The organism is Micromonospora sp. NPDC049559 (genome assembly GCF_040676675.1).
Taxonomy (GTDB): Bacteria; Actinomycetota; Actinomycetes; order Mycobacteriales; family Micromonosporaceae; genus JBFAPK01.
In genome coordinates, this window is sequence record NZ_JBFAPK010000008.1 from 1 (window position 1) to 56,603 (window position 56,603).

Sequence of the window (56,603 nt, forward strand, 5' to 3'; positions counted from 1 at the left end):
TTTTCCCCACCACTCCTGTTTTCTGATCGGCGACGCCCGGTGGTCCGGATCCCGGCCCGGTTGCCCGATGTGCCTGCTGGCGTCGGCCTCGGACGAGCCGCACGGCCTGCCGGACGGGGACGACGTGGACCGCGCGTGGCGCCAGCTGCTGACAGCGGTACCGGCGCGGGACTCTGCGACGATCGACCTGGCCCTCGGCACCATCGCCGAGTTTTGGATCGCGGAGACCGAGGGCGACTGGCGGTTCTTCCACCCGCGCAGCGCCCCCGACTTCGACCCGGAGCCCTGCGCGGCGGCCACGATCGCGCGGCGGCGCGGCTGGGGGCCCAGGGCATTGACGGACGAGGTCTGCGACTACCTGGACGCCGGCCTGGCGGACGGGTTTCCGGATCCGCTTTACCCGCAACTGCCCCCGCTGCGACCCGAGCCTGCGGATCGCGGGGAGTGACGTGCCGATCGAGGTGATGAGCCGGCGACGATCGGCGGCGACGATCGAAAAGCAGTATCCGAACTCGACGGTCATCGACGTGACCTCCCGCGCGGCCCAACCGTGGGTGCAACTCAGCCCGTTCTATCCGCACGGTGGCATCCCGGTGCCCGGCTCGCCCGGTACCTTCGGGCAGTCGGTGGAGGGAATCTGGCAGGCGCTGAAGGTTTTCGAGACCTCCGACGTCGACCTGAGCAAGCTCGATGTCACCTCGATGAAGGGCCTCAAGCGGACCACTCGGCGGTACGGGCGCGTACTCGGGCACCGGTACGGGTCGACCGGGCAGGTCCTACTGCCGTACGGACCGGCTCGGCGACGAATCTATCTCCCCGCCTATCGCTGGGTGCTCGAACACCGGGTGAAGGATCTGCTCGACGAGCTCGCCGAGCTGAGCCGACGAGCGGACGTCGTGCTACTGGACTACGAGACCAACTTGGACGTCGACGACCTCAGTCGCCCGCTCTCGCACGCGGGTCTGGTCCGTCTGCACCTGGAGGATCGGTGGCCCGCCGAGCCGCCCGACGTCCCCGCCGATCCTGAATGACCTCACCGTTGCCCGAGACGAGGGCAGCGGCACGCTCCACGTCTAAAGCAGTACCGTGAGCAGACCGGCCGAGAAAGGGGCCGTCCCGCGTACTGGAGCTGTCTGAGAGTCCGCGCTGGCGCAAGTCCACCCGCGGCAACGGCGCGGGCGGAGCCTGCGTCGAGGTCGCCGACAACCTGCCGGGCCGGGTGCTGGTCCGCGACACCAAGGACCGCGACGGCGGTACGTTGAGCTTCGCCCCCGGGGCGTGGCGCGCCTTCGTCGAGACCGTGAAGGCGGGCTGAGCCCGGCAGGTCAGCTCCGCCCGCGCCAGCGCGCCTCGCGCAGCGGCGCCCAGTGCTTGCGGTAGTACATCAGGCCCGTCACCGCGAGCACGATGGCCGTCGTCGGCCAGACCACCATCGCGGTGATCGATACCCAGACCGGGAAGTCGTCGGCGCGGGCGAGGAGCGCGAGCAGCGGTACGACCCCGCCGAGCGTCGCGAGCCAGCAGAAGGCGTACGTCCGCAGGACCTCGCCGAAGCGCAGTTTGGCCCAGCCCGCGATGTTGTACCTGTACGTCGTCTCGCTGTACAGGCCGATGCTCTTGCTGGCGAAGCCGCGTTCGCGTAGGTAGTAGCGGTCGAGCGGGATGATCGGGAGTCCGATGATGGTGAACCAGCGGGTCGCGAAGCAGTAGCCTGTCGCGTCGACCCGCGTGAACCCCTTGAGATCGAAGCCGATCCCGTTGAAGCTGCGCAGGCTACCCGGTCCCGGATTGTCCCTGGAGAACGGCCAGACGTCGTCGGACATGCGCCGGATGTTATGCGAGCCCGTCCACGCTGGACAGCTCGCGGCAACAAGCGGCCATCCCCGACCGCGTCGGCCGGTGGTGAGCCCAGCGGAGCACCCACGCGACAACGACTCGGCGACGGCTCACGGTACGTCGCCGGGGGCATCGGCCTCGTCGAGCCCGAGCCGCCGGTACGCCTCCCGTCGAAGCTCGTTGATCCGCTCCTGGTAGCACTCGTCTTCGCTCTCCGGCAGTTGCTCGACCAGGCGACGCATCAGCTCGGCATCGGTCGTACGGGCGGCCACGGTGGCGACCAGGTCAATCATGGTGTCGAGTTCGATCCGCGCGGGCTTGGCGGAGGCCAGGATCCTCGCCATTCCGGCTACCGGTAGTTCCCTGGCATCTCGGCGTAGCAACTGCACGACAAGCTCTTGAACACCGAGGGCGAAGTCGGTCTCTCCGACAAGGTGCTGATAACACGCCACCCGCCGCTCGAAATTCTCGACCGACGGCTCATCAAGGAGGAGTTCCAGTAGCAGCCTGGTGTTCGGTGTGCCGTTAGTGCCGTACGGGACATACCACTCCAAACTCTGGGGCAGCCGGAGCAGCGGAACCTGACCGTGCAGGAAGACCCGGAACTCGTGCGGCGTCTGAAGAAAACCGAGTTCGCGAAGTTCATCGGCGACCCAGTCGTGCTCGGCCTTCACGAAATCGGGGAAGAGCTCGTTGTTGCGTTCGTCATCCTCGTCGTGGTCATCCCCGGGGAATCGCCCGACGGACGGCCAGGGCAACGAGGCGTAGAGCGAGAGGGGCGAGTCGTCCTCGACGCGTACCGTCAGCCGGCGATCCGACCCCAGACCGGACGCTCGCCACTCGACCCGCAGTGCCTGCCACAGGGTTCGCCAGTCGTCCAGGGGCAGCTGGCTGCGCCAGAGCGAGGCGTACCGGTGCCAGGCATCCTCGGTCTCCTCGGTCCGCAGCAGTTCCGCGACGTCGACCGGATCCTGATGGAGCAGGACGTAAAGGGTGACGAGGTTAGCCGAATACGCCGCGTGCCGCGCCGCCACGGGTAGCCGGATCGGCTCGTAGTCGGCGAGCGACCAGGTCGGGTGCGGAAACCCGGCGTCGGCGAGCAGGTCGGATAGCAGTTCCCGGCACGCCCGCCGGCGGTCGTCGTCGAGGCGGGCCAGCAGCCCGGCGCAGAACTCGCGGATCGGGCCCCGCCGGGTGAGCGCACCAAAGGAGGTCAGCGCGTAGAGGTAGCCCGCGTCCAGCACCCGGGCCTGGGGGCGACGGCGCTGGTGCAGGCGCTCCTCGGCGAGGTCCACCAGCGTCGACACGACCAGTCGCGCGGCGAGGAACTCGCCGAAGGTGGCGTGCAGGAACTCGAAGACCTTTTCGGGCGCGCCAGTGTCGCGGTTGGCCTGCGATTCGTGGATGAAGAAGAAACGTCCGACGAGCAGTTGGCCCGGGGTGAGCGACCGGCTGGCAGAGCCGTCGCCGGGGGAGCGGGCCAGGTCGTCCGGGCCGAGCAGGTGCGGCAGGTCCCGGTCGAGGTCGGCTTCCGTGATGACGTCGCCGCGACGGTTGAACAGCGCGGCGGCCACCGCCGAGAGCCGCCGGAGTTCACTCTCCACCGCGTCGCGCCGTCGGGCGTCGGTCAGCTCGCTGTCGTGCTTGTCGACCTCGCGCCCGGCGAAGTCGACGAAGAGCCGTTCGTACAGGTCGACCCGGCCGAGGTCGTCGCCGCCCGTTTGCAGTGCGTTGGCGGAGAGGTCGTAGAGCGCCAGCAACAACAGCAGCAGGGGCTGGGTGGCCAGTTCGGCATGGGACATCGCGACCGACAGCGGCAGGGGGTTGAGGCCCCGCCGACGCAGGCCGGCCTCGTTGAGCCCGTTCCAGGTCGCGAGCCACTCGGCGACCTGCTCCTCGTCGAAGGGCTCGAGCAGGATCGCGAGGGAGCCGTCGGGGAACCGGGCGCGGTCGGCCACGACGGTGCGGCTGGTGACGATCACGGCGACCGGCCGGGCGAGTTCGGCCTCACGCTGCTGGAACTCCTGCACCCGGTAGAGATAGTCGGCCCGGTTCAGGCCGGTGGCCTGTAACATCTCGTCGAACCCGTCCAGCATCACCACCGGCAGTGCGCCGAGCGCGGCCCGGGACAGGTCCGGCCAACCGACCCGCTCGCCGGTGGTGAGGTGGAACGCCTCCTCGATCTGGTCTTGGATGGTGGCATCCGCCGCGACGCTGCGCAGTTCCACCCGTACCGGAAAGAAGTCGGTCTCCGGGAGCCGGGCAGCGAGGACACGGGTGAACACCGACTTCCCGGAACCGGGCTGGCCGAGTACGACCAGCGGTGCATCGACCGCGTCCGGACCGGTCAGGTGCCCGGCCAGGAACGCCTGCACGTCGGTGAGGATCCGCTGCTCCGACCACCAGCGCTCGGTCGCCGGTTGGTCCGCCCGCCCGACCGTGGCGATCCGACAGCGGGGGTTGACGTACGCGGCCACCAGGGTCGGCAGCGTGACGTGCTCCGGCAGGTCCCTCGGGTTGAGGATCGGCTGGTGGAGCCGGGCCCGGTACCGCTTCGCCAGGTCGGCCCGGCGCGCGTCCGGGGTCGCGTCGACGACGACCCGGGTCAGCAGCTCCTCGATGCCGGCGAGTCCGGTGTGGAGTTCAGCGATCCGCTCCTGGAGCGTGACACCGACCCGGTCGACCGCGGAACGGGTGGCCTGCGCGTCGATCAGCCCGACCCAGACGGCGAATTCGGGCACCTCCGCAGCGAGCTGCCGATAATTGACGACGTACCGTTCGATCGCGTGTTCCACGACTTGATTGGTGGCCTCGTCGTCCAGCGCGCTCGCGTCGAGTTGGGACGGTTCGAAACTCGCCAGGCCGTGAAGGAAGTCGCGTACGCGGAACGTCAGCGCCGCGAAGTACGAGTCCAGCCTTATCAGCGTGTGCTCGTATGGCTGGCTCGGCGACGGTAGGGGTGGAGACTCGTGCAGGAGAGTCGTGATCAGCGCCTCGTACCGGTCCCCGGGCCAGTTCCCGGTCGCCAGGGTCACCTGTTCGGCGGCGGTGATTTCGGCGGCGGCCGGGTCGAGGCGGCCGTCCTCGCGCAGCACCTCGTCGAAGGCGTCGAAGAAGGCGGTGACCACCAGCACCGAGTGCGCGGCGAGCAGCCGCTGCGTACGGTCGAAGCGGCTGATGCCGGTCAACCGCTCCCCGATGCCGCGCAGCGTCTGGTTGCCCCAGCGGGACAGCTCGTCCCGGAGAGCGAAGAAGTCGACGGTTCCGGCCGAGGCGACGGTGACACCCGCGGCGGCGAGCCCGCTGACCCGGTCGAACAGGGCCATCGTCCGGCTCTCGCCCGCGCCGAGCAGCTTGACGGCATCGGCATAGCTCAGCCTCTTGGGAGGGGAGGGCAGACGCACCGGCGTACGGTAACGGAGGTCTAACGCAACGCACAAACGCTGCTGGTGGCGGGCGCCCGATCGGGGCGGAGCGGGCACGCCCCATTACGAAGGTCGCGCTGTTGCGGGGATGTAGTGGCCTCCGGAGCCGAGGAAACCACTACATCCCCGCAGTTGCGGAGGCTCGCCCGGGCGAGACCCCGCCCCTACTCCTCGATTTCGATGGCCAGCGCCGGGCAGACCGCCGCGGCGTGCCGTACGTCCTCGGCCAGCTCGGCCGGGGGCGCGGCGTTGAGGAGTACCACGATGCCGTCCTCGTCGCGCTGGTCGAAGACGTCGGCGGCGGCGACCACGCACTGGCCGGAGGCGACGCACTTGTCCTGGTCGATGGTGACCTTCATGATTTTCCCTTGCTCTTCTCGTCGGGTCGTCGGTGGTGGTGTCGGCCGGTCACCAGGTGACGGGCAGCTCGTAGACCCCGTACACGGACGCGTCGTGCTTGAACGGGATCCGCTCCAGCTCGGTGGCGAGCCGCAGGGTGGGGATGCGCCGGTAGAGCGTGCTGTAGACGACCTGCAACTCCATCCGGGCGAGCGGCTGGCCGAGGCACTGGTGCACCCCGAAGCCGAAGGCCACGTGCCGGCGGGCGTCGCGGGTCAGGTCCAGGCGGTCGGGCTCGGCGAAGATCTCGGGATCCCGGTTGCCGATGTCGTTGGCGAGGATCAGCCCCTCGCCGGCGCGGATCACCTGGTCGCCGACCTCGATGTCGGCCAGCGCGACCCGGCGCCGCCCGTTGTGGGTGATGTTGAGGTACCGCAGCAGCTCCTCCACGGCCCCGGCGACCAGCTTCGCGTCGTCGCCGTCGCGCAGCAGCGCCAGCTGGTCGGGGTTCTGCAGCAGGGCGAGGGTACCGAGCGCGATCATGTTGGCGGTGGTCTCGTGCCCGGCGATCAGCAGCAGTACGCCCATCCGGGCCGCCTCGGGCCGGGTCAGCTCGCCGGCCTTGATCCGCTCGGCGAGCCCGGAGAGCAGGTCGCCCTTGGGCTGCGCGAGCTTCTCGCTCATCAGGTTGTCCAGGTAGTCCGTCAGTCGGCCGAGCGCCTCGGCCCGCTGCTCGGGCTCCGCGTCCCGCTTGATCAGGATTTTGCTGTTGGCCTGGAAGAAGTCGTGGTCGGAGTAGGGGACGCCGAGCAGTTCGCAGATGACCAGCGAGGGCACCGGCAGCGCGAACGCCTCGACCAGGTCGACCGGCGTCGGGCCGGCCAGCATCGCGTCGATCAGGTCGTCCACGATCTTCTGTACGGCCGGCCGCAGCGCCTCCACCCGCTTGATCATGAACGGCGCGGTCACCATCCGCCGCAGCCGGGCGTGCTCGGGATCGTCCATGAGGATGAAACCGATGCTGTTGCCGGTGATCGGGGCGGGGCTCGGGTAGCCCGGCCGGGTGATGTCGGCGCTGATCCGCGGATCGGCCAGCAGCGCCCGCTGCTCGGCGTACCGGGTCACCAGCCACGGGGTGCTGCCGTCCCACAGCCGTACCCGGGTCAGCGGTCCCTCCTGCTGCCTGGCCCGCAGCTCGGGTGGCGGGTCGAACGGGCAACCGCTCGCCCGGGCCATCGGGAAGTTCGGGATCTCGAGCGTACCGGTGCCGGCCGACTCCACTGTGCTGGTCATGGATTCCTCCCCTGGAACAACCTGTACCGCGGACTTTCGCGCGGCAAGTCGGGCTGGCCCGCGCCCCCGGGCGGGCGGCGCACCGGCCGACAGCGGGCGGGCGGCGCACCGGGCGAGGGCGCGGGCGGGCGGCGCTACGGTGTGGCGGCCGGGGTGGGGGCGGCCAGCGAGTCGAGGATCTCCTGGCGGCGCAGCCGGGTCTGCTTGGGCATGTTCCAGCCGAGTACGCCGGTGACCCGCCCGTCCCGCTCGTAGCGCGCCACGAAGCGGCGGCCCGCCGGGTCGCCCTCGACCACGGTGACGTCCGCCCCGGCGGGCAGCACCCCGTGCACCTGGATCTTCGCGTCGAACTGGTCGGTCCAGAAGTACGGCACCGGAACGTAGGGCTGGTCGGCGCCGAGGATGTTGGCGGCCACGGCCATGGCCTGCTCGTTGGCGTTGGTCCGGTTCTCCAGCCGCAGCAGCGTGCCGAGCCGTTCGTGGTGCCAGCGCGCCACGTCGCCGACCGCGTAGACGCCCTCGGCCGCCCGGCAACGCGAGTCGCAGACCAGGCCGTTCTCCAGCCGTAGCCCGCTGCCGGCCAGCCACTCCGTCGCCGGGTCGACCCCCATCGCCACCACGACCACGTCGGCCGGCAGCACCTCGCCGCCGTCGAGGCGTACGCCCGTGACCCGGCCGGACGCGCCGGTCAGGCCGCTCACCCCGGTGCCGAGGCGCAGCTCGACCCCGCCCTCGCGGTGCAGCTCGGCGAGGAGTCCCGCGACCAGGGGGCCGACCTGGCTCGCCAGCGGCGCCGGCTGGGGGCCGGCCATGGTGACGGCCAGGCCCAGGCTCCGCGCGGTGGCGGCCACCTCGGCGCCGAGCACCCCGTCCCCGACGACCACCAGCCGGGACGACGCCAGCAGGTCCGACCGGAGCGCGAGGGCGTGGTCGAGCGTACGCAGCACGTGCGCGCCGGCCAGCTCCGACTGCCCGGGGAGGACCCGCGGTCGCGCCCCGGTGGCGACCACGACGGCGTCGGCCGACAGCGCCCGCCCCGAGGCGGTGCGCACGGTACGCGTCGCCGGGTCGAGCCCGACCGCCGGATCGGCGAGGACGAACTCCGCGCCCAGGGCGGCGAGCGCCTCCCGCGTCCGGAGCCGGGCCCGGTCCGGCTCCCAGCCGCCGGCGAGGACCTGCTTGGACAGGGGTGGCCGGTCGTACGGCGGGTGCGCCTCGGCGCCGAGCACGGTCAGCGCGCCGGCGTAGCCGAGCCGGCGCAGCGCCTCCGCGGTGGCGAGACCGGCGGCGGAGGCGCCGACCACCAGGACGCTGGCGGGGCCGTTCACGCGTCCCCGCTCACCGTGCTCGCGGCACCCGCGCAACGCCTTGTCACCTTCATGGTTGGTTTCCCTCCGCGCTGGTGGTGGAAAGGTCCGCGGCCGGCGTCCTCAGCGGTGCGGCGTCACCGGCGCCGTCCAGAGTCCGACGATCGCGTCGATCAGCCCCGTCGCGGCCTCGTCCCAGCTCGCCCGGGGGGTGGGCAGTCCCTCGGCGAGCGCCCGCTCGCGCTCGGCGTAGCTGTGCACCATCAGCTGCCGGGCCATGTCGCCGCGTTCGGCCCGTACCGGCGGCGGCAGCTCGGCGAGGCAGTCGCCGAGCCCGTCGACGATCCGCCGCAGCGACGGGCTGCTCAGCGCCTCCTCGACCATGGTGGCGCGGAACGCGGGGTCGGTCATCATCTGCGCGTTGAAGCGGGCGAACCAGGTGGGGCTGCCGAGGGCGGCCAGGTGCTCGGTGACCGGGCGGACGAGGCAGGCCACCCAGCCCCGTACGTCCGTGGAGTCGCCGACCTCGGCGAGCATCCGCGTCCGTAGCTCCTCGATGGGCGCGGTGTGCTTGCGTACGATCGCGCGTACCAGGTCGGTCTTGGTGCCGAAGTGGTAGCCGACCGCGGCGTTGTTGCCCTGTCCGGCGGCCTCGCTCACCTGCCGGTTGGAGACCGCCGCGAGCCCGTGCTCGGCGAAGAGCCGCTCGGCCGTGACCAGGATCAGTTCCCGGGTCGCGCTGGCCCGGTCGGCCCGGACCGCTCTGCCCGGCACGGCTCTGCCCGTCATGGTCACCATCTAACCGGTACCGCCCGCAGACCGCCCACGATCAGCCCCTCCACCGGGCGCAGCTCGTCGGCGGGCACGGCGAGTTCCAGCGACGGCAGGCGGCGCAGCAGCACGTCGAGCACGGCCTGCAGCTCGGTACGGGCGAGCGCCTGACCGAGACAGGAGTGCGCGCCGGCGCCGAAGGCGAGGTGCGGGTTCGGGCTGCGCGTGAGGTCCATCCGCCCGGCGTCGGCGAACGCGCTCTCGTCGCGGTTGGCCGCCGCCATGTTGCAGACCACGGTCGTACCGGCGGCCACCCGCACGTCGCCGACCTCGACCTCCTCGCTGATGTACCGCGGGATGCCGAACCCGGCGTTGGCGTCGAAGCGGAGCACCTCCTCGACCGCGGGGCGCACCAGCGACCGGTCCGCCACGAGCTGCTCCCAGCGCCGCCGGTCGGCCAGCAGCATCGCCACCATCTTGCCGATCATGTTCGCGGTGGTCTCGTGCCCGGCGACCAGCAGGCCCCGGCCGGTCGCCACCAGCGCCGCGTCGGGCAGGTGCTGGCCCGCGCTGTCGGTGTCGGTGATGAGGGTGCTGATCAGGTCGTCGCCCGGGTTCTCCCGCATCGCCGCGACGTGGGCCGTCATGTACGCGTCGAACTCGGCCTGCGCCGTGTCGATCTCCGCCTGGCTGTACCGGGTCAGGTTGAGCATGCTGTCGGACCAGTGGGAGAACTTGTCCCGGTCCGAGTCGGGCACGCCGAGCAGGTCGCAGATCACCAGCACCGGCAGCGGGAAGCCGAGCGCGGCCTTGAGGTCCGCCGGTTGGCCCTGCGCCACCATGTCGTCGATCAGCCGGTCGGCCATCGCCTCGATCTCCGGCCGGAGCGCGGCCATCCGCTTGGCGGTGAACCACTTGCCGAGCATCCGCCGCCACCGCTGGTGCCCCTCGCCGCCCTCCGGGATCGAGCTGGACATCGAGCTGTTGAAGACCCCGCCCGACTCGTTGGCCGAGATGCGGGCCGCGCCGGGCGCGGTGAGTCGCCGGGTGAACCGGGGATCGGCGAGCACCGCCCGGACGTCCTCGTACCGGGTCAGCAGCGACGCCTCGTCCCCGCTGGGGAGCGTCACCCGGGCGACCGGGCAGCGTTGCCGCAGGTGGGCCCATTCGGCCGGCGGCTCCAGCGCGGACTCGCCGGGAATCGGGTAGCTGAGCCGCCGACCGCTCTCGTTGTGATCCACCGCACGCCCTCCCGGAAGTCGTCCATCGATACATCGGTAGTTAACTAGGCTCTGCGATCGTAAGTCAAGCGACTGAATTAATAATCTGTCTCGATCCGGTCCGGGCGTCCGCCCGGCCACTGGCGTACGGAGGCTCCACCGTGTCCCAGGCTTCTCCCAGACCCGTCGACGGCGGGCCGTCCGTCACGCCACGGGCGAACACCGTCGTCGTGGTGCTGGCCCTCGCCGGCATCGTGGTCTCGCTGATGCAGACCCTCGTCATCCCGCTCATCCCCGAGCTGCCCAAGCTGCTGCACGCCTCGGCCTCCGACGCCACCTGGGCGATTACCGCCACGCTGCTCGCGGGTGCCGTCGCGACCCCGACGGTGGGCCGGCTCGGCGACATGTACGGCAAGCGGCGGATGCTGCTGGTGAGCCTGGTCATGCTGGTCGTCGGCTCGACCGTCGGCGCCCTGAGCAGCAGCCTGGTACCGATGGTCGTCGGGCGCGCCCTGCAGGGCATGGCCTCCGGGGTGATCCCGCTGGGGATCAGCATCATGCGCGACGAGCTGCCGGCCGAACGGCTCGGCTCGGCGACCGCGTTGATGAGCGCGTCGCTAGGGGTGGGCGGCGCGCTCGGCCTGCCGGCGGCGGCGCTGCTGGCCGAGAACGCCGACTGGCACGTCCTGTTCTGGACCGCGGCCGGTCTCGGCGTCGTCGCCACGCTGCTGGTGCTGCTGCTCGTACCGGAGTCCCGGGTCCGGGGTGGCGGTCGCTTCGACGTGGTGGGTGCGGTCGGGCTCTCGATCGCGCTGCTCTGCCTGCTGCTGGGGATCTCCAAGGGCGCCGACTGGGGCTGGACCGGCGGCGTCACCCTGGGCCTCTTCGCCGCCGCGGTCGTCGTCCTGCTGGCCTGGGGCTGGTGGGAGCTGCGCTCCCGGCAGCCGCTGGTGGACCTGCGCACCACCGCCCGCCGGCAGGTGCTGCTGACCAACCTCGCCTCCGCCGTCTTCGGCTTCGCGATGTTCGCGATGTCGCTGGTCCTGCCGCAGCTGCTGCAGCTGCCGAAGGCCACCGGCTACGGCCTCGGGCACGGCATGCTCGCCGTCGGCCTGGTGATGGCCCCGTCCGGCCTGGTCATGATGGCCACGGCGCCGCTGTCGGCGCGGATCTCCCGGGCCCGGGGCCCCAAGACGACGCTGATGCTCGGCGCGCTGGTGGTGGCCGTCGGCTACGGCCTCAACATCGCGCTGATGTCCGCCGTCTGGCACCTGGTGCTCGCCTCCTGCGTCATCGGCGCGGGAATCGGGCTCGCCTACGGCTCGATGCCCGCCCTCGTCATGGCGGCCGTGCCGGTCTCCGAGACGGCCGCCGCCAACAGCCTCAACACGCTGATGCGGGCCATCGGCACCTCGATCTCCAGCGCGGTCGCCGGCGTGGTGCTGGCCCAGCTGACCATCGCGTACGGGCCGGTCACGCTCCCGTCGCAGAACGCCTTCCGGGTGGTCATGGCCATCGGCTCGGGCGCCGCCCTGCTCGCCCTCGCGGTAGCCGCCTTCCTGCCGGCCCGGCGTCCGGCCCCGGCCGCCTCGGCGGCCCGTACCGACGCCGCGGTACCGGTCGGAGCGCCCTCAGCGTAACCCTGGCGCACGGGTGGGCCGCCGCGCCACAGCGGCTCACCCTGATCGACAACCAGCCGGTTGTGCAACCTGTCGGTTGTGATAGGGTTCCGGGCGTGACAGTCGTGGAAGACGACCTGAGCCTGGTGTTCTCGGCACTGGCCGACCCCACCCGGCGCGCGATCCTGGCGCGCCTCGCCGAGGGCGAGGCGACGGTGCACCAGCTCGCCGAGCCGTTCGCCATGTCGCAGCAGGCGGTCTCGAAGCACCTCAAGGTGCTGGAGCGGGCCCGCCTGATCTCGCGGACGCGGACGGCGCAGGCCCGGCCCTGCGTGCTGGAGACCGAGCGCCTCGACGCGGCCGTCGACTGGATCGCCCGGCACCGCCAGCTCTGGGCCGACCGGCACGACCGCCTCGCGCGACACCTGGCGGCCCTGCGGGCCGCCGAGGGGACTGGCCGGGCAGAGGGGACGACGCGGTGACCGGGACCGGCGAGCTGACCTACCGGCGGGTGCACCGGGGCACGCCCGAACTGCTCTTCGACTGCATGACCACGCCCGAGCACCTCGCCCACTTCTGGGGTCCGACCGGGACGACCACGCCGGTCGCCACCATCGTCGTCGACCTGCGCCCCGGCGGCGCCTTCGAGACCACCATGGTCAGCGACGCCGACGGCGGCACGTACACGATGCGGGCCGTCTACGTGGAGATCGACCGGCCGCACCGGCTGGTCTGGATCGAGCGCGACGTCGAGGGCGGCATGCGGACGACGGTCACCTTCGTCGACCTCGGCGACGGGCGGACCGAGGTGGTCACCCACCAGACCAACGTTCCGGAGGCGTACCTGAGCGCCGCGGCGCGGGCCGGCTTCGAGACCGGCCTGGACCGCTTCGACGCGTACCTGGCCGGGCTGAACGCCGGACCCGAGCGGGAGTGAGGAACACGAGATGCCGGTAGTAACGTCGGCCGACGGCACCGCGATCGCGTACGAACGCAGCGGTGCCGGGCCGGCCCTGGTCCTCGTCGACGGGGCGATGTGCCACCGCGCCGGGGGGCCGATGCGGCCGCTCGCCGCCGCGCTGGCCGACCACTTCACCGTCCACGCCTACGACCGGCGCGGCCGGGGCGAGAGCGGCGACACCCCGCCGTACGCCGTGGCGCGCGAGGTCGAGGACCTGCGGGCCGTCGTCGCGGCGGCCGGCGGTGCGGTGTGCGTCTACGGCATCTCCTCCGGCGCGGCCCTGGCCCTGACCGCCGCGGCCACCGGCGGCGGGATCACGCGGCTGGCCCTCTACGAGCCGCCGTTCCTGACCGAGGGCACCGACGACAGCCGGGCCAAGGAGTACCGCGCACGCCTCGACGAACTGCTCGACGCGGGACGCCGGGGCGACGCCGTGGCGCTCTTCATGACCACCGTCGGCGTACCGGCCCAGGTGGTGGCCGGCATGCGTACGCAGCCGCACTGGGCCGCGTTCGAGGCGATCGCCCCGACCCTCGCGTACGACGACCGGGTGCTCGGCGACGGCCGGGTGCCCCGCGACCTCGCGGCGGCGGTCGGCGTACCGACGCTGCTGCTCGCCGGCGGGGCCAGCCCGGAGCCGATGCGCCGGGCGGCCCGGGCCACGGCGGACGCGATTCCCGGCGCCGCGTACCGGACACTGGACGACCAGACGCACGACGTCGCCCCCGAGGCGCTCGCCCCGGCGCTGGTCCGGTTCTTCACCGCCTGACCAGGAGACGGCGCCAGCGACCCGCCCGGCCTAACTCCGCTCGGCCGACCGGTCGAAGAGGCGCCGCACGGCGGCGGTGACCCGTTCGACCGGCGCCGTACCGTCGACCACGATCACCGGATAGCCGAGGTCCCGGGCCTGCTCCGCGACCCGGGACGCGAACAGCTCGTCGCGGCGCATCCAGCGGTCGAACGCCCACTCCGGCTCCGGCAGCGACGCCAGCAGCTCCCACGCCCAGCGTCGCCGCCGGTAGTGCCGCCGCTGGAACTCGCCGGTCGGCACGATCCAGACCGCGCGGTCCGGCGCGACCCGCCGCGCGGCGAGCAGCTCCGGCAGCAGCGCCGCGCCCTCGGGGACCCGGGCGCCCGCGATCCGCGCGAGGTCCGCCAGGATCAGCGGAAACTCCTCGACGTAGAGGCGGAAGAGGTCGTCCACCTGGCGGTCGACCGGCTGGCCCAGCCGCTCCTCGATGCCCAGCGCGACGACCCGGCGCAGCGTCCGGCCCCGCTCCGGGTCGACCGTGGCCGCGTGTCGCTCGAACGCCTCGTCGCAGGAGTAGAGCGTGGCGCCACGGTCGGCGGCGAGCCGGGCCGCCACCGTGCTCTTGCCGGCACACGGCGAGCCGCCGATCCAGAAGGTCGCTTCCACAGCCGGCTCAGACCGGTACGAAGCGAACCGGCCGGCCGGGCTGGGCCTGGGCGGCGAGCGGCACGTCGTCGCTGGTCACCACGCCGATCACCGGGTAGCCGCCGGTGACCGGGTGGTCGGCGAGGAAGAGCACCGGCTGGCCCTCCGGCGGTACCTGGAGCGCGCCGGTGACCATGCCCTCGGGCGGCAGCTCACCGGTACGCCGGTAGTACAGCCGCCCGCCGCTCAGCCGCATCCCGATCCGGTCCGAGCGGGGTGTCACCCGGTACGGCTCGCCGAAGAGGGTCGCCAGCGCGTCGTCGGTGAACCAGTCCACCCGGGGCCCGGGGTGGACCCGCAGCCGTACCTCGGCGGTGGCGGACGGCGCGGCCCCCGGCGCCGGCCCGACGCCCGGATGCGCACCGTCGAGCGGGCCACCGTCGACCGGGCCGCCGTCCAACGGCCCGCCGCCGAGCAGCCCGCCGTCGACCGGGGCGGCGGCGGGCGGGCCGGCCACCTCGGTACCGATCGGCAGCAGGTCGCCCGCGCGCAGCTCCGCCGGGCCGATGCCGGCGAGGGTGTCCCGGGACCGGGAGCCGAGCACCGGCGGCACGTCGATGCCGCCGCGTACCGCCAGATAGGTGCGGACGCCGCCGCGCGGGCGGCCGACCCGCAGCTCCTCGCCGGCCGGCACCGGCACCGACGTGGCCGCCGGTACGGGCCGGCCCGCGACGGTGACCGGGGCGGGCGCGCCGGTCACCGCCACCACCGCCGGCCGGTGGAACCGGAACGCGGCGCCGCCGAGGGTCAGCTCGATGGCGGCGGCGGACTCGTGGTTACCGACCAGCCGGTTGCCCAGCCGCAGGCTCGGTACGTCGACCGCGCCCGACCGGCCGATGCCGAGATCTGCCAGGCCGGGCCGGCCCAGGTCCTCCACCAGCGCCAGCAGCCCCGGTCGCAGCACCTCCATCAGCACCGGCCCCGCCGACCGTGCGTCGCTGCCGTCCACGCGCTACAGCCCCAGGTACGAGCGGCGGACGTCGTCGGAGTCGGCCAGCTCCGCGGCCGGCCCGGACATCACGATGGTCCCGGTCTGCAACACGTACGCCCGGTCGGCCAGGGCGAGCGCGGCCCGCAGGTTCTGTTCGACCAGCAGCATGGTCGTCCCGCCGGCCCGGATCTCGGCCAGCACCCCGAAGATCATCTGGGCGATCTTCGGCGCGATGCCGAGCGACGGCTCGTCCAGCATCAGCAGGCTCGGCCGGCTCATCAGGGCCCGGCCGAGGGCAACCATCTGCTGCTCGCCGCCGGAGAGCGTGCCGGCGCGCTGGTCGGCGCGCTCGGCCAGCACCGGGAAGAGCGCGTGCACCCGCTCCAGGCTCGCGGCGCGGGCCCGCTCGGTGCGCTCGTGGTACGCGCCGAGCAGCAGGTTCTGCCGTACGGTCTGGTGCGCGAAGAGCCGCCGTCCCTCCGGTACCAGGGCGGCGCCGAGCCGGGCGATCCGGTGCGCGGGCAGCGCGCCGATCTCCGTACCCCGGAACCGGACGCTGCCCCCGACGGGCCGGTGCAGGCCGGAGATGCCGGCCAGCAGCGAGGTCTTGCCGGCGCCGTTGGCGCCGACCAGCGCGACCAGCTCGCCCTCCTCGACGTCCAGGTCGACGCCGCGCAGCGCGACCGCGCCGGCGTAGTCGAGGGTGAGCCCGCGTACCTGGAGCATCACGCCTCCCGACCGAGGTACGCCTCGATCACCGCGGGGTCCCGGACCACCTCGGCCGGCGGCCCCGCGCAGATCTTCTCGCCGTGGTCGAGCACCACGACCCGGTCGCAGAGCGGCATGATGATCTCCATTACGTGTTCGACCATGAGTACCGTGATGCCCCGCTCGTTGAGCCGGCGGACAATGCCCACCGCCTCGTTCGCCTCGGCCGGGGTGAGCCCGGAGAGCACCTCGTCGAGCAGGAGCAGGCGCGGTTCGACGGCGACCGCCCGCGCCATCTCCAGCCGCTTCTTCCAGCCGGCGGTCAGCGACGCGGCCGGCGCGTCGGCCAGCTCGCCGAGCCCGACCTCGGCGATCACCTCCTCGGCGCGCCGCTGCGCGTCGCGGCGGCGCCGGTGGCGCAGGTACGCCGCGGTGGCGAGGTTCTCGGCCACGGTCATCGACCCGAAGACCCGCATCAGCTGGAAGGTGCGCCCGACCCCGGCCCGGGCCGCCTGGTGCGGGCGCCATCCGGTCACGTCCCGCCCGGCGTAGTGCAGCCGCCCGGCGGTGGGGCGCCGGTCGCCCGCGATGATGGAGAAGAGCGTGCTCTTGCCGGCGCCGTTCGGGCCGATCAGGCCCATGATGGCGCCCTCCTCGACCCCGAACGAGATGTCGTTGTTGGCCAGCAGGCCGCCGAAGCGGCAGGAGATGCCGTCGACGCGCAGGATGTCGCTCATGCCGAGATCTCCCGCCCGCGCCGGGCCGCGCCGCCGAACCAGCGCCCCAGCGCGCGCCGGACCCGTTCCAGGATCGCCAGCAGCCCGCCCGGCTCGACCACGGCCACGACGACGATCAGCGCGCCGTAGAGGAGCAGGTCGATCGAGCGTCCGCTGCCGGAGAGGTGCTGCCGGGTGACGTCCTGTACGGCGGTGAGCACCCAGGCGCCGAGCAGCGGGCCCCAGAACCGGCCCACCCCGCCGAGCACCGCCATCAGCGTGAACGAGACCGACAGGTCCAGGCCGAGCGCGGAGGGCGGGTCGACGAAGAGCACGTACATGGCGTAGAAGCCGCCGGCCAGCGCGGTGATCCCGCCGGAGAGCGCGGCGGCGGCGAGCTTGTACCGGTGCACCGGTACGCCCACCGCGGCGGCGGCCACCTGGTCGTCCCGGACGGCCCGGACGTAGGTGCCGACCCGGCCGCGCAGGAAGAGCCAGGTCACGAGGGCCACCACGCAGAACATGCCGAACGCCACGTAGTAGTACGGCCGCTTGTCCAGCAGGGAGAACTGGAGGTTCGCCAGGGACGGCTCCTCGATCGGCAGCTCCAGCCCGCCGGCCTGCCCGAGGCCGGGCAGGTTGGTCACCAGCACCACCACGATCTCGGCGACCGCGATGGTGGCGATCGAGTAGTAGTGGTAGCGCAGCCGGAAGGTCGGGTAACCGATGATCACGGCGGCGGCCGCGGCCAGCGGCAGCGCGAGCGCGATCGCCAGCCACGGCGACCAGTCGTCGCGGACCAGTACGGCGGTGGTGTACGCGCCGACGCCGAAGTAGAGCGCGTGGCCGAAGGAGACCTGTCCGGCGTACCCGCCGAGCACGTTCCAGCCGGTGGCCGCGATGGCGTACGTGAGCGCGAGGACGCCGATGTTCTGCGCCGCGGCGGTGTTGAACAGCAGCGGGTACAGCGCCAGCGCGGCGAGCACCAGCACCGGGGAGAGCCAGCGCGGCAGCCGGCGCCGGGCCGGTGCCGGCAGCGCGGCGTCGGTGGCCGGGGGCGGGGTGAGAATGCCGGTGCTGCTCATCGGGTACCCAGCAATCCCTGCGGACGGACCATGATCACCACCAGGTAGAGGCCGAGCGCGGCGGCCAGCGTGTAGCTCGGGGCGTAAAGGCCGACGACGCCCTGGGCGACCCCGACCAGCAGCCCGGCCAGCGCGGCGCCGGTGATGCTGCCGAAGCCGCCGAGCGCCACCACGACGAACGCCATCAGGGCGAACGTCACGCCGGCCGTGGGCGCGGCCGAGTACGAGTTCATCAGCAGGCCGCCGGCGATGCCGGCCGCCCCGCCCGCGATGATCCACGCCAGGGCGTACATCTTGCGGGGGTCGATGCCCTGCAGGGCGGCGGCCTTGGCGTCCTCGCCGGCGGCCCGGATGCCGCTGCCCAGCCGGGTGCGGTTCATGAAGAGCGTCACCGCCAGCGTGGTGATGCCCGCGCCCACGGCCATCACCACCTGCGGTCCGCCGATCACGACCGGGCCCAGCGTCCAGCGGACCCCGCCGATCCAGCTGTCGCTGATCGTGCGGGTGTCCGGCTTCCACAGGAACTGGGCCAGGCCGCGCAGGAAGACCTGCAGTCCGAAGGTGACGATCACCTGGGCGAGCAGCGAGCGGCCGAGCACCCGGCCCACCGCGGCGACGTACATGAGGCCGCCGACCAGCGCGATCGACACGCCGGTGAGCGGCGCCGAGAGCAGCGGGTCGAGGCCGAGCAGGGACCACGCGAAGAACGACAGGTACATGCCGATCATCACCATCTCGCCGTGCGCGAAGTTGATGATGTCCATGACCCCGTAGATCAGTGTCAACCCGACCGCGACGAGGGCGAAGACGGCGCCGATCAGCAGACCGTTGACGACCGCCTGGGCGAGGTCGCTCACTTGCCCTGCGCTCCGCGCAGCGGCCAGACGGCCGGGGTGGTGGCCAACTCGGTCGGGAAGACCACCCGGTACCTGCCGTCGATCAGCTGCTCGACCACGCCGACCGCGCCGGTGTTCTGGCCGTGGTCGTCGAACTTGACCCCGGTCCACGGCATGATCGTCTGCTCGGCCGGTACGTCCAGCTTGCGCAGCGCGTCGCGGATCGCGTCGGGCTTGGTGGACTTGGCCGCGTCGATCGCCTGCGCCAGGGTCAGTACCGCGGTGAAGGCGCGCGCGGAGTTCTCGGTCATCGGCGCGTTGAACTTCTGCTGGAACCGGTCCGCGACGGCCTTGGCCGCGGGCCGCTTGGTGGCGATCTCGTCGGACCACGCGGCCCGGGTGGAGACGCCGTTGGCCAGGTCACCGAGGCCGGTGACGAACGCCGGGTCGGCGAAGCCGGTGCCGTACGCGAGCAGCGCGGGCGGGTAGTAGTCGAGCTGCCGCAGCGTCTTCATCAGCTTGATCGCCGCGTCGGTGTACGCGAGCACGAACAGCACGTCGGGGTTCTTGGCCCGTACCTGGGCGACCTGCGAGTTGAGGTCGGCGGCGTTCGGGTCGAACGGCACGTCGGCGACCACGTTGATGCCGCGCTGCCCGGCCACCTTCTTGGTGACCGTCGCGCCGTCGTTGCCGAACTGGTCGTTGCTGCGGAACACCGCCACCGTGCCGACGGCCTTGCCCTGCTGGCGCTGCGCCTCCAGGTAGTCGAACATGGTGCCGGCGAAGGTCTCGTCGGTCGGCCCGGTCCGGAAGAACCACTTCAGGCCGCGCTCGGTGAGCGCCGGCGACGAGGAGGCCTCGTTGACGAACGGTACGCCGAGCCGCTCGGCGCGCTGGCTGGCGGTCAGCGTCACGCCGGACTGGTAGCTGCCGATCACCGCCGCGACCTTCTCGCTGGTGACGAGCCGGTCCACCTCGCTCGCGCCGACCTCGGGCTTGCCCTGGGTGTCACCGGTGATCAGGTTGAGCTTCGCGCCGCCCAGGCCGGGCAGCCCCGCGCCCGCCGCGAGCGGCAGGTCGATGCCGCTCTCGTCATTGTTGATGATGTCCACCGCGAGCTGCGCGCCGTGCAGCACGTCCGTGCCCTGGGTGGCGTTCGCGCCGCTGAGCGGCCAGAGGCCAGCGATCTTGACCTCGCTGGCCTGGCCGCCGGATCCGCCGCTGTCGCCGCACGCGGCCAGTCCGAGCACGACCAGACTGGCGACGGCGACGTGGGTCAACCTACGCATGTTCCGACTCCTCGTTCACTGTGCTGCCGATGGGATCGCCGGGCTGCCGATGCTGCGCCAGGTGCGGTGGCAACTACCGTCGTCGGACCGATGAAGCTGTGGTGGTGCGGGTGGTGCCAGATCTCGGCGGCCCCGAGCGGTGGCCGGGTGGGTCTCATCGCCTGACCTCGGTGAAGCGGACCTGGTCGCCGGGTCTGGGATCGTGGCCGGGTGGGTCTCACCGCCCGACCTCGACGAAGCGGACCTGGTCGCCGGGTCTCAGCAGGGCGGGTGGGTCCCGGTCCAGCGACCAGAGCGGCGCGTCGGTGCGCCCGAGGATGTGCCAGCCGCCGGGCGCCGGGCGCGGGTAGATCCCGGTGAACTCGTCGGCGATGGCGACCGAGCCGGCCGGCACCCGGGTACGCGGGCTGTCGCGGCGGGGCAGCCGCAGGCGCGGATCGACCCCGGTGAGGTAGCCGAACCCGGGTACGAAGCCGCAGAACGCGACCGTGTAGGTCGGTGCCAGATGCCGGGCCACGACCTCGCGCTCGGGCAGCCCGGTGCGGAGCGCCACCTCGGCGAGGTCCAGCCCGTCGTAGCTGACCGGTATCTCCACCAGCCGGCCCGGGACGGTGGCCGGCGCGGCGGCGATCTCGCGCCGGGCGAGGTCGTCGGTGAGCCGGCCGGCGTCGGTCACCGTACGGTCGAAGATCAGCAGGACCGTGCGGGCGGCCGGGACGGCCTCGACCAGCCCGGGGGGCGGGTCCGCCCGCAGGGAGCGGTGCAGCGCGATCACCCGCTCGCCGTCGGGCAGCTCCACCAGGAGCCCCTGGTCGCCGCAGGGCCGGGTCCGCATCGCCGGGCCGCTCACGCGAACGGGGCGAGGGTCACGCCGGCCGAGACCAGGGCCTCGCGGATCCGGCCGGCCAGCTCCACCGCGCCGGGGGTGTCCCCGTGTACGCAGAGCGAGCGCGCCTCGACCCGTACCGTGTCGCCGTCGACGCCGGTGACCTCGCCGGTGGTGGCGAGGGCGACGCAGCGGCGGACCACCTCGGCGGGGTCGGTGATCACGGCGCCCGGGGTGCCGCGCGGGGCGAGCCGCCCGTCGGGCAGGTACGCGCGGTCGGCGAAGGCCTCGGCGACCGCGGTCAGTCCGGCCGCCGCGGCCTGTGCGAGCACGGCGGAGCCGGGCAGCCCCAGCAGCGGCAACCCCGGGTCGTACGCCCGCACGGCGGCCACGACGGCGCCGGCCTGGGCGCCGTCGTGCACGATGCGGTTGTAGAGCGCGCCGTGCGGCTTCACGTAGGAGACCCGGGTACCGGCGGTGCGGGCGATCCCGTCCAGCGCCGCGAGCTGGTACGTCACCTCGTCGGCCAACTGGCCCGGCTCGACGTCCATGGACCGCCGGCCGAATCCGGCGAGGTCCCGGTAGGAGACGTGCGCGCCCACCGCGACTCCGTTGGCCGCCGCCCGTTCGCAGACCCGTCGCATGATCGTCGGGTCGCCGGCGTGGAAGCCACATGCGACGTTCGCACTGGTCACCAGAGCGAGCAGGCCGAAGTCGTCACCGAGTCGCCAGGTACCGAAGCCTTCGCCGAGATCGCTGTTGAGATCGAGGGTCACCGCCATCGGGGCCTCCCGGGGGTAGTGCCGGCCGGACTTTCGGGCCGGTTGGAGGTTGGAGCGAGCCGGGGTGCGGTCGACCGGATCGCGGCCGGGTGCCGGCTGGTTGGACCTCGCCGGCCGGGTGTCGCGCCGGCTGGACCTCGCCGGCCGTGGTTCAGGCCGGTTGGACCTCGCCGGCCGTGGTGCGGGCCGGTTGGGGTGACCGGCCTGGGCCGTCACCGGCCCCGGGTCGGGGGATGGGGCCGGCTGGTGCGCAGAGCGTAGCTGTTGTTCAACAATCCCTCAAGATGTTGTATTGGTATAGCCTCCCTCTGTGACGGTGAACGAAAATGTTGGCGCCCAGGACTGGGTGACCAAGCTGGCGGTGGATCGGGAGCGGCTGGACCGGGGGTCGGCCGCCGAGCGGGTCACCGAGATCCTGCGCCAGCGGATCACCGAGGGGTTCTTCCAGCCCGGCGCCCGGCTCTCCGAGGCCGCGCTCTGCTCCGCGCTCGGCGTCTCCCGCAACACGCTGCGCGAGGCGTTCCGCCTGCTCGGCAAGGACCGGCTGGTCGCGCACGAGCTGCACCGCGGGGTCTTCGTACGGGTGCCGGCCGAGGCCGACATCGTCGACCTGTACCGGATGCGGTCCATCGTGGAGTGCGGCGCGGTACGGGACCTGCGGCACCCGTCGCAGGCGCAGATCGAGGCCGTACGGGAGCCGGTACGGGCCGGTCTGCGCGCCGCCGCCGAGGGGGACTGGCGCGCCGTCGGCACCGCCGACCTGCGGTTCCACCAGGCGCTCACCGCGCTGGCCGGCAGCGCCCGGCTCGACGAGCTGATGCGCGGCATGCTCGCCGAGCTTCGACTGATCTTCCACCTGATGGCGAGCCCGCGGGAGTTCCACGAGCCGTACCTCGCCCGCAACGAGGAGATCGTCGGGCTGATCGACGCGGGGGAGAACCAGGCCGCCGCCCGCGTCCTCGCCGGTTACCTCGCCGACGCCGAGCGCCAGCTCACCGAGGCCGCCCGCGCCCTCGCCCCGTCCATCTAGCACCCGCCCCCTCCCCGTCGATCTAGGGCAAATCCTTGCTAGTGGATCTCCAATCACGACGATTTGCCCTAGATCGACGCGAGGGGCTTGTGGATCAATGTCTTGACGGATTGTTCGACAATCTCCTAGAGTCGGCCCGAACTTCGAGCCACCATCCGCACCCGGTCCACCGAAACGGCAGCTCTCCGGACCGGACGAGGATCGCCACCGCGACACGGCTCTCCGCCCGCAGGTCGACACCCGGATCCGGCCGGACCGCACAGCCGGAACGGCCCTTCGACCGGCGGGCGACGCACCGCAGCTCCGTCGTACCGGCCCGGCGCCGACACCGGCGCCGGGAGCCCCCACACCGACGCGGGACCCGTGCCCGCCGGCAGCCTCCTGGCCTGCCCGGCGGGTTCGCTTCCGGGCCGGTGCCGGAACCGAGCCGCCCGCCCCCCGACGGGCGGCCGCCGAGGGTAGTACCCGAGGAGGAAGCGATCAGGATGAGAAAACCCACCCCCAGACGCGGCGCGGCGGGCGTCTTCGCGCTCGCGCTGCTCGCCACCGGTACGGTCGGTCTCGCCGCGGCCACCCCCGCCGCCGCGACCGGCCGGCACACCGACTGCCTCGACCAGAGCGCGCCGCTGTCGGTCGAGGAGAACCGGCTCAGCTTCACGCTGCCGGACAACGCCAACCCGGCCGTGCTCCAGCCGAAGCCGTACGCCCAGCAGATGATCGAGGGCGCCGGGTTCCAGGACTTCGGGCCGGCGCTGGTCGACCGGCTCTGCCGGACCACGAGCCTCGGGGCCGCCACCAAGCTGGTGGAGCAGCGGGGCGAGCAGCTGTGGCAGGCGGCCGTACGCCGGGCCCAGCACCGTGGCCCGGTCAAGGGCAACCTGCCGTACAGCGACGACCGCCCGCTCTACTGGACCCGGCTGCAGTCGACCGCGGCGCTGCGTCAGTGGACGCCCCGGTTCCGGCTCTCGACCGCCGAGCGGACGGCGCTGATCACCACCTTCGACCGGGCCTCCCGCGGGATGTTCGACATCGACTTTCCCGCCGGGAAGTCGGTCCTGCGCGTCATCATCAGCGGCTTCGACCCGTACACGCTCGACGGTGGCACGGCCGGTACCGCCCCGGGCTCGGTCGGCAACAACATCCGGCACGGCAACCCGTCCGGCGCGACCGCGCTCTCGCTCGACGGCACCACGTACCGCACCGAGAGCGGGAAAATCGCGTACGTGCAGGCGTACACCCTGCCGGTGAACTACCCCGAGTTCGAGCGCGGCTACCTGGAGGACACGGTCGGCCCGTTCATGAAGCCCGGTCCGCGACGGGTCGACGCCTCGATCACGGTCAGCCAGGCCGGCGGCGCGGTCTTCAACCTCGAACAGTGGAACGGCCGCTACCACGGGGTCTCCCTCGGCAACGACAACTACCGGGGCTGCCCGGCGGTCAACGGGGTGCCGCAGCTGCCGGGCGACAACCACGCCTGCAACAGCGTGGTGGTACCGCGCTGGGGCGGGCCGACGGAGTTCAGCCTGACCAATCCACCACAGTGGACCACGGCGACGCTGCCGGTGGCCCAGATGATCGCGGCGAACACCGGCGCCGACGTACCCCGGCCGCCGGGTGACACCTGGCCCGACCCGTCGGTCGCGTTCGGCGTGGTCTGGCACACCAACTACACCGAGTTCCCCGACTGCGGCTCCACCGAGCGGGTCACCCGAAACAACCCGCCGCCGACCGAGTTCCCCCCGCCCACGGCCCCGATCCCGCCCGACCCGGGCTCCTGCTCCTACAGCGGCGGCGGCGGCAACTACCTCTCCAACGAGAGCGCGTACCGCAACACGCTGCTGCGCGACCGGATGGGGCTCGACATCCCGGCGGGCCACATCCACACCCCGGACATGCAGCACTTCGAGACGGACTTCAACCCGAGCGACGCCACCTTCGACGCCTGGCGCAAGGCGATCGTCGCGCAGGGCCAGAACCTGATCCACGCCGTCGCGGACACGCTGGACTGACGACCGGTAACCGCCCGGGCGGGTCGGCCACGCGGCCGGCCCGCCCGGCGCTGTATTTTGCGCTCGCGCGCTTCGCGGCGCCTGAGGGGTGGTGTCTTTCCTTCCGCGGTGGTGTGGGTGGGTGGTTGTTCGCCGCGACGCGTCAGTGCAGACACCACCGGCGCCGCTGCGCTTGCTCGCTGGCTTTCCGGCGCCGGGAGGCGGCGTACTGATCACTCTGGCGGGCGCCGCTCGTTGAACCAGGGCGACCGACTTTTTCCGGCCGGCGCCACGGTTCGTGGACGGCCGCCGCGTACCGATGGAGCCCGAACGCATGCAGCTGCCGGATCTGACCTCGTACCGGCTGCACCGCCGCTGCGCCGACGCCGAACTGGACGGCATCGCCGTACCCGGACTGCGGGCGGAGTACTACCGCCGCCCCGAACAGGGGCGCCTCGCCAGCGTCGGCCGGTACTGGTACGGGGGCCGCGAGGTGCTGATGGCGTGGGGCTTCGTCGACGAGGCGCATTGCCGGTACTGCGCGGTACGGGCGGGCGACGGCGGCTGGCACCCGCCCATGACCGGCTGCCCGACGGTGCGCGTCCTGCGGGACCCGACCCGACCGGGGGAGCCGGTGCGCGGTCTGGCGATCAAGTGCCCGGACGGACGGTGGCTCACCCTGCCGGACCCGCGCTGGCCGGGCCGGGTCGCGCTGACCGGGTCCGACCTGCGCTGAGTGGGTCCGACCCGCGCTGAGTGGGTCCGACCCGCGCTGACCGGGTCCGACCCGCGCTGACCGGGTCCGACCCGGGCTGAGTGGGTCGGGTCGCGCTGAGTGGGTCGGGTCGCGTGCGGCCCAGCCCCGCCGCGCGCGACCCGACCCGGCCTGGCCGGTCCGGCTCAGCTCCGTTCGGCGGTGGCGGGTTCCGGCGCGGCGCGCCGCTGCCGGCGTACCGCCCAGAGCGCCGATCCGGTCAGCGCCAGCGCGGTACCGAACGCCGCGAGGTGCACCACCGGGTTCTCGATCGGCACGAACCCGATCACCGCCACCGGTACCTGCACCACGGCCACCAGCAGCGCGAGCAGGCCGCGGCGCTGGCGGCCCCAGGCGTACGCCGTCCAGACCGGGGCGGTGACCGCGACCAGGGTCAGCGCGTCCAGCAGCGCGTGCAGGTACGTGTTGTGTACGGCGTTGTGCGCGAACGCCTGCGCGGGCGCCGCCGCGACCAGTAGCACGGCGACCACCAGCCCGGTCAGGATTCCTACTCGACGCATCGCGATCTCCTAGCGCAGTCACGAAGTTACGGACAGCTATCACGCTAGGTAGTCGCCTCGGCGAGCGTAAAGACGACGCCCGCGATGTGCCGAATGACGCCGCTCGGCATCGACCGGGCCACGGGTGCGGCGGTACCGTGCCCACCCGGTGCCGTGCCGACCCGGTGCCGTGCCGACCCGGTGCGGTGCCGGCCCGCTCACGGCTGCGGGCAGGGCGGGCGGTACGCGAGGTCCGGGAAGCTGTCGGCCCACTGTTCCCGGCCGATCCGGGGATGGGCCAGGGCGCAGACCCGGGCGGCGACGCGCTCCGGGTCCAGCTCCCACAGCCGCGCCGTGTGGTCCTCGCTGGTGGTGAGCAACGTCCGCCCGTCCCGGCTGAAGGCGACCGAGTAGACCCGGTCGGTGTGCGCGTCCAGCCGCGCCAGCGCGGCCGGCGCGCGCGGGTCGGTGACGTCCCAGAGCCGGGCCGTCCGGTCGAGGCTGGCGCTGGCCAGCGTGCGGCCGTCCGGGGCGAACGCCACCGAGAAGACCGCGGCCGAGTGCGCGTCGACGGTGGCGAGCGGTACCGGCTTCGCCGGGTCGCGGACGTCCCACAGCCGCACCGTGCGGTCCTGGCCGCCGGTGGCGAGGGTACGACCGTCCGGGGCGAACGCCACCGACCGTACCTCGTCGGTGTGCCCGGCCAGCTCGGCGCGCAGCTTCGGCAGCTCCGGCACGCTGACGTCCCATATCTGCGCCTCGTTGCCCTTGGCGTTGGCCAGCAGGTTGCCGTCCGGGCTGAAGCCGACCGACCGCTTGCCGATGTCCTGGTCGGGCAGGCCGCCGACGACCCGGGGCCGGCGCGGGGCGGCCAGGTCCCAGAGTTGGATCACCGGGTCGTTGCCGGTGACCGCGAGCAGCGGGCGGCGCGGGTGCATCGCCAGGCCGTGCGCGCTCACGTCGGAGTACTCGATGGCCGGTAGCGCCACCGGTGCGGCGGGGTTCGCCACGTCCCAGACGCCCACCCGGCCGTCGATGCCGGCGGCCACGACGAGGCGGCCGTCCGCGCTGAACAGCACCGACTTGGCCGCGCCGCGTAGCCCGGTGAGGACCGCGAGCGGGGCGGGACGGTAGATGTCGCCGACGTCCCAGAGCCGGACCGTGTAGTCCTCGCTGCCCAGCGCGACCAGCCGCCCGTCGGGGCTGAACGCGGCCGTCGACAGGGCGGCCGGATGCCCGGCGAGGACCGGTCCGGGCACGTCGGTCAGGAGCATCGAGTGGTCGGCGCTGGCCGAGGCGAGCGTACGGCCGTCCGGGCTGAAGGCCAGCGACCAGATCGTGTTGGTGTGGCCGGTCAGCACCGCCACGGGGGCGGGGGAGCGGCGGTCGGCGACGTCCCAGAGCCGTACCGTCGAGTCCCAGCCGGCCGTGGCGACGGTACGCCCGTCGGGGCCGAACGCGACCGCCTGCAACGGCGACACGTGCCCGCTGAGCACCCCGAGCAGCGCCGGTCGCGCGGGGTCGCGGACGTCCCAGAGTCGGGCCAGGTGGTCGTACGAGGCGGTGACGACGGTGGCGCCGTCGGGGCTGAACGCGGCGGACTTGACGTACTGGCCGAAGTCGGCGAAGCGGCTCAACGGCCGGGCCGCGCGCGGGTCGGCGACGTCCCAGAGCCGGGCGCTGTTGTCGTCGCTGGCGCTGAGCAGTCGCCGGCCGTCCCGGCTGAACTCCAGCGTCCAGACGGTGTCCTCGTGGCCGGTCAGCGTCGCCAGCGGGGCCGGCCGGGTCGGCTCGCGGACGTCCCACAGCTTGATCGTGCCGTCCATGCCGGCGGTGGCGAGCACCCGCCCGTCGGGGCTCGGCACCGCCGCGAACAGGGGTTCGACGTGCGCCGGGAAGGCCGCGAGCGGGCGCGGGTCGGCCGGCTCGCTGACGTTCCAGATCCCGACCGAACCGTCGTAGTTGCTGCTGAACAGCAGCCGCCCGTCCGGGCCGTACCGCAGCGACTCCACGTCGTCGGGCTGCCCGGGCAGGGTGGCGAAGACCGTGGGCTGCTGGGGTCGGCTCAGGTCCCAGATCCGGATGGTGCGGTCGTCGCCGCCCGTGGCCACCCAGCGCCCGCCCGGCGCGAACCCGGCCGTGTTGATCTCGTGACCGAGGCGGGTGGCCACCGGGGTGGCGAACGCCCCGAGCAGGCTGCTGCGGGCGTCGGCGGTGGCCACCAGCCGGTACGCGGCGAGGCTGAGCTGCGCGGCCAGCGTCGGGTCGGCCTCGCGCAGCGCGCTCGCGTCGGCGGCGACCTTCTGGGAGAGCGCGATGTTGCGCTGCTCGGTGGCGGTGTTCCGGCTGTGCGCGGCGTACCCGGTCGAGGTGGTGGCGACGACCAGCAGGACGCTGAGCAGCCCGACCAGCTGCCGCAGCCGCCGGGTACGGCGCCGGCCCAGCTCCTGCTCGCGCGCCTCGGCCGCGCTGCTCGCGTCGAGAAACCGCCGTTCCCGGGGGGTCAGCGCGGCCGTGTTGCGGGCCGCCCAGTCGCGGGCGATCGCCAGCCGGGCGCCCCGGTAGAGCGCGCCGGCGTCGCGCTCCAGCCGCTCCCAGGCGTCGGTGGCGTCGGTGAGCTGTCGGCGGGTACGCAGTCCCTCGCGGTCCTCGGCGAGCCAGGTCCGCAGCCGCGGCCAGCACCGGATCAGCGCCTCGTGCGCGATCTCGATGCCCTGCTGGTCGAGCGTGAGCAGCCGGGCGGCGGCGAGCCGCTCCAGCACGACGCCGGCGTCCGGGTCGGTCTCGTCCAGCTCGGCGCGGCGCAGCCGCCGCTTCGTGTCCTCGGTCCCCTCGCCGAGGGCGATCAGGCGCAGGAAGATCTGGCGGGCGAGCAGTCGCTGGCGCTCGTCGAGCGTGCCGTAGACCTGCTCGGCGGTCTTGGCGATCGCGCCGTCGATGCCGCCGGCCAGCTCGTACCCGGCCAGGGTGATGGCGTTGCCGCGGCGGCGGCGCCACGTCTCCAGCAGCGCGTGCGAGAGCAGCGGCAGCACGCCGGCCTGCCCGGTCGCGTCCGCGACCAGCCGGGTGACCAGCGCGGACTCGACCGTGTGCCCCGAGGTGAGCGCGGGCCGCACGATCGCCTGGCGCAGCTCCTCGGCGCTCATCGGCGGTACCGCCATCTGCGCGTCGCGCAGCTGCTCGACCAGCTCCGGGTGGGCGGTGCAGTGCCCGTAGAAGTCGGCGCGGACGCCCAGCACCACCCGGCACCGGCTCCCCTCGGAGCGTACGGCGGCGACCAGCAGCGCCAGGAACCCCGCGCGCTCGGCCGGGTCGGCGCAGAGGGTGAAGACCTCCTCGAACTGGTCGACCACGATCACCAGTTCGGCGTCGGCCGGGTGGCCCACCAGCGCCTGCCGTACGGCCAGGTGCAGCCCGCGCGGGTCGGCCCGGAACTCGGCGGCCAGCGCCCCGGCCGTGGCACCGGTGCGGGCGGCGAGCTGCACCGCGCACTGCTCGACCGGGTGCGCGCCCGGGGTGAAGAGCAGCGCGGGCTCGACCCGCGGCAGCAGGCCGGCCCGCAGCAGCGAGGACTTGCCGGCACCGGAGGCGCCGAAGACCCCGACCAGGCGGGAGCGCCCGAGCCGGGCGGTGAGCTCGTCGACGAGCCGCTGCCGGCCGAAGAACCGGTCCGCGTCGCCGGCCTGGAACGCCGACAGCCCCGCGTACGGCGGCACCGTGGCCGGGTCCGACTCCACCACCGCGCCGGCGGTCGACTCGCCGGCGAGCGCGTACCAGCGGCTCTCCCACTCGTCGGCGTCGCCGTCGCAGGCCCGCACGTACGCCAGCGTCACCGCGAGGCTGGGCAGCTTCCGCCCGCTGGCGGCCTCCGACAGGCTGGCCGCCGAGTAGTGCGCCCGCCGGCCCAGCTCCCGGTACGTCGGTTTGCCCGCCTTCTCGCGCAGCGCCCTCAGGTCGGCCGCGAACCGCAGCAGCTCATCGTCGCCCGTGTCGAGCGGACGTTCGCCACGTGGCACCTGGCACCCCCGTGTGGTCGGTGATAGCTACCGTTCAATCTGCATGGGGCGGCAGGCAACAACAATCGCATTACCGACGAAAGCCGATCATCTCTGGCGGACCCGTCCGATCCGCCGATTGCGCCGACCCGCTCGCGCCGGGCGTCGAGCCTCGGAACACGCCGCGTGACGCGACCCGAAACCCCTTCCCGAGGCCCCGTCCGGCCCGTCCCGGCGTCCCCGGTCCGGCGATCCGGCGTTCCCAGCGCCGGCCGCCCGGCCCGCGCTCGATAAGGTTGCCCAGCACGTGATCTGGAGATACGAGGCCGGAGCGTGGGTATGGCTGGTGGCGACGGTACGAGGACCGGGAGCAGATGATGACGATGGACCCGTCCGAGGACGCGCCGGGCTTCGCGGACCTGGCGCTGCGCGCCGAGCTGCTGAACGCGCTCGCCGGCCTCGGCTACGAGGAGCCGACCTCGATCCAGCGGGAGGCGATCCCGCCGCTGCTGGGCGGGCGTGACCTGCTCGGGCAGGCGGCGACCGGCACCGGCAAGACGGCCGCTTTCGCGCTGCCGGTACTGCAGTCGCTGACCGACGCCGAGCGCGGGCCGGACCCGCTGGCGCTGGTGCTCGTACCAACGCGCGAGCTGGCCGTACAGGTCTCGCAGGCGTTCCACCGCTACGGTCGCGACCTCGGCGTACGCGTCCTGCCGATCTACGGCGGCCAGCCGATCGGGCGGCAGCTGCAGGCGCTGGAGCGCGGGGTTGACGTGGTGGTGGCCACCCCGGGGCGGGCGCTGGACCACATCGGCCGGGGCACCCTGCGCCTGGGCGACGTGCGCACCGTCGTGCTCGACGAGGCGGACGAGATGCTCGACATGGGTTTCACCGAGGACATCGAGGCGATCCTCGACGAGACCCCGCAGGAGCGCCAGACGGTCCTCTTCTCGGCGACCATGCCGCCGCGCATCGACGGCATCGCCCGCCGGCACCTGCGGGACCCGGTCCGCATCGAGATCGGCCGCCCGACGGTGCAGCGGCAGGAGGCGCCGCTGGTCCGGCAGGTCGCCTACGTGGTCGCCCGCAACAGCAAGGCCGCCGCGCTCGGCCGGGTGCTGGACGTGGAGGCCCCCACCGCCGCCATCGTCTTCTGCCGTACCCGGGGCGAGGTGGACGAGCTCACGGAGATCCTGAACGGGCGCGGCTACCGCGCCGAGGCGCTGCACGGCGGGATGAGCCAGGAACAGCGCGACCGGGTGATGGGACGGCTGCGCGGCGGCGTCGCCGAACTGCTCATCGCCACCGACGTGGCGGCGCGCGGGCTGGACGTGGAGCAGCTCACGCACGTGGTCAACTACAACGTACCGCCCGAGCCGGAGTCGTACGTGCACCGCATCGGCCGGGTCGGCCGGGCCGGCCGCGAGGGGGTGGCGATCACCCTCGCCGAACCGCGCGAGCACCGGATGCTCAAGGCGATCGAGCGGGTCACCAAGGAGCGGATCAGCGTCGAGAAGCTCCCGACCGTCGCCGACCTGCGCGCGCGGCGGCTGGAGCTGACCCGGGCGGCGTTGCAGGAGACCCTTCTCGGCGACGACCTGGAGCACTTCCGGGTGGTGGTGGAGACGCTCGCCGACGAGTTCGACATCGTGGACGTGGCCCTGGCCGCCGTGAAGCTGGCGCACGAGGCCGGCGGTGGCCGGATCGACGAGGAGGAGATCCCGGAGGTGCTGCCGGCGGCCCGGCGGGAGCCGACGCGGCGCCGGGACCACGAGCCCGACCGGCGCGACGGGCGGCGCGGTCGCGGCCCGGACGGCGGGGTGACCCGCCTCTTCTTCAGCATCGGCCGCAACGCCGGGGTCCGGCCGCAGGACCTGGTCGGCGCCATCACGGGCGAGTCGCGGCTGAGCGGGCGGGACATCGGAGGCATCGAGATCTCCGACCGGTTCTCGCTGGTGGAGGTCCCCGAGGCCGCCGCGGACGAGGTGATCGCGGCGCTGCGGGCCAGCGCGATCAAGGGACGCAAGGCGACGGTACGGCGCGAGCGCGACCGCCGCCGCCACTAGCTAGGTGATCTAGCTGCCGGCCCGGCGGGGCACGGTGATCGCGCTCCGCCGGGCGATGCCCAGGACGGGCCGGCACTCCTCGACGCCGGTCAGCTCGATGTCGTCTCGGCGGACCCGCTCCCACGCGTCCCGGGGGAGCCGCCACCGCTGGATCCGGGCGGGCTCGCCGCGGCGGGTGTCCCAGTCCGTGCCGTTCGGTTCGTAGCCCAGGGCACGGGAGACGCGGTTGGACGCCTCGTTGTCGACGAAGGCGTCGCTGCCGGCCTCGCGCGCGCCCAGCCCGGCGAAGGCCAGGTGCAGGATCGCCGCCCGCATCTCCTTACCGAGCCCCTGGCCCCGCCTGCCGGGGGCCAGCCACGAGAAGCTGGACACCGTGCCGAACCGCGTGAAGTTGCTGCCCGTCACGTCCTGCATGCCGACCGGTTCGCCGTCGACGACCACGGCGAAGTACAACCGCCACGAATCCGGGCTCACCCGGGCACGGCCGGCCCAGATGCCGCGCAGCCACTGCCATTCGCGTTCCGGGCTGTCGGCGTAGAACGAGATCGGGTCGTCGAACGGCCACGGCTCGGCGTCGGCGACCCCGGCCCGTACGAGCGGCACGAGACGTTCCAGCAGCTCGTCGGAGGCGCCGGCCAGCGTCAGGCGTGGCGTGCGGACCTCGACGTTCAGCGGGGGATAGGTGTGGGGCACGTCCGGACGGTAGCCAGCCGCAGGTGCGGGCGCATCCGGTTATCCCCGGCGGTCTCCGGTACACCATCGCGCCAGCAAACGACGGCGACGGCGACGACGGCGGCGGCGGCGGCGACGGCGACGCCGATCCGCCGGCCCGCGCCGGGCGGGCTACTCGGTCATCCCCACCGCATCGGTCCGGACCCAGCGCATCGTCCAGCCGCCGCCGTCGTCCGGGACCGCGTCGCGCCGGTAGAGGTGGTCGCGCTCGGCCCCGGTCCCGGCGTCGCGCTCGGCGACGACCCACCGTGGCGGCGGGGCGCCGTCCGGCCCGGCCGGCAGGTCCCGGACCGTACCGTCGGCGGGCCCGCCCACGAAGTGGACACCGACCAGCGCCATCCCGACCTCCTTCCCACCGGCCGCGCGTGGCCGGCCGCCGTCGACCCCGCTCGCGCCGTCGACCCGGCCGGCTAGCGCGCCTCGTCGTCCGGCTCGCCCCGACGGTGCCGTCGCGCCTCGTCGTCCGACCGTTCCCGGCGGCGCCGGTGGCGGTGGATCAGCCAGTACAGCGCGATCGCGGCCACCACGGCGGCGGCGAGCAGGGCGCCGGCGAGCCCCAGATGCTCCTCCGCCTGACGCCAGGAGGCACCCGCCGCGTAGCCGATCAGCACCACCGTGGCGGCCCACGCCGCGCCGCCGAGCGCGTTGAAGAGCAGGAAGCGCGGGTAGGGCATCCGGTTCATTCCCGCCAGGGCCGGGACCAGCGCCCGCAGCACTCCGACCCACCTACCCGACAGTACCGCCACCGGACCGTGCCGGGCGACGAACCGCTCCGCCCGCTCCCAGCGCCGCTCGCCGACCCGGCGGCCCAGCCGGCTGCGGCGCAGCGGAGGGCCGATCCGCCGGCCGATCTCGTACCCGACGCTGTCCCCGGCGATGGCGCCGGCCGCGGCGACGACGATCATCGTGACCAGGTCGACCCGGCCGGTCGCGGCGATCGCCCCGCCCAGCAGCAGCGCCGTCTCGCCCGGCAGGAAGAAGCCGACGAAGGCCGCGGACTCCCCGAAGGCGAGGGCGCCCACGAGCAGCAGCGCGGGCCAGCCCGCCAGGCCGGCGAGGAAGTCGGCGAAGGCGCGCAACCGTCCGGCCCGTCAGGCGCGGCCGGTCGCCGGGTACGCGCCGGTGCCCGGCCCGTCCCCCGCCCCCGCTGCAATGAACACCCTGTCATCGTGCCGGGCCGACCCGGGGCACGAGCGGGATTCCGCCTTTCGGGCGTATCGCACGATCCTCCCGGCGGCGCGGCGAAATCGGTAACACACGCTCTATCCATCGATCGTCGCGACGCCCTATGGTCTTGAGCACCGCTCACAGGATGTCGAGCGGGCCTGCTCCGTGCCGGGGGCACGGCCGGCTCGAACACCCGCTGCGTCAGGGCGGAACCCCCGCTACCCGGCGCCGGCCGGACCGGCCCGCGCCGGAGGTTCAAGGAGACCTCGTTGACGATTCCCTGGAGATCCGCCGCCGACGGCGGCCCGCCCGCGCGGCGAGCCTCGGCGGCGCCCCGCCGGCTGGCCGTGTCGCTGGCGGCGGTCCTGGCCGCCGCGCTGTTGCCGGTGCTCGGCAGCGCGGCCCCCGCCGCCGCGGCCCCGGCCGCGCCGAACCGGCCGGGAGACCACTGGACCCGGGTGGACGGTGCCTCGGCCGCCCGGACCGCCCGCCCGGCCGAGATCAGGGCCCGGCGCGCCAGCGCGTACACGCTGGACCGTGCCGGGCTCGCGGCCGACCTGGACCGGGCGCCGGGTGAGCGCTCGGCGGCCCGGACCCGGCCGACCGTGCTGCGGCTGCCCACCCCGGAGGGCGGCTCGCAGCGCTTCGAGCTGGTCGACTCGCCGGTGATGGAGGCGGGGCTCGCCGCCCGGCACCCGGAGATCAGGACGTACGCGGGGCGGGGGCTGGACGATCCGACCGCCACCGTCCGCGCCGACCTCACCCCGCTGGGCTTCCACGCCTCGGTCCGCTCGGCGCGCGGCGTCTGGTACGTCGACCCGTACCACCACGCCGACCAGGGCCGCTACCTCAGCTACTACGGGCAGGACCTCGCGGCGCCGCAGCAGCCGTTCGTGGAGCGGGAGGACGCGCACGAGGCGGACGGGAGCACCGCCGAGCCGGTCGCCGCGGGGCCGCTGGTACGGCTGCGCACCTACCGGCTCGCGCTGGTCACCGACCCGTCGTACGCCAGCTACTTCGGCGCCGAGAACGTGACGGCGGCCAAGGTGACGCTGGTCAACCGGGTGACCCAGGTCTACGAGGACGAGACGGCGATCCGGCTCGTACTGATCAACGACACCGAGCGGACCAACCTGAACACCGCCGCGCAGGCCACCGAGCCGAACGGCCCCTGCGGCGCCGCCGCCTGCTTCACCCCGGCCCAGCTCGCCTCCTGCGGCAGCGGCACACTGTCGCGCAACCAGATCGTGCTCGGGCAGCTCGTGGGCGCCGGCAGCTACGACGTCGGACACATCGCCCTCGGCGTCAACGGCGGCGGGGTGGCCGGGCTCGGCGTGGTCGGCGGCGCCACCAAGGCCCGCGGCTGCACCGGCCTGCCGACCCCGGTCGGTGACTTCTTCGCCGTCGACTACGTGGCGCACGAGATCGGCCACCAGTTCGCCGGCAACCACACCTTCAACGGCACCCAGTACAACTGCTCGGGCGGCAACCGCAGCGCGGCCAACTCGTACGAGCCCGGCAGCGGCTCGTCCATCATGGCGTACGCGGGCATCTGCCAGCAGGACAACCTGCAACCGCACAGCGACCCGTACTGGTCGCAGCGGAGCTACACCGAGATCACCACGTTTGTGAACTCGACCCGACCACTGATCAACGAGGTGCAGACCGTCTCGCTGCGCGGCTTCGACACCGCCGGGAAGTCGTTCCGGCTGCGCTACGGCGGCCAGGAGTCGGCGCCGATCGTCCGGGGCGCCAACTACACCGCCGCCGGGATCAGGGCCGCCATCGAGGCCATCCCCGGCTGGCCGGCCGGCGCCACGGTCACGGTCGCCGGCTTCGGCGGCTCCGGCACGCCCGACGACACCGGTTTCCAGGTCACCTTCTCCGGCGGCGCGGTCGCGGCCGGCAACGTCGAGCCGCTGGCGCTCGCCGCGCCGGACGGGGTGGACGGGTTCGTCGGCGAGACCGTCAAGGGTGGCGCCGTGGACAACGGCGGCTTCGCCGTGACGGAGACCGGCAACCACGCGCCGGTGGTCACCGCGCCCGCGTCGTACACCATCCCGGTGCGTACGCCGTTCGCGCTCACCGGCTCCGCGACCGACGCGGACGGCGACACCGTGACGTACCTCTGGGAGCAGAACGACCGGGGCGGCTCGGCCGGCGGCAGCAGCGCCGGTACCGCGCTGGTCAACAACGTGAAGACCAACGGTCCGCTGTTCCGCCAGTTCGGGGTCGCGGCCGTGGTCAGCCCGACCGACGCCCTGGAGTACCACTCCCCGGGCGAGAACGCGGTGACCACCGACCCGACCCGGGTCTTCCCGGACCCGGCCCAGATCGCCGCGAACAACACCAACGCCAGGACCGGCGGCTGCCCGGCCGCGCCGGCGCCGCCGGCCACCGGCGGGGCGACCAACGTCCCGGCCGACGTGATCGACTGCTACTCCGAGTTCCTGCCGACCGCCGACTGGGTCGGCTTCGACAACAACCGCACCCTGCACTTCCGGCTCACCGCCCGGGACGGGCACCCGGGCGGCGGCGGGGTGGGCAGCGCCGACACCGCCCTGGTCCTCGCCCCGGGCGCCGGCCCGTTCCTGGTGACCTCCCAGGCCGCCGGTGGCATGGTCGAGGGCGGCTCGGCCCAGCCGGTGACCTGGGACGTGGCCGGTACCGACGCCGCGCCGATCGGGGTCGGCGAGGTGAAGATCTCGCTCTCCGTGGACGGGGGAGCGACCTTCCCGTACGTGGTCGCGGAGCGGACCGCCAACGACGGCGCCGAGACCGTGACCCTGCCGAACGTGGGCGCCGCGAAGGCCCGGATCAAGATCGAGGCGGTCGGGAACGTCTTCTTCGACGTCAACGACGCCGACTTCGCCATCCACGCCCGGCCCGAGGTCTCCGTCGACGCCCCGGCGGGCGGCGCGAGCGTGCAGTACAGCGACGCGTTCTCGCCTGACCTCTACGTCCGGGCGACCGACCCGGACGGCAGCGGCGCGGCGCTCACCGCGACCGCGACCGGACTCCCCAGCGGCCTCGCGCTGTCGGCCAAGGAGCCCACCGGGCCGGAGACCGGTCCGGGCACCCGCGTCTGGGCCGTCGTCGGGACCACCCGGGCCGCCCCGGGCGAGTACCCGGTGACGGTCACCGTGACCGACGGCACCGGTACCGCCGGGACCGTCGCGTTCCCGGTCCGGGTGACGCCGGAGGACGCCGAGGTGACGTACACGGGGGACACCCTCGGGTACGCCGACGGCCGCGCCCCCGCGCGGGTGCTGCTGCGGGCGACGGTACGGGACTCGTCGGTGCTCGGTACCGACCCGTTCCCCGGGGACGTCCGCGACGCCACGGTGACCTTCACGGCGGCCGGGCGGACCCTCTGCACCGGCGTGCTCGGGCTGCTCGGCGACGCGGCCACCGCGGCGTCGGCGAGCTGCACGGCGGCGCTGCCGGCCGGCGGCCACGACGTCACGGTCACGGTCGGCGGCGGCTACGCCGTTAGCGCCGCCGCCCGCGTCGAGGTGCTCCGGCCGGCCAGTCGGGCCGCCGTCGGCACGGGCAGCCTCACCGCCACCGGCGCGGCCGGCACCCGACCGGCCGACCCGCGCTCGCGGATCGACTTCGGGCTGCTCGTGGCCGCGTCCCGGGCCGACGATCCCACCGGTACGGTCAGCGTCACGTACTCCTCGGCCGGGCGGCGGTACCAGATCCGCACGACCGGGCTCGACTCGTTCGCCGTCTCGGGACGCCCCGGCTCCGGCGGCCTTGAGCTGCGCGGCCGGGCCACGCTGGTCGACGTGACCAGCGCGGCCCGCCCGGTCACCGTGGCCAGCGGGCTGACGCTGCGGCTGACCGGTACCGACCGGGGACTGCTCCGGCCCGGTGACACCCTCGGGGTGACCCTCACCGACGGCGAGCGGCTGGTCTTCTCGTCGAACTGGACCGGCACGCGTACCGCCGAGTCGCGTCTGGCGAGCGGAACGCTCCTGATCCAGTGAGGACGGTCCCGGCCGGTGCCCCGCCCGTCGCGGCGCGGGGCACCGGCCGGGACACGCCATCCGATCCAGCCCGCCCTCGGCGGAAGGGCGGACGCACCGTTCAGAGAGCGGCGATCGATGCGGGCGCTCGTTCCTGTCGAGCGAGCGCCCGGATCACGGCCAATGGCCCGTGCCGCCATGCCGCGATGCGGCTGAGCAACTGAATCGTCGCCTCCGTCGCGGCCTGCGGCATCGGCGGCGTGGGTATGCCCAGGCTGACCGCCAGATCGTCGGCGTGCACGACCAGTTCCATCACGCGCGTCAGCAGGAAGTCGTCCACGGTCAGACCCCAGTTGCCGAGGTCGACGATGCGATCCGCCGGTTGCGCCGGCACGGCGGCCCGCAGCTCGCGCAGCGCGGCGTCGACGTCGTCGGCGAGTCTTTCGGGAGTCGTCGCCGTGGCGGCCTGCTCGCTGCGGTGCCGGATCTCGATGTTGTCAGCGCTGTCGGTGCCCGAGGTTACCCACCCGTTACCGGTGAAGTGATCGAGTACCGAGATCGCGGAACCACCCGGTGTTGCGGCGAGATAGCTCGCGGTGTTGGTGATCTGGTTCGCCAGGTGACGGGCAAGGCCGCTGGTCGAGAAGTCAGGCAGGGCGCTGGGCTCGGACCATCGTTCGGCCAACGCCGGCTGGCGCAGCAGGCCCACGGCGGCCTCGGCGGATTCCAGGAACGCCGCTCGAATCATCCCCGCAGTCTAGGAACCCCTACTCGATGAGTGTTTGGGCCGCCGCCGGCGCAGCAGTGGTTCCGGGACGCGCTGGCCAACGACGACGATCCGGAGTGGGACGACACGGAGCACCGCAGCCTGCCCTCGGAGACCGAGCTGGTCTCCGAGGGGGTCCGGACGACCTACTAGCAGGAGCTACACGCAGGCGAGCTGTACCGGGACCTTCGCGTAGACCTCGCTGCCCGCGGGCAGGGTGGGGATCTGGCCGGCGCCGTCCGGGTTGCCACCGGTCCAGAAGTCCGGCTCCCCGATCCGCCGGGCCAGCCGGTCGGCCGCCGCGGGCGGTACCAGCGCCACCACCGCGTAGCGCAGTCCCATCTCCAGGTCGGCGGCCTCGCCCTTGCGGCCGAAGACCACCCCGTACGCCACCCAGGCCCCGTCGGTGCGCGGAATCGGCTTCTCGTACGGGTAGTACTGCTCGGTGCCGCCGCCGGTCACGAAGATCCAGAGCTTGCGCGGGTCGCCCGGCCAGTGGTCGCGCCCGGCGAGTTCCATCTGGTGGCTGACCGGCAGCGGCATGCGCGACGCGCGGTACGTGTCGACGTTGATCCGGCGTGGGCCGCAGTTGGCGTTCGGGCTCGGGAACGGCGGCGGGGCCGACGCGTCCGCCGTGGCGCCCGCCGAGGAAGCCGAGCCGGCGGGCAGTTCGGGGGTCGCGCCGGTGCCGGTGCTCGTACCGCCGCCCCGGTCGTCGTCCCCGGCCGCGCCGATCCGTTCCACCAACGGCGTCAGGCCCGCCGCGAGGAGGGTGGCGACGGCGCCCAGCACGCCCAGCCAGATCTGCAACCGCCGGCCGTCCGGCGTCCGGCCCGGTTGCCCGGCGGTACGCGGCAGGCCGCGCTGCGAGACGACGAACGCGACCGCCGCGATCACCAGGCCCAGCCCGACGGCCGCCAGCAGGCCGGTCACCCCGGGCGTCAGGTAGCCGACGACCGCGGCGACCACGACGGCGACGAGCACGAGGATCGCCAGCGGGACGGTCGGGCGCCGCCCGGTCGCCCCGGTCCGTGCCGAACCGTGCCGCGCCGGGTCCGGGCGACGCCGGGTTTCGTTCCCGGGTGGAGGATGCCCCGCGTGCCGATCCGCCGGGCCGGGTGACTGCGTTCCGTCGTCGAAGTCCCACACAGCGTTCACCTTCGGGCCACGGCTGCGGCGTCCACAATCGAGCGAACAGCCGCCGGTGCCGCGCTGATCCGGGCGTCCGGTGGAGCCGACCGGACAGCCGGGTCGGCCGCGAGACGCGTGGGCCCCTTGCCGGCACGCCGGCAAGGGGCCCCTCGTCGGGCGGCTCAGCGGCGGCTGCCGGCCATGGCCGGTGCGGCGACGAAGTTGAGGATCGCCTTGTTGACGTCCTCGGCGTGGGTCCACGGGATGGCGTGCGGCGCGCCCTTGAGGGTCACCAGCTCGCTGTTGGGCAGCATCGCCTGCATCCGCGGGGCGGTCGCCGGGTACGGCAGCACGTTGTCGGCGTCACCGTGGATGATCAGTACGGGGACGTCGACCCGCGGCACGTCGGCCCGGAAGTCGGTCATCCAGGTGCTGATGCAGTCGATCGTGGCCTTCGGGGCGGCGCTGACCGCGAGGTTCCAGTTGGCCCGGAACACCTCCTCGCTGACCAGCTTCCCCTTGTTCTGCTCATAGTTGTAGAAGTTGTTGAAGAAGGCCGTGGTGAAGGCGTACCGGTCGGCCATCGCCTGCCTCGTGAACCCGTCGAAGATGCTCTGGTCCAGACCCTCCGGATTGTCGGCGGTCTTCACCAGCATCGGCGGGAGCGCGCTGATCAGGACCGCCCGGGCCACCCGGTCCGAGCCGGCCCGCGCGATGTACCGGGTGATCTCACCGGTTCCCATCGAGTGCCCGATGAGGATGGCGTCCCGTAGGTCCAGCTCGTTCATGAGGATCTCAAGGTCGGTGGCGAACGTGTCGTACTCGTACCCGATGCCCGGATGGCTCGACTTGCCGAACCCGCGCCGGTCGTACGCGATGCAACGGAATCCGGCCGAGACCAGCGCCGGCATCTGCTTCTCCCAGGCGTTGCTCGCCAGGGGGTACCCGTGAATGAGGACGACCGGCCGTCCCGATCCGTGGTCCTCGTAGTACAGGTCGATCGGCGCGGAGTTTTCCATCCCAACGGTGATGTAAGGCATGCGAGGTTTCCTTCCGGACGGGCATGCTGCACGTGTCGGCTACGGCTTGACCGCCGCTGCCGCCCGCGTTCCCGCCACACCGGGCGTTATGCCTGCCGCCGGTCCCGGCCCGTCGGGCCGCCCCGTGGGCCGGGCCGTCCCGCGCGCCCGGCCCGTCGCGTGGGTCACTCAGACGTCCCGCCGCAGGATGAGCGCCCCGGCGGCGAGCGCGAAGACCGCCGTGTAGACCGCGAGCAGGAGCGCGGCCGGCCCGGCGTCGAGCGTGGTGAGCACGCCCGGCGTACCGTCGTCGGCGAAGGCGGTCGCGCCGAGCCCGCCGGCGAGCGAGCCGGCCGCCGTACCGGGCAGCACGTCGGCCACCGGCGCCACGGCTCCCAGCACGTTCGCGACCCCGCGCAGCAGGTTCTCGACCGCCAGTGCCCAGACCAGGCCGAGACCGACGGCGAGGGCCGGACCCCGGGCGAGCGTGCCGGCCAGGACCCCGGCGGCGGTCCACATGGCGTAGATGAGCAGGGCCGCGCCGTACGCCCGCGCGACGTCGGCGGCCGGTGGCCAGTGCGGCGCCTGGGACTCCAGGACGGAGACGAGCAGGGCGGCCCCGAAGTTGACCAGGAAGACGGCCGTGACGAGGGTGACGACCACCGTGGCGAGGGCGGCCAGCGTTCCGCCGTAGGCCGAGGCCCGGCCGGGCCCCTGGGTGAGGACGGTCTTCCAGGTACCCCAGCCGTAGCCGCCGCCGATCGTCAGCGCGCCGAGCAGCAGCAGGATCGCGCCGCCGAACAGGGGCATCCCCGCCAGTGTGGTCTCCGGTACGCCTCCCGGTAGCAGGCCGTGCAGTATCTGGTCGGGTGGCGTCCGCTCGTTCACCTCCGAGCCGCTGCCGGAGCGGTAGCCGAGGTAGTTGAAGACGTAACCGAACAACAGGTCGAGCAGCATGCCGACGCCCAGCATCACCCAGAGCGCCGGCCACCGGCGCAGCCGGAGCAGCTCGGCCCGGGCGCTGGCGAGCAGGGGTACCCGCGCCGCGCTCATCGGGTCACCAACCCCGCGCCGTCGCGGGCGGAGCGAGGGGAGGCCGGGTCGGCGCCGGGCGGTCCGGCGCGGCCCGCCGCCCTGGTCAGTTCGAAGAAGACCTCCTCAAGGGTGCGTTCCCGGGCACGGAGTTCGTGCAGCCGGACCCCGGCCTCGACGAGCGCCCGCGCCAGCTCCGGGGCGAGCCCCGGATCGGCGTCGATCCGCATCCCGCCGTCGGCGTCGGGCGTCACCGCGGACTCGCCCGCGACGCGCCCGGCCACCGCCAGGGCGGCGTCGACGGGCGTGGCGCGTACGTGCAGCGAGGCGGCGCCGCGCAGGTCGGCGATCCGGCTCTCCGCGATCAGCCGGCCCTGCGAGATCACTCCCACCCGGTCGCAGGTCTCCTGCACCTCGCCGAGCAGGTGGCTGGAGAGCAGCACCGTCTGCCCGTCGGCGGCGAGGTCGGCGAGGAGCCGGCGCATGTCGGCCACGCCCCCGGGGTCCAGCCCGTTCGTGGGCTCGTCGAGCACCAGCAGCTCCGGGTCGCCGAGCAGCGCCGCCGCCACCCCCAGCCGCTGCTTCGTTCCCAGCGAGTAGGAGCGGAACGCGTTGCCGGCCCGGGCGGTCAGCCCCACCCGGTCGAGCGCCCGCTCGGCCGCGTCGTCCGCCAGCCCGTGGTAGCGGGCCATCACCCGCAGGTTGTCCCGGCCCGAGAGGTACGGGTAGAAGCCCGGGTTCTCGATGAGGGCGCCGGTGCGGGCCACGGCCGCCGGGTCGCCGGCCCGCCGCCCGAGCACGCGCGCGGAGCCGCCGGTCGGCCGGACCAGGCCGAGCAGCATGCGCAGGGTGGTGGTCTTGCCCGCCCCGTTGGGGCCGAGGAAGCCGTACACCTCTCCCCGGCGGACGGCCAGGCTGACGTCGTCGACGGCGACCCGCGGCCCGTACCGCTTGGTCAGCCCCGTGGTGCTCACGACTGTTTCGGTCATGCCGGCAGCGTCGCAGCCGGCACGGCCGCCGCGCGCCAGCCGTGGACCGGCTTCCGGGTACGAAGATTCGCGTACGTGGGCTGCGCATAGCGGTCGATGTACCGCGCCGACGCCGCCGCCTATCCTCGGCACCACCGTGGGGCGGATTCGGGCGCCACGGTTGGTGCGGGAGGTGGACGGGTGCGGTCCGAGCGGCTGAGACGTGGCGGGGACATCGCCTGGCCCGTGCTGCTGGTCCTGGTTCCGGGGCTGCTCGGCACCGGTCGGGCCGGTGCGGACGAGACCGGCTGGACCAGGGCACCCGACGCGCTCGCGTACGCGCTGGTGGTCCTCGCGGCGTTCGGCGCGGCGTGGCTGCACCGGCGTCCCGGCGTGACGCTGGGCTGCGTCGCCGTGGCGATCGTGGGCTATCTGTCGCTCGGGTACCCGGTCGGGCCGGTGCTCGTCGGGGTCCCCGTCGCCGCGGCCGGTACGGCCCTCGGCTGGTCGCCGCGCCGGGTGATCGTGGCCAACGGCGGCTTCGGGCTGGCGCTGCTGCTGGCCGGTGCCCTGCGGTTCGCCGACGAGCTGACGGCCGGCCGGCGCGGCGACCTCCTGGACTGGCTGTTCGTCTCGGGCGCCCTGGTGGTCGTCCCCACCGCCGTCGGGGTGGCGGTGCGGGGCCGGCGCGAGGCGGACGCCCGGGTACGCGCCGAGCGGGCGCGGCGGGCGACGGCGGAGGAGCGGCTGCGGATGGCGCAGGAACTGCACGACTCGGTGGGACACGGCCTCGCGGTGATCGCCATGCAGGCCGGGGTGGCGCTGTACGTGCTGGAGCGCGCGCCGGACCGGGCCCGGGCGTCGCTGGAGGCGATCCAGGCCGCGAGCCGGGACGCCCTGCACGGGATGCGCGTCCAGCTCGGACTGTGGCGCGACCCGGACGGCGCGGACGGCCCCCGGCGACCGGCGCCCGGTCTCGCCGACGTCGAGGTGCTCCTGGACCGGATCCGGGGCGGTGGCGTGGCGGTCGCCGCCGAGCTGCGCGCGGGTGAGCTGCCGCCGGAGGTCGACGTGGTGGCGTACCGGCTGTTGCAGGAGTCGTTGACCAACGTGCTGCGGTACGCGGGCCCGACCCGCGCCCAGGTGCGGGCGGTACGGGAGGGCGACGACCTCGTGCTCCAGGTGACGGACGAGGGCCCGGCGCCGGGGGCCGGGCCGGGTCCGGCCGGCGACGGCGGCTCGGGCAGCGGCATCGCCGGCATGCGGGCGCGGACCGAGGCACTCGGCGGCGAGTTCCACGCTGGTCCGCGCCCCGGGGGCGGCTTCGCGGTCCGGGCCCGGCTGCCGTTGGCGGGCCGGGTCGAGCGCACCGACGTACCGGGCTCGGTGGCATGATCCGCGTCGTGGTCGTCGACGACCAGGCCCTGGTCCGGATGGGACTGCGCACGCTGCTGGAGAGCGCGGAGGACACCGAGCTGGTGGGCGAGGCCGCCGACGGGCGGGCCGGGGTGGCGCTGGTCCGCCGCACGGTGCCCGACGTGGTGCTGATGGACGTCCGGATGCCGGTCCTCGACGGGCTGGCCGCGCTCCGGGAGATCACCGCGGACCCGGCCCTGGCCGGGGTCCGGATCGTGATGCTCACGACGTTCGAGCTGGACGAGTACGTCTTCGGCGCGCTGCGCGACGGCGCCAGCGGCTTCGTCCTCAAGGACTCCCCGCCGGACGAACTGCTGCGGGCGGTACGGGTGGTCGCGGACGGCGCCTCGCTGCTCTCGCCGTCGGTGACCCGCCGGGTCATCGCGCAGTTCAGCGCCCGGTCGACGCCGTCCGGTGCCGCCCGGCCCGAACTGGCCCGGCTCACCGAGCGGGAACGGGAGATCGTGGCCTGGGTCTCCACCGGACGCTCGAACGACGAGATCGCCGCCGAGCTGGTGGTGAGTCCGGCGACGGTCCGCACCCACGTGGGGCGGGCGATGGTGAAGCTGGGCGCCCGGGACCGGGCCCAGCTGGTCGTCTTCGCCGTCCAGTCCGGGCTCACCGTGCCGGACGCCGGTCGGGGCTGAGCCCCCGGGCCCGAACACCCGTCACCGGCGGAGTCCAGCGTTCGCGGGGCGGGTCAGCTCGGCCAGGAACGCGTCGATCGCGGGGCGCAGCGGCCCGGCGCCCCGCGCCCGGGTGACCGCGAAGATGCGCCGCTCGGTCACCGGCTCGACGAGCGGCTCGACGTGCACGCCGGCCGGTACGTCGCGCAGCGCCAGCCCCGGTACGAGCGCGGCGCCGAGGCCGGCGGCGACCAGGTCGAGCGTGAGCGTGAAGTCGATCGCGCGGTGCCGCACGTCCGGCTCGAACCCGGCGAGCCGGCAGGCGTGCAGCGTGGACCGCAGGCAGGGAGTCCCCTCGGCGCTGGCGATCCACGGTACGTCGCGCAGGTCGCCGAGGCGCCCGGTGCGGCTGCCCCAGTCGGTCGGCGTGATCACGTGCATCGGGTCCGTGGCGATCGGGTGCCGGTCCAGGTCGGCCGCGAGGGGCGTGGGGACGTGGTCGTACTCCTGCAGCACCACCACGTCCAGCGTGCCGGAGCGCAGGTCCAGCCGGCTCTGCTGGTCCTCGGCCTCGGTGATCCGTACGTCGAGGTCGGGGTGGGCCGCCATGGCCCGGGCGGCGGCGGGCGCGACGATGGCGCCGGCGGCCGACGGGAAGGCGCCGACGCGTACGCTGCCCCCGACCTCCTGCCGTAGCGCCGCGAGCCCGGCGACGGCCTGTTCGACCGCGCCGAGGATGGCCCGGGCGTGCGCGGCGAGCACCTCCCCGGCCGGGGTGAGCACGACCCCCCGGCCGGCCCGTTCCAGCAGCTCGCTGCGGGTTTCCCGGGCCAGTTGCACGAGCTGCTGGGAGACGGCGGACGGGGTGACGTGCAGCGCCTCGGCCGCGGCGGTCACCCCGCCGCGCAGGGCCACCTCGTGCAGTACGCGAAGCCGGCGCAGGTCGAGATCCATGAAGCAAAGCTACAGCAACGGTTAAGAACATTGAACTTGTCCTAAACCATCGGCTCCCGCACGGTAGAGCCCATGAAACTGTCCCACCGCCTCCAGGCCCTGCTCGTCGCCGCCATCTGGGGCGTCAACTTCGTCGTCATCGAGATCGGCCTGCGCGACCTGCCGCCGCTGGTGCTGACCGCGCTGCGCTTCCTCGTGGTCGCCGTGCCGCTGGTGTTCCTGGTGCCGCGACCGACCGCGCGGGCGCGTTACGTCGTGGCGTACGGGCTGCTGCTCGGTGTCTTCAAGTTCGGCGTGCTCTTCACCGCGATGGGCCTGGGCATGGGGGCCGGCCTCGCCTCGCTGGTGCTCCAGGCGCAGGCCCTCTTCTCGGTGCTGCTCGCGACGGCGGTGCTGCGCGAGCGCCCGTCCGGCCACCAGCTGGCCGGGGTGCTCGTGGGCAGTGCCGGTATCGCCCTGCTGGCCGTCGGCGGTGGCGGCCGCAGCACCGTCGCCGGCTTCGCCCTCACCCTCTTCGCCGCCGCGAGCTGGGCGGTCGCCAACGTGGTCGTACGGGCCAGCGGCGAGACCCGCCCGATCTCGCTGCTCGTCTGGTCCAGCCTGGTACCGCCCGTCCCGCTGCTCGGCCTCGCCGGCCTGGTCGACGGCCCCCGTACCGTCCTCGACGCGGTCACCGGGCTGCCGGTGCGCGGGATGCTCGCCGTGGCCTTCGTCGGGTACGTCTCCACGCTGCTCGGGTTCGGCCTCTGGAACCGGCTGATCGGGCACTACTCGGTGGCCCGGGTGGCCCCGTTCAGCCTGCTCGTACCGGTCTTCGGCCTCACCGCCGCGTGGCTGCTGCTCGACGAGGCGATGACCGTACGCGAACTCGTGGCCGCCGCGGTGGTCCTCGCCGGGCTCGCAATGGTGGTACGCCGCCCGAAGCCGGCGGCGCGGGTCGAGCCGCCCGGGTCGCCGGCGAGGGCGGGCACGCCGGCGGCGACTCGCTCCTGAGAGGGAGGCGGCCACCGCCGTGGGGACCGGATACTGGGGCGGTGCGCGAGCGGTGGCAGCGGTGTGTCGAGTGGGGACGGGCCCGGCCGCCCCTCGCCGTGGACGCGCTGATCGCGCTCGCCTGCTACCTGATCCTGGTCATCAACGGCACCGTGGACGGTTGCAGGTGGTGGGTCTTCCTGCTCGCCGGCGCCAACGCGCTGCCGCTGCTCTGGCGCCGGCGGTACCCGTTCACGGTGACCGCGGTCGCCGGCGCCGGCACCGTCTGGCTGGCGCTCACCCACACTCTCGGGCCGGTGCCCGCGCCGCAGTTCGTCGCCACCTACACCTTCGCGGCGCTGAGCCCCGCGGCGCACCGGCTCGTGCTGGTGTGCGGCACGGTCCTCGGCATGGTCGTCTCGGCGGTGCCGAAGGAGGCGGTGCTCGGCGTCGGCCCGGTCGGCATCGGGCTGGCCGCCGCCTACGCCCTGGGCACCAGCGCCCGGGCGCGGCGTGACCGGATCGCCATGCTGGAGGAGCGGTCCCGCCGCCTGGTCGAGGAGCAGCGGCTGGTCGCCGGCCGGGAACGGGAGCGGATCGCGCGCGAGATGCACGACATCATCGCGCACTCGATGAGCCTGGTCGCGGTGCAGGCCGAGGCGGGCCCGCTCGTCGTGCGCAGCGACCCGGCGCGGGCCGAGGAGGTCTTCGCCACCATCTCGGCCACCGCCCGGGAGACGCTGGTCCAGCTGCGCCGGGTGCTCGGGGTGCTGCGGTACGACGGGCCGGAGCGGGCGCCCCTGCCGGACCTCGACGCCGTACCGCCGCTGGTCGCCAACGCGCGCCGGGCGGGCCTGGTGGCCACGCTGGAGGAGCACGGGCAGCGCCGGAGGATGCCGCCCGACCTGGGCGTCACCGCGTACCGGATCGTGCAGGAGTCGCTGACCAACACGGTCCGGCACTCCGGCGCCGAGCGGGTCCGGGTCCGGCTGGACTGGCACGACGCCGCCCTGCGCCTGGAGATCAGCGACGACGGGCGGGGCCCGCGCGGCGCCGGGGCGGGCGGGCACGGTCTGATCGGCATGCGCGAACGGGTCACGGCCGCCGGGGGCGACCTGACCACGGGCGCGGGGCCCGACGGGACGGGCTTCCGGGTCACCGCCACGCTCCCGCTGCCCCGATGAGCCCCGTGGCCCCGGCGGAGGAGGTGGGCGTGCCCGGACAGCGGCGGTTGCGCGTGCTCGTCGCGGACGACCAGGCGCTGGTACGCGACGGCTTCGGCATGATCCTCGCGGCCCAGCCGGACATCGCGGTGGTGGGCGAGGCGGCCGACGGCGCCGAGGCGATCCGGCGTACCCGGGAACTCGCCCCCGACGTGGTGCTCATGGACATCCGGATGCCCCACGTCGACGGCCTCGCCGCCACCGCGCGCATCTGCGCCGAGACGCCGGCCCGGGTGCTCGTGCTGACCACCTTCGACCTGGACGAGTACGTCTACGACGCGCTCCGCGCCGGTGCCAGCGGCTTCCTGCTCAAGGACATGCGCCGGGAGGAGTTGGTCAACGCGGTACGGGTGGTCGCCGCCGGCGAGGCGCTGCTGGCGCCCACGGTGACCCGCCGGCTCATCGCCGACGTGGTGTCCCGGAGCCGCCCGGCACCGCCCGGCGGCTCCGGGGCCGAGCGGCTGGCGGCGCTGACCGCGCGGGAGACCGAGATCCTGCGCCAGGTCGCCCGGGGCCTGTCCAACCTGGAGATCGCCGGGGAGCTCTTCGTCACCGAGCACACCGTCAAGACGCACGTGAGCAACCTGCTCGGCAAGCTGGGGCTGCGCGACCGGGTGCAGGCGGTGGTGCTGGCGTACGAGTCCGGGCTGGTGGTACCGGGCACGGCGGGCTGACGAGCAGCCGGTGGTGCCGCGCTTGATGCGGCGCGTGCTGCTCCTCTATCTTCGTGGAGAAGTCTCCAGATACTTTAGTGGAGATATCTCCGGATGGCCAGGAGGCGGTGGTACGGTGCGCTCGGACGCCCGCGAGAATCGAGCCCGTATCCTGGCGGCCGCACGCCAGGCCTTCGCCGAGGACGGCGACGCCTCGATGAACCAGATAGCCCAGCGCGCCGGCGTGGGCGCCGGCACCCTCTACCGCAACTACCCGTCACGGGAGGCGCTGGTCCTCGCCATCTACCAGGACGAGGTCGATCGGCTCATCGGCTCGGTGCCCGAGCTCCTGGCCACGACGACGCCGCTGGAGGCGCTGCGGCGCTGGACCACCGACCTCGTCGGAGCGATGCGCAAGAAGCATGGCCTCGGCGACGCGCTCAGCCCCGGCGCGCACAAGTCGATCACCGAACGGACCTACGGCCCGGTCATCGAGGCGATCACCCAGCTGCTCGACGCCGGCAAGCGCGACGGCACCATCCGCGCCGACGCCGACCCCGGCGACTTCCTCCAGCTCACCGGCGCCCTCTGGCGGGCCGCCTCCGGGGAGAACGACCGCTCGCAGCCCATGCTCGCGCTGATCCTGGACGGACTCGGCACGCGCCGGTAGCACCCCGTCGCGCCTTCCGGCGCCCTGGTCGGGTGCGCCGAACGTCGTCCGCTCCGGTGCCGCGGGGCCTGGAGGGGTCGTGTGGCGGAGGTGAGACGTGGTCGCGCCATTTTCGGAGATGTCTCCACTTATTCTTGATTAAGTGGAGACGTCTCCACTACCGTGGGGTGCGACGACGAGCCGAGCTGGGAGGCCGGATGGCAGACGTATTGGTGACCGGCGGGTCAGGCTATCTCGGCAGCCGGTGCGTGCTGGCCGCGCCGTACCAGAGGTCCAAGACCCTCGCCGAACGCCTGCTCGGCTGGCGGGCCCGGCCGATCGAGGAGACCATCGTCGACACCGCCGAGAGCCTGCTCGCGCTGCGGAACTGACCAGGAGCGTCCCGCCCGCCCGGCCAGACGGGGCTCGGGCCCGTGCAGCGCCGCGACCGCGCCGCGCGACGCGGTCGGCCCGGCGCTCCGGCGCGACGCGAACCGAAATTGGGTACGGCTCTCACCGCCGAGGGGGAGCCGGGCGAGGGCAGCACCCTCCCGGGGGTGAGCGGAATCCCGATCGTCGTGGCGAGGCGGCGAAGGCGCCCCGGAGCCGACGATCGGCGGGTCCCGTGCAGCCACTCGCCAGCGGAGGACCGTCATGTTGGGTGCCGTCGCCCGCTTCGCCATCCGGCGACCCGTCGTCGTCATCGTGCTCTGGATCGCCGTCGTGGCCGGCGGCTTCACCGTCGGCGCCGGGGTCTTCGGCCGCCTCGTACCGGAGGTCGGCACCGTGCCGGGCAGCGAGTCGCAGACCGCGCTGCGCCGGCTCGCCGAGGCGGGCGACGAACCAGTACGCCTCACCGCGCTCGTCCAGGGCGCGCCCGCCGACGACCCGGCGGTACGCGGCAGCGTCGCGGCGGCCGTCGCCGACGTGCGCGCCATCGCCGGGGTCGAACGGGTCGCCGAGCCGGTCCCGTCCACCGCCACGGGCGAGGCGCTGCTGGTGGAGGTGCTGCTGCGCCCCGGCGACGGGGCGGAGGCCAGCGCCGGGTCCGTCGCCGAGCGGCTGCGCCGGATCGACGCGCCGGAGGTGGTCGTCGCCGGCGGCCCGCTGTCGGACGCCGAGTTCACCGGCCAGGCCCGGCGCGACGTGGTACGCGCCGAGACGTTCAGCCTCCCGGTGGTGCTGATCCTGCTGCTGCTCGTCTTCGGCGGGCTGGTCGCCGCCGGCCTGCCGCTGCTCGTCGGCGTGGTCGGCATCGGCGCCACCCTCGGCATCCTGTACGGCTTCAGCCTCGTCTCGGACGTCTCCGTCTACGCCATCCAGGTCACCACGATGCTCTCGGTCGGGCTGGCGGTCGACTACGCGCTGCTGCTGGTGAGCCGGTTCCGCGAGGAGCGGCTCGGCGCCGGGGACGTACCGGCCGCGGTCGCGGGCGCGGTCAGCAGCGCCGGCCGTACCGTCCTCTTCGCCGGCCTGACCGTGGCCGTCGCGCTCGCCGGCCTGCTCGTCTTCCCCGACCCGTTCCTGCGCTCGATGGGGCTGGCCGGCGCGGCGGTGGTCGCCGTCAACATGGTCGCGGCGCTGACCCTGCTGCCGGCACTGCTGGCGCTGGTCGGGCACCGGATCCCGGCCGCCGCCCCGCGCGGCCAGCGGGGGCTGTTCAGCCGGGTGGCCGGCGCCGTCCAGCGCCGGCCGGTGCTCACCCTGGTCGCCACGGCCGGCGCCCTGACCGCCCTGGCGGTACCGGTGCTGGACCTGCGGCTCGGCGCCGGGGATCCGCGGCTGCTGCCGCCGGCCACCCAGACCCGGCAGCTCTGGGAGGCGCTGGGTACCCACTTCCCGGAGCGGACCGCGCCCGGCGACATCCTCGTGGTGGCGTCGACCCCGGCCGGAGATCCCGAGCTGGGCCGGCTGCGCGAGCGGGTGGCCGGCGTGCCGGGCGTGGTCCGGGTGGAGGTCACCCCGGTCGGGCCCGGTACGACGCTGCTGCGGGCGACCCCGCGCGAGGCGGCCCCGGAGCCCGCCACCGCCGACGCGGTCGCCCGGATCCGCGCCCTGCCCGCGCCGTTCGAGGTGGCCGTGGGTGGCGACGCCGCCCGGCTCGCCGACTACCGCGGCATGCTCGGCGACCGGGCGCCGTGGGCGGCGCTGGTGGTGGTACTCGCCACGCTGCTGCTGCTCTTCGCGTTCACCGGTTCGGTGCTGCTGCCGGTGAAGGCGGTGCTGACCAACGTGCTCAGCCTCGGTGCGGCGCTCGGCGCGGTGGTCTGGGTCTTCCAGCAGGGTCACCTCGCCGGCCTCTTCGGCACGGTACGGCTCGACTACACCAACCTCACGGTGCCCGTACTGGTCGCCGCGATCGCGTTCGGGCTCTCGGTCGACTACGAGGTCTTCCTGCTCTCGCGGATCCGGGAGCGCGTCCGTGCCGGCGCCGACCCGCAGCGGGCCGTCGCGGAGGGGTTGCAACGGACCGGTGCGATCGTGACCTCGGCGGCGCTGCTGCTCGCCGTGGTCTTCGCCGGCTTCCTGATCGGCGGGTTCGCGCCGATCAAGCAGATCGGCCTGGGGCTGGTGCTGGCCGTCGCGCTGGACGCGACCATCGTGCGGATGCTGCTGGTGCCGGCGACCATGACGCTGCTCGGCCGGTACAACTGGTGGGCGCCGAGCCCGCTGCGCCGGCTGCACGCCCGGCTCCGCCTGGAGGAGGAGCCGGCCCGGCGGCACACCGCGCGGCCCGGCATCGCCGAGCCGGCCGTGGCGGGGCCCGCCGAGGGGGCGGTGTCGCGGCGTCCCGCAGGGCGGTGAACGGCCCGTCGAGCAGGTGGACGACTCGACGCCTGGGTGCTTCCGCACCTCTGCGTCGGCCCGCGCCGCCGGTCCGGACGGCGGCGATCCGGCCCGAGTCCGGGAGGCGACAACTGTGCTGACTTGATTACTCTCCGTTAATAGCGTGAGTTCTCCCGGAACGCGTGCGCGGGGACCGTCGCCGCCGCCGACGCCGAGGAGGAGGAAGTGCCATGCCTGCCCGTACCCTGTCGTGTCTCGCCACGGCCATCACCCTGGCCGCCACGCTGGTGGTGGCCGCCGGACCGGCGCATGCCGCGCCGCCGGTCGCCTGCGGCGACACCGTCACCGCCGACGTCGTTCTCACCGCGGACCTCACCTGCCCTGGAGACGGGCTCAGCATCGGCGCGGACGGGGTGACGGTCGACCTGAACGGTCACACCATCTCCGGCTCGGCCACGGGTACCGGGATCCAGGCCGTCGAGGTAGACGACCTGCGCGTGCGCGACGGCGTGATCCGGGGCTTCACGATCGGGGTCCTGCTGGAGAACGTCGGGGACGCGGAACTACACGGCCTGCGGCTACTCGACAACGGGGGCGGCACCGGAGGGGCGCGCGCCCGGGCGGGAGTCTTCGCCGACCGGGTCACCCGACTGCTGATCCAGGGCGGGCGGATCGTCGCGCACCCCGGCACTCCGACGGCGCCCGCCTTCGCGATCCGGACCGAGGTGGCGAACGACCTGGTGATTCGGGGCGTCGACCTGACCGGGCGAAGTACGCTCGCGATCAACACCGAGGCGCCCCGGGTGATCGGCAACACCGTCCGGGACGGCGGTCTGAGTCTGTCCGAGTCGAACGGCGCGGTCGTCCGGGGAAACATCTTCCTCCGGGCCGGAATCTGGGTTTCCGAGTGCGCCGGGGTGAGGATCCTCCAGAACGTCCTGACCGGCGGCCGGGGCATCGACATCGGGATCGCCTCGGACACGGTGGTCCGCGGCAACCTCGTCCGGAACGCGCAGTACGGGGTCATCACCGACGTCGTGACGTCCGGGCTGCGGGTGGAGGAAAACACCTTCACGGGCAACGGCTACGGAGTGCGCGCCGACGTGGGGTCGCTCAGCGAACTCGACGGCCTGTTGGTCCGAGGGAACCGTATGGTCGGCAACGAGCAGGCCGGGATGTTCCTGGAGGCGGAGGCCAGCACCGGCGCGCCGGCCCGGATCCTCATCTCCGGTAACCAGTTCGTCCGCAACGGGCACGCGTCCACGGGCACGGACTCCGCCGGGCGCCGGATCGACGACGGGCTCCACACCAACGTCCCGGCCAGTCCCGATGTCGTGGTGGCCCGAAACCTGACGCTGCACAACGCCGACTTCGGCATCGAGGCGCTGCCCGTCGGCAGCGTTCGGGACGGCGGCGGCAACGTCTCGACGGGCGACCCGTCCGGCTGCGCCGGAGTGGCCTGCCGTTAGCAGAGGAGGACCTTCCCGGCCGGCGCCGCCGCGCGCCGGCCGGGGCGGGGTCAGGGCTGCACCACCGGGCGGAACGACTGCGCGGCCGTGCCGTTGCAGGTGTACTGCACGAGCTGGACGCTGTCGGCGGTGGAGGCGGCCGGCACGTCGAGGCACTTGCCGCTCAGCCGGTTGACGAGGTGGTAGTAACCGCCGCCCTCCGCCACCGCCTGCCACTGCTGGTTGTTGCCGCCGCCGTACGCCCAGAGCTGGATCGGGGCGTTGTCGGCCGTGGAGACGTTCGTGACGTCGATGACCTGGGCGCTGTTGTTGCGGTTGTTGACCCGGGCGTAGCCGCCGCTGGTCGGCGCGAACTGGAACTGCTGCGCGTTGCTGCTGTTGCAGGCGTACTGCTGGATCGCCGTCCCGTTGGCGGTGCCCGCGGCCCGGCTGTCGACGCACTTGCCGCTGCCCCGGTTGACCAGCGTGTACCAGCTGGTCGGCGAGATGTCCGAGGGCGGGGGAGTGGTACCGCCGCCGCCACCGCCCAGCCAGAGCAGGCCGTCGATGACGAACCGGTTTTGCACCTCGCTCGCGAAGGTGGACGAGAGCGGGGTGTTCGTCTCGTAGTTCATCGCGTTGTGGCCGAAGTTGGCGTACAGCATGCGGTAGTTCTTGTTGGTCCACATGATCGGGTAGTAGCCGGAGTACCAGGTCTGGTTCGGGTCGGTGCCGAGCGGGAAGCTGCTCGGGTCGACCGAGGCGAGGATGTCGATGTCCGGGTTGGTACGCAGGTCGCGGCTCCAGCTGTACCACTCGCTGACCGACGAGGTGAACGTGGCGGGCAGCCGTACGGTCGACGGGTGGGCCCGGTCCTCGACCCGCAGCACCGCCGTGGTGGGTCCCCAGGTGTTGTTCCGGAACGCGCCCGTGCCGAGGAACTGGTTGTGGTACCAGTCCCAGCCCGACGGGTTGGTGTTGAACGCGGAGACGTGGAAGCCGAACCACGCGCCGCCGGACTGCATGTACTGCTGGAAGGCGGGCCGCTGCGCCGCCGGCGGCAGGTCGTCCAGGAACATCACCACCTGGTACTGGGCCAGGTTCCCGGTGTTGAGCTGGCTCCAGTCGTTCGTCGCCGTGTAGGAGAAGTTGTACTGGGCGGCGATCTGCGGGAACCACTGGTTGGCTTCCTTGACGAAGCTGATGTGCGCCGCGTCCCAGGTGCCGTTGTAGAAGGCGATCACCTTGAAGGCGGGTGCCGCGGCGGCCGGGCGGACGTTGCCGTGCCACGGATAGGCGATCGCGGCGAAGAGCAGGGTCAGGCTCAGCGCCACGAGCCGGACGAGCCGTCCCGCGAGCCGGGGTGGTGCGCCGATGTCCATGCCGGGTTCCTCTCGGTGCGCGGTGGTGCTGGTGGAAGCGCCCGGCCGGGGTCGCATTGATTGATCACACGCTATGAGCGCGGCGGGGTGGTGTCAACAATTCAGATAACTTTCCTTCCTATTCGCCCCGGGGTCTGCCGAGGCGCCGCGTCGAGGTGCGGCGTCGAGGCGGCCGAGGTGTCGCGCCGGGCGGGGGGCGTCGAGGCGCCGTGTCGAGCGGTCGATCGAGTTCCCGTCGTGCTCCGGCGACGCTCCGCGGCTGTGACCCAGGCCGCAGAGTCCGGCCCGCGTGGCGATCTAGATTGGTCCGGCGGCTTTGTAGCATGCCTCCAAGTGCTTTTGTAGGAAAGGGCAGTACATGACCACGGAGAGTCTTGTTCCACGCCGGACCGGTGTCCTCGCCGACCTGGTCCCCGGCACCCTCGTGCGCGACGCGCTGCTCGTCGCCGGGGGCGCGGTGCTGACCGGCGCGGCGGCGCAGGTCGCCGTGAGCATCGAGCCGCTGAGCCCCGTACCGCTCTCCGGGCAGACCTTCGCGGTGCTGCTCGTCGGCGCGGCGCTCGGTACCGGTCGCGGCCTGCTGTCCATGCTGCTCTACCTGGCGGTCGGCGCGATCGGCGTGCCGTGGTTCGCCGAGGGGTCGAGCGGCACCGGGGCCGCCTCGTTCGGGTACGTCATCGGGTTCGTGCTCGCGGCCGGCCTCGTCGGCGAACTCGCCCGCCGAGGCGGCGACCGCACCCCGCTGCGTACCGTCGCCACGATGGTGCTCGGCAACCTCGCCGTGTACGCGGTCGGCGTGCCGTACCTGGCGTTCGCCCGGGACCTCAGCCTCGGCGCCGCGATCGACGCCGGGGTGGTCCCCTTCCTGGTCGGTGACGCCATCAAGATCGCGCTGGCGGCCGGGCTGCTCCCGGGCGCCTGGGCGCTGGCCCGCCGCGCGCGGAGCTGAACCCGCGCCGGCACCGGTCGGGTGCGCCCGACCGGTGCCGGCGGCTAGCGGTCCTTGACGGGGTACAGCTTCCGGACGCGGGCGATGTTCTCGGCCAGCGTGTCGAGGCCCACCGCCGCCCGGCGCTCGTCCACGCGCTCCGGATCCTCGATCGGGAACGGCTCGTAGCCGTTCCCCAGGTCGCAGTACTGCGTGCCGTACCGCTGCGGCTGGCCCTGGGCGATCCGCACGCGATCCTCCAGCAGGGCGACCTCCGACGGCCTGACCTCGCCGGGCCCGGCCTGCTTCATCAGCTCCAGGCAGTACTTCATGAAGTCGAGGTCGTCCGGGGCGTGCTGGGCCACCAGCCATGCCGCCGACGCACCCGCGCGCCCCACCTTCGACACGGTGGGCCAGCCGATCCCCGCGATGATCTCCTTGAGCCGGCCGGTGTTGGCGCGGTCCACCTCAACATCCCAGGCGTCCGGGTCGGTCCGGGCGCGCTCGCGCATCCGCTGGTCCGCATCGGCCATGCCGGACAGCTCGGCCGCGATCCGCTCGTAGTCGTCCATGTACCCAACGTCATCCAACGAGGAGCCGGGCGCAAGGTACGGTTTCCGCCGGTCAGGCCGGCGGGGGCAGCGCCCGCATCCTGATCCGGATGCCGTCCTTGCCGTGCCGGGCGACCTCGGTGAACCCCAACCGGCGGTAGAGCGCGTACGCGCGCCGGTTCACCGTCAGCACGTCGAGGACCAGCGGCTGCCGGCGGGCGGCGGCCTCGGCGAGCAGTTGCCGGATCAGTCGGGTACCGATGCCCCGCCCCTGGCGGTTCGGTTGCAGCTCGATCCGGCCCAGGTAGATCTCGGCGGGGCGGTACTCGACGGAGAGCGAACCGCAGTCGCGGCCGTCGACGACCACGATCCGGGTACCGGCCGGGTCGAAGCCCCGCTCGTGGTAGCCCCGCTGCTCGGTCTCGTCCCAGCCCCAGATCGCCTCGACGTAGCAGCCCATCGCGGCCCGGTGCAGCCGGTAGCAGAACTCGCTGT

At 73.6% G+C, this 56,603-nt stretch carries 53 protein-coding genes (1 of these 53 running past the window's edge); 23 read left to right on the top strand and 30 right to left on the bottom strand.

Going from position 1 to position 56,603, the window contains the following annotated elements; translation table 11 throughout:
• The 3 genes from AB0J86_RS11995 to AB0J86_RS12005 all read left to right on the top strand — a co-directional run.
• On the top strand, positions 1 to 448 hold a 448-nt coding region (locus AB0J86_RS11995), incomplete at its 5' end, for a hypothetical protein (RefSeq protein WP_363856179.1).
• A gap of 1 nt (position 449) precedes the next feature.
• Entirely contained in the window at positions 450 to 1,031 is a 582-nt protein-coding gene (locus AB0J86_RS12000; RefSeq protein WP_363856181.1) for a hypothetical protein, read from the top strand.
• 92 nt (positions 1,032 to 1,123) lie between these two features.
• The gene (locus AB0J86_RS12005; protein ID WP_363856493.1) at positions 1,124 to 1,315 is read left to right on the top strand and encodes a DUF397 domain-containing protein; all 192 of its coding nucleotides are present in this window, start codon (positions 1,124 to 1,126) and stop codon (positions 1,313 to 1,315) included.
• A gap of 10 nt (positions 1,316 to 1,325) precedes the next feature.
• On the opposite strand, the gene AB0J86_RS12010 is transcribed toward AB0J86_RS12005, so the two are convergent.
• The 7 genes from AB0J86_RS12010 to AB0J86_RS12040 all read right to left on the bottom strand — a co-directional run bounded on the left by AB0J86_RS12010 (position 1,326) and on the right by AB0J86_RS12040 (position 10,212).
• On the bottom strand, positions 1,326 to 1,823 hold the full coding sequence (locus AB0J86_RS12010) for a hypothetical protein (RefSeq protein ID WP_363856182.1): 498 nt from the start codon (positions 1,821 to 1,823) through the stop codon (positions 1,326 to 1,328).
• A 123-nt stretch (positions 1,824 to 1,946) separates the two neighbouring features.
• Entirely contained in the window at positions 1,947 to 5,240 is a 3,294-nt protein-coding gene (locus AB0J86_RS12015) for a hypothetical protein (protein ID WP_363856184.1), read from the bottom strand.
• Between the two features lie 185 nt (positions 5,241 to 5,425).
• Positions 5,426 to 5,620 carry a ferredoxin gene (locus AB0J86_RS12020; RefSeq protein WP_363856186.1) on the bottom strand — a complete coding sequence of 65 codons (195 nt, stop codon included), beginning with the start codon at positions 5,618 to 5,620 and terminating at the stop codon, positions 5,426 to 5,428.
• Positions 5,621 to 5,669: 49 nt separating this feature from the next.
• Positions 5,670 to 6,893, bottom strand: coding sequence for a cytochrome P450 (locus AB0J86_RS12025; RefSeq protein WP_363856188.1), 1,224 nt, complete (start codon positions 6,891 to 6,893; stop codon positions 5,670 to 5,672).
• Between the two features lie 134 nt (positions 6,894 to 7,027).
• On the bottom strand, positions 7,028 to 8,221 hold the full coding sequence (locus AB0J86_RS12030) for an FAD-dependent oxidoreductase (RefSeq protein WP_363856190.1): 1,194 nt from the start codon (positions 8,219 to 8,221) through the stop codon (positions 7,028 to 7,030).
• A 102-nt stretch (positions 8,222 to 8,323) separates the two neighbouring features.
• A complete protein-coding gene (locus AB0J86_RS12035) occupies positions 8,324 to 8,989 on the bottom strand; it encodes a TetR family transcriptional regulator (RefSeq protein ID WP_363856191.1) in 666 nt (221 codons plus the stop codon).
• Positions 8,990 to 8,991: 2 nt separating this feature from the next.
• A complete protein-coding gene (locus AB0J86_RS12040; protein WP_363856193.1) occupies positions 8,992 to 10,212 on the bottom strand; it encodes a cytochrome P450 in 1,221 nt (406 codons plus the stop codon).
• A 140-nt stretch (positions 10,213 to 10,352) separates the two neighbouring features.
• On the opposite strand from AB0J86_RS12040, the gene AB0J86_RS12045 reads away from it, so the two are divergent.
• The 4 genes from AB0J86_RS12045 (at position 10,353) to AB0J86_RS12060 (ending at position 13,540) form a co-directional block, all read left to right on the top strand.
• On the top strand, positions 10,353 to 11,831 hold the full coding sequence (locus AB0J86_RS12045; protein WP_363856195.1) for an MFS transporter: 1,479 nt from the start codon (positions 10,353 to 10,355) through the stop codon (positions 11,829 to 11,831).
• Between the two features lie 95 nt (positions 11,832 to 11,926).
• Complete coding sequence (locus tag AB0J86_RS12050) at positions 11,927 to 12,292, top strand: metalloregulator ArsR/SmtB family transcription factor (RefSeq protein WP_363856197.1); 366 nt, start codon at positions 11,927 to 11,929, stop codon at positions 12,290 to 12,292.
• Positions 12,289 to 12,747, top strand: a complete 459-nt coding sequence (locus AB0J86_RS12055; protein ID WP_363856198.1) for an SRPBCC domain-containing protein — start codon at positions 12,289 to 12,291, stop codon at positions 12,745 to 12,747. Before AB0J86_RS12050 ends, AB0J86_RS12055 begins: the two co-directional genes overlap by 4 nt.
• A 10-nt stretch (positions 12,748 to 12,757) precedes the next feature.
• Positions 12,758 to 13,540 (top strand): alpha/beta hydrolase, encoded by a 783-nt coding sequence (locus AB0J86_RS12060; RefSeq protein ID WP_363856200.1) that lies wholly within the window; start codon positions 12,758 to 12,760, stop codon positions 13,538 to 13,540.
• A 30-nt stretch (positions 13,541 to 13,570) separates the two neighbouring features.
• On the opposite strand, the gene AB0J86_RS12065 is transcribed toward AB0J86_RS12060, so the two are convergent.
• The 9 genes from AB0J86_RS12065 to AB0J86_RS12105 all read right to left on the bottom strand — a co-directional run bounded on the left by AB0J86_RS12065 (position 13,571) and on the right by AB0J86_RS12105 (position 21,400).
• Positions 13,571 to 14,188, bottom strand: coding sequence for a hypothetical protein (locus AB0J86_RS12065; protein ID WP_363856202.1), 618 nt, complete (start codon positions 14,186 to 14,188; stop codon positions 13,571 to 13,573).
• Between the two features lie 7 nt (positions 14,189 to 14,195).
• Positions 14,196 to 15,176 (bottom strand): biotin-dependent carboxyltransferase family protein, encoded by a 981-nt coding sequence (locus AB0J86_RS12070; protein ID WP_363856204.1) that lies wholly within the window; start codon positions 15,174 to 15,176, stop codon positions 14,196 to 14,198.
• 3 nt (positions 15,177 to 15,179) lie between these two features.
• Positions 15,180 to 15,884 (bottom strand): ABC transporter ATP-binding protein, encoded by a 705-nt coding sequence (locus AB0J86_RS12075; protein WP_363856206.1) that lies wholly within the window; start codon positions 15,882 to 15,884, stop codon positions 15,180 to 15,182.
• Entirely contained in the window at positions 15,884 to 16,603 is a 720-nt protein-coding gene (locus AB0J86_RS12080; protein WP_363856208.1) for an ABC transporter ATP-binding protein, read from the bottom strand. Before AB0J86_RS12080 ends, AB0J86_RS12075 begins: the two co-directional genes overlap by 1 nt.
• Complete coding sequence (locus AB0J86_RS12085) at positions 16,600 to 17,667, bottom strand: branched-chain amino acid ABC transporter permease (RefSeq protein ID WP_363856210.1); 1,068 nt, start codon at positions 17,665 to 17,667, stop codon at positions 16,600 to 16,602. Before AB0J86_RS12085 ends, AB0J86_RS12080 begins: the two co-directional genes overlap by 4 nt.
• Complete coding sequence (locus AB0J86_RS12090) at positions 17,664 to 18,524, bottom strand: branched-chain amino acid ABC transporter permease (RefSeq protein ID WP_363856212.1); 861 nt, start codon at positions 18,522 to 18,524, stop codon at positions 17,664 to 17,666. The genes AB0J86_RS12085 and AB0J86_RS12090 overlap by 4 nt, the downstream gene beginning before the upstream one ends.
• Positions 18,521 to 19,792 carry an ABC transporter substrate-binding protein gene (locus AB0J86_RS12095; protein WP_363856214.1) on the bottom strand — a complete coding sequence of 424 codons (1,272 nt, stop codon included), beginning with the start codon at positions 19,790 to 19,792 and terminating at the stop codon, positions 18,521 to 18,523. The genes AB0J86_RS12090 and AB0J86_RS12095 overlap by 4 nt, the downstream gene beginning before the upstream one ends.
• Before the next feature lie 217 nt (positions 19,793 to 20,009).
• The gene (locus AB0J86_RS12100) at positions 20,010 to 20,627 is read right to left on the bottom strand and encodes an allophanate hydrolase subunit 1 (RefSeq protein ID WP_363856216.1); all 618 of its coding nucleotides are present in this window, start codon (positions 20,625 to 20,627) and stop codon (positions 20,010 to 20,012) included.
• An 11-nt stretch (positions 20,628 to 20,638) separates the two neighbouring features.
• Positions 20,639 to 21,400, bottom strand: coding sequence for a 5-oxoprolinase subunit PxpA (locus AB0J86_RS12105; protein WP_363856218.1), 762 nt, complete (start codon positions 21,398 to 21,400; stop codon positions 20,639 to 20,641).
• A gap of 310 nt (positions 21,401 to 21,710) precedes the next feature.
• Between AB0J86_RS12105 and AB0J86_RS12110 the strand changes: the two genes are divergently transcribed.
• From AB0J86_RS12110 to AB0J86_RS12120, 3 genes are all read left to right on the top strand, one after another.
• The gene (locus tag AB0J86_RS12110; protein WP_363856220.1) at positions 21,711 to 22,430 is read left to right on the top strand and encodes a GntR family transcriptional regulator; all 720 of its coding nucleotides are present in this window, start codon (positions 21,711 to 21,713) and stop codon (positions 22,428 to 22,430) included.
• A gap of 485 nt (positions 22,431 to 22,915) precedes the next feature.
• A complete protein-coding gene (locus AB0J86_RS12115) occupies positions 22,916 to 24,439 on the top strand; it encodes a hypothetical protein (RefSeq protein WP_363856222.1) in 1,524 nt (507 codons plus the stop codon).
• Between the two features lie 313 nt (positions 24,440 to 24,752).
• Complete coding sequence (locus tag AB0J86_RS12120) at positions 24,753 to 25,154, top strand: hypothetical protein (RefSeq protein WP_363856224.1); 402 nt, start codon at positions 24,753 to 24,755, stop codon at positions 25,152 to 25,154.
• Between the two features lie 164 nt (positions 25,155 to 25,318).
• On the opposite strand, the gene AB0J86_RS12125 is transcribed toward AB0J86_RS12120, so the two are convergent.
• Both AB0J86_RS12125 and AB0J86_RS12130 read right to left on the bottom strand, forming a co-directional pair.
• The gene (locus AB0J86_RS12125; protein WP_363856225.1) at positions 25,319 to 25,693 is read right to left on the bottom strand and encodes a hypothetical protein; all 375 of its coding nucleotides are present in this window, start codon (positions 25,691 to 25,693) and stop codon (positions 25,319 to 25,321) included.
• A gap of 197 nt (positions 25,694 to 25,890) precedes the next feature.
• Entirely contained in the window at positions 25,891 to 29,688 is a 3,798-nt protein-coding gene (locus tag AB0J86_RS12130) for a hypothetical protein (protein ID WP_363856227.1), read from the bottom strand.
• 356 nt (positions 29,689 to 30,044) lie between these two features.
• Here AB0J86_RS12130 and AB0J86_RS12135 point away from each other — a divergent pair, with 356 nt between their 5' ends.
• On the top strand, positions 30,045 to 31,733 hold the full coding sequence (locus AB0J86_RS12135) for a DEAD/DEAH box helicase (protein WP_363856229.1): 1,689 nt from the start codon (positions 30,045 to 30,047) through the stop codon (positions 31,731 to 31,733).
• A gap of 9 nt (positions 31,734 to 31,742) precedes the next feature.
• Here AB0J86_RS12135 and AB0J86_RS12140 read toward each other — a convergent pair whose 3' ends face one another.
• The 3 genes from AB0J86_RS12140 to AB0J86_RS12150 form a co-directional block, all read right to left on the bottom strand.
• Positions 31,743 to 32,426 carry a GNAT family protein gene (locus AB0J86_RS12140; protein ID WP_363856231.1) on the bottom strand — a complete coding sequence of 228 codons (684 nt, stop codon included), beginning with the start codon at positions 32,424 to 32,426 and terminating at the stop codon, positions 31,743 to 31,745.
• A gap of 150 nt (positions 32,427 to 32,576) precedes the next feature.
• The gene (locus tag AB0J86_RS12145; RefSeq protein ID WP_363856233.1) at positions 32,577 to 32,804 is read right to left on the bottom strand and encodes a hypothetical protein; all 228 of its coding nucleotides are present in this window, start codon (positions 32,802 to 32,804) and stop codon (positions 32,577 to 32,579) included.
• Between the two features lie 71 nt (positions 32,805 to 32,875).
• A complete protein-coding gene (locus AB0J86_RS12150) occupies positions 32,876 to 33,544 on the bottom strand; it encodes a DedA family protein (RefSeq protein ID WP_363856235.1) in 669 nt (222 codons plus the stop codon).
• A 357-nt stretch (positions 33,545 to 33,901) separates the two neighbouring features.
• Here AB0J86_RS12150 and AB0J86_RS12155 point away from each other — a divergent pair, with 357 nt between their 5' ends.
• Positions 33,902 to 37,624, top strand: a complete 3,723-nt coding sequence (locus tag AB0J86_RS12155) for a M12 family metallo-peptidase (RefSeq protein ID WP_363856236.1) — start codon at positions 33,902 to 33,904, stop codon at positions 37,622 to 37,624.
• A 100-nt stretch (positions 37,625 to 37,724) separates the two neighbouring features.
• Here the strand turns inward: AB0J86_RS12155 and AB0J86_RS12160 are convergent, their stop codons facing one another.
• Complete coding sequence (locus tag AB0J86_RS12160) at positions 37,725 to 38,351, bottom strand: maleylpyruvate isomerase N-terminal domain-containing protein (RefSeq protein WP_363856238.1); 627 nt, start codon at positions 38,349 to 38,351, stop codon at positions 37,725 to 37,727.
• 30 nt (positions 38,352 to 38,381) lie between these two features.
• Between AB0J86_RS12160 and AB0J86_RS12165 the strand changes: the two genes are divergently transcribed.
• Entirely contained in the window at positions 38,382 to 38,522 is a 141-nt protein-coding gene (locus AB0J86_RS12165; RefSeq protein WP_363856240.1) for a hypothetical protein, read from the top strand.
• Between the two features lie 6 nt (positions 38,523 to 38,528).
• Here AB0J86_RS12165 and AB0J86_RS12170 read toward each other — a convergent pair whose 3' ends face one another.
• The 4 genes from AB0J86_RS12170 to AB0J86_RS12185 all read right to left on the bottom strand — a co-directional run bounded on the left by AB0J86_RS12170 (position 38,529) and on the right by AB0J86_RS12185 (position 42,540).
• Positions 38,529 to 39,518: a hypothetical protein gene (locus AB0J86_RS12170; protein ID WP_363856242.1), complete on the bottom strand. Its 990-nt coding sequence runs from the start codon at positions 39,516 to 39,518 to the stop codon at positions 38,529 to 38,531.
• A 164-nt stretch (positions 39,519 to 39,682) separates the two neighbouring features.
• Positions 39,683 to 40,540, bottom strand: a complete 858-nt coding sequence (locus tag AB0J86_RS12175) for an alpha/beta hydrolase (protein WP_363856244.1) — start codon at positions 40,538 to 40,540, stop codon at positions 39,683 to 39,685.
• A 168-nt stretch (positions 40,541 to 40,708) separates the two neighbouring features.
• Entirely contained in the window at positions 40,709 to 41,572 is an 864-nt protein-coding gene (locus tag AB0J86_RS12180) for an ABC transporter permease subunit (protein WP_363856246.1), read from the bottom strand.
• Positions 41,569 to 42,540 (bottom strand): ABC transporter ATP-binding protein, encoded by a 972-nt coding sequence (locus AB0J86_RS12185; protein WP_363856248.1) that lies wholly within the window; start codon positions 42,538 to 42,540, stop codon positions 41,569 to 41,571. Before AB0J86_RS12185 ends, AB0J86_RS12180 begins: the two co-directional genes overlap by 4 nt.
• Before the next feature lie 180 nt (positions 42,541 to 42,720).
• On the opposite strand from AB0J86_RS12185, the gene AB0J86_RS12190 reads away from it, so the two are divergent.
• Together AB0J86_RS12190 and AB0J86_RS12195 are read left to right on the top strand one after the other, a co-directional pair.
• Positions 42,721 to 43,914 carry a histidine kinase gene (locus tag AB0J86_RS12190; RefSeq protein WP_363856250.1) on the top strand — a complete coding sequence of 398 codons (1,194 nt, stop codon included), beginning with the start codon at positions 42,721 to 42,723 and terminating at the stop codon, positions 43,912 to 43,914.
• Positions 43,911 to 44,582, top strand: a complete 672-nt coding sequence (locus AB0J86_RS12195; RefSeq protein WP_363856252.1) for a response regulator transcription factor — start codon at positions 43,911 to 43,913, stop codon at positions 44,580 to 44,582. The genes AB0J86_RS12190 and AB0J86_RS12195 overlap by 4 nt, the downstream gene beginning before the upstream one ends.
• A 21-nt stretch (positions 44,583 to 44,603) precedes the next feature.
• Here the strand turns inward: AB0J86_RS12195 and AB0J86_RS12200 are convergent, their stop codons facing one another.
• The gene (locus AB0J86_RS12200) at positions 44,604 to 45,515 is read right to left on the bottom strand and encodes a LysR family transcriptional regulator (protein ID WP_363856254.1); all 912 of its coding nucleotides are present in this window, start codon (positions 45,513 to 45,515) and stop codon (positions 44,604 to 44,606) included.
• A gap of 72 nt (positions 45,516 to 45,587) precedes the next feature.
• On the opposite strand from AB0J86_RS12200, the gene AB0J86_RS12205 reads away from it, so the two are divergent.
• The 7 genes from AB0J86_RS12205 (at position 45,588) to AB0J86_RS12235 (ending at position 53,268) form a co-directional block, all read left to right on the top strand.
• Positions 45,588 to 46,508: an EamA family transporter gene (locus AB0J86_RS12205; RefSeq protein ID WP_363856255.1), complete on the top strand. Its 921-nt coding sequence runs from the start codon at positions 45,588 to 45,590 to the stop codon at positions 46,506 to 46,508.
• 41 nt (positions 46,509 to 46,549) lie between these two features.
• Positions 46,550 to 47,671, top strand: coding sequence for a histidine kinase (locus AB0J86_RS12210; RefSeq protein WP_363856257.1), 1,122 nt, complete (start codon positions 46,550 to 46,552; stop codon positions 47,669 to 47,671).
• The gene (locus AB0J86_RS12215; protein ID WP_363856259.1) at positions 47,668 to 48,384 is read left to right on the top strand and encodes a response regulator transcription factor; all 717 of its coding nucleotides are present in this window, start codon (positions 47,668 to 47,670) and stop codon (positions 48,382 to 48,384) included. Before AB0J86_RS12210 ends, AB0J86_RS12215 begins: the two co-directional genes overlap by 4 nt.
• Positions 48,385 to 48,499: 115 nt before the next feature.
• Positions 48,500 to 49,033: a TetR/AcrR family transcriptional regulator gene (locus AB0J86_RS12220; RefSeq protein WP_363856260.1), complete on the top strand. Its 534-nt coding sequence runs from the start codon at positions 48,500 to 48,502 to the stop codon at positions 49,031 to 49,033.
• Between the two features lie 197 nt (positions 49,034 to 49,230).
• On the top strand, positions 49,231 to 49,404 hold the full coding sequence (locus tag AB0J86_RS12225) for a hypothetical protein (RefSeq protein WP_363856262.1): 174 nt from the start codon (positions 49,231 to 49,233) through the stop codon (positions 49,402 to 49,404).
• A gap of 262 nt (positions 49,405 to 49,666) precedes the next feature.
• Positions 49,667 to 51,817 (top strand): MMPL family transporter, encoded by a 2,151-nt coding sequence (locus AB0J86_RS12230; protein WP_363856264.1) that lies wholly within the window; start codon positions 49,667 to 49,669, stop codon positions 51,815 to 51,817.
• 212 nt (positions 51,818 to 52,029) lie between these two features.
• Complete coding sequence (locus AB0J86_RS12235; protein ID WP_363856266.1) at positions 52,030 to 53,268, top strand: right-handed parallel beta-helix repeat-containing protein; 1,239 nt, start codon at positions 52,030 to 52,032, stop codon at positions 53,266 to 53,268.
• A gap of 50 nt (positions 53,269 to 53,318) precedes the next feature.
• Here AB0J86_RS12235 and AB0J86_RS12240 read toward each other — a convergent pair whose 3' ends face one another.
• Entirely contained in the window at positions 53,319 to 54,629 is a 1,311-nt protein-coding gene (locus AB0J86_RS12240) for a ThuA domain-containing protein (RefSeq protein WP_363856268.1), read from the bottom strand.
• A gap of 358 nt (positions 54,630 to 54,987) precedes the next feature.
• On the opposite strand from AB0J86_RS12240, the gene AB0J86_RS12245 reads away from it, so the two are divergent.
• Positions 54,988 to 55,578 (top strand): biotin transporter BioY, encoded by a 591-nt coding sequence (locus tag AB0J86_RS12245; protein WP_363856270.1) that lies wholly within the window; start codon positions 54,988 to 54,990, stop codon positions 55,576 to 55,578.
• 44 nt (positions 55,579 to 55,622) lie between these two features.
• Here AB0J86_RS12245 and AB0J86_RS12250 read toward each other — a convergent pair whose 3' ends face one another.
• Positions 55,623 to 56,129 carry a DUF6624 domain-containing protein gene (locus AB0J86_RS12250; RefSeq protein WP_363856271.1) on the bottom strand — a complete coding sequence of 169 codons (507 nt, stop codon included), beginning with the start codon at positions 56,127 to 56,129 and terminating at the stop codon, positions 55,623 to 55,625.
• 52 nt (positions 56,130 to 56,181) lie between these two features.
• Positions 56,182 to 56,603, bottom strand: partial view of a GNAT family N-acetyltransferase gene (locus AB0J86_RS12255; protein ID WP_363856273.1) — the 3' portion only. Its footprint extends 79 nt past the window's final position; 422 of the gene's 501 nt are visible here — the last part of the coding sequence; the start codon falls outside the window, past its right edge; the stop codon is at positions 56,182 to 56,184.

Coding starts and splice junctions, on each gene's coding strand:
- AB0J86_RS12010 (WP_363856182.1), bottom strand. CDS start 1,823: ATGTCCGACGACGTCTGGCCGTTCTCCAGGGACAATCCGGGACCGGGT.
- AB0J86_RS12020 (WP_363856186.1), bottom strand. CDS start 5,620: ATGAAGGTCACCATCGACCAGGACAAGTGCGTCGCCTCCGGCCAGTGC.
- AB0J86_RS12025 (WP_363856188.1), bottom strand. CDS start 6,893: ATGACCAGCACAGTGGAGTCGGCCGGCACCGGTACGCTCGAGATCCCG.
- AB0J86_RS12035 (WP_363856191.1), bottom strand. CDS start 8,989: ATGACGGGCAGAGCCGTGCCGGGCAGAGCGGTCCGGGCCGACCGGGCC.
- AB0J86_RS12060 (WP_363856200.1), top strand. CDS start 12,758: ATGCCGGTAGTAACGTCGGCCGACGGCACCGCGATCGCGTACGAACGC.
- AB0J86_RS12075 (WP_363856206.1), bottom strand. CDS start 15,884: ATGCTCCAGGTACGCGGGCTCACCCTCGACTACGCCGGCGCGGTCGCG.
- AB0J86_RS12080 (WP_363856208.1), bottom strand. CDS start 16,603: ATGAGCGACATCCTGCGCGTCGACGGCATCTCCTGCCGCTTCGGCGGC.
- AB0J86_RS12085 (WP_363856210.1), bottom strand. CDS start 17,667: ATGAGCAGCACCGGCATTCTCACCCCGCCCCCGGCCACCGACGCCGCG.
- AB0J86_RS12095 (WP_363856214.1), bottom strand. CDS start 19,792: ATGCGTAGGTTGACCCACGTCGCCGTCGCCAGTCTGGTCGTGCTCGGA.
- AB0J86_RS12100 (WP_363856216.1), bottom strand. CDS start 20,627: ATGCGGACCCGGCCCTGCGGCGACCAGGGGCTCCTGGTGGAGCTGCCC.
- AB0J86_RS12105 (WP_363856218.1), bottom strand. CDS start 21,400: ATGGCGGTGACCCTCGATCTCAACAGCGATCTCGGCGAAGGCTTCGGT.
- AB0J86_RS12115 (WP_363856222.1), top strand. CDS start 22,916: ATGAGAAAACCCACCCCCAGACGCGGCGCGGCGGGCGTCTTCGCGCTC.
- AB0J86_RS12120 (WP_363856224.1), top strand. CDS start 24,753: ATGCAGCTGCCGGATCTGACCTCGTACCGGCTGCACCGCCGCTGCGCC.
- AB0J86_RS12125 (WP_363856225.1), bottom strand. CDS start 25,693: ATGCGTCGAGTAGGAATCCTGACCGGGCTGGTGGTCGCCGTGCTACTG.
- AB0J86_RS12135 (WP_363856229.1), top strand. CDS start 30,045: ATGACGATGGACCCGTCCGAGGACGCGCCGGGCTTCGCGGACCTGGCG.
- AB0J86_RS12145 (WP_363856233.1), bottom strand. CDS start 32,804: ATGGCGCTGGTCGGTGTCCACTTCGTGGGCGGGCCCGCCGACGGTACG.
- AB0J86_RS12160 (WP_363856238.1), bottom strand. CDS start 38,351: ATGATTCGAGCGGCGTTCCTGGAATCCGCCGAGGCCGCCGTGGGCCTG.
- AB0J86_RS12175 (WP_363856244.1), bottom strand. CDS start 40,540: ATGCCTTACATCACCGTTGGGATGGAAAACTCCGCGCCGATCGACCTG.
- AB0J86_RS12180 (WP_363856246.1), bottom strand. CDS start 41,572: ATGAGCGCGGCGCGGGTACCCCTGCTCGCCAGCGCCCGGGCCGAGCTG.
- AB0J86_RS12185 (WP_363856248.1), bottom strand. CDS start 42,540: ATGACCGAAACAGTCGTGAGCACCACGGGGCTGACCAAGCGGTACGGG.
- AB0J86_RS12195 (WP_363856252.1), top strand. CDS start 43,911: ATGATCCGCGTCGTGGTCGTCGACGACCAGGCCCTGGTCCGGATGGGA.
- AB0J86_RS12200 (WP_363856254.1), bottom strand. CDS start 45,515: ATGGATCTCGACCTGCGCCGGCTTCGCGTACTGCACGAGGTGGCCCTG.
- AB0J86_RS12205 (WP_363856255.1), top strand. CDS start 45,588: ATGAAACTGTCCCACCGCCTCCAGGCCCTGCTCGTCGCCGCCATCTGG.
- AB0J86_RS12215 (WP_363856259.1), top strand. CDS start 47,668: ATGAGCCCCGTGGCCCCGGCGGAGGAGGTGGGCGTGCCCGGACAGCGG.
- AB0J86_RS12225 (WP_363856262.1), top strand. CDS start 49,231: ATGGCAGACGTATTGGTGACCGGCGGGTCAGGCTATCTCGGCAGCCGG.
- AB0J86_RS12230 (WP_363856264.1), top strand. CDS start 49,667: ATGTTGGGTGCCGTCGCCCGCTTCGCCATCCGGCGACCCGTCGTCGTC.
- AB0J86_RS12235 (WP_363856266.1), top strand. CDS start 52,030: ATGCCTGCCCGTACCCTGTCGTGTCTCGCCACGGCCATCACCCTGGCC.
- AB0J86_RS12240 (WP_363856268.1), bottom strand. CDS start 54,629: ATGGACATCGGCGCACCACCCCGGCTCGCGGGACGGCTCGTCCGGCTC.
- AB0J86_RS12245 (WP_363856270.1), top strand. CDS start 54,988: ATGACCACGGAGAGTCTTGTTCCACGCCGGACCGGTGTCCTCGCCGAC.
- AB0J86_RS12250 (WP_363856271.1), bottom strand. CDS start 56,129: ATGGACGACTACGAGCGGATCGCGGCCGAGCTGTCCGGCATGGCCGAT.